This window comes from Kitasatospora sp. NPDC089797 (assembly GCF_040684795.1).
Taxonomy (GTDB): domain Bacteria; phylum Actinomycetota; class Actinomycetes; order Streptomycetales; family Streptomycetaceae; genus Kitasatospora.
In genome coordinates this window covers 1-57,671 of record NZ_JBFBGS010000033.1, presented here as the reverse complement: position 1 = coordinate 57,671, position 57,671 = coordinate 1, and the positions used below count along the sequence as shown (strand labels likewise).

Here is a 57,671-nt window from a genome sequence, read left to right as displayed (position 1 = left end):
CTTCTCCCTGGTTCCCGGCTCGATGACCGGCCACCTCACCGAGGAGGTCGCCACCGTCCGGCTGGAGGGGCGGGCCACCCTGCCGCTGGAGATGCAGTGGCGCACCGACGACCGGCGGCCCCCGCTGGCCACGCTGCGCAACCTGATCCGGCAGGAGGCCGCGGCGCTGGAGGAGTGGTAGCAGCGGCCCCCCACCGGGCCGGTCGGCGCGGCGCGCCACCGCCGCGGCCCACGGGGCCGGGCGGGCCCGCGGCAGCCCCCGACCCCCACTCTTGACGGTCACATGCCAGCGCCGGAAGGATGCCCGGATCACCCACTCGGCCCGTCGCGCGCCGACGGGCCGCCCGACCCCGGGGATCCACCTTGGCCCTGCTCCCCCTGCGCCCCAGCCGCCCTCGCACCCCCCACCGCTCCCGCAGCCCGCTGCTCCGCCGGGCCGCCGGACTGCTCGGCACCGCCGTCCTCACCCTGGCCGGCACCCTGACCGCCGCCGCCCCGGCCCACGCCGACTTCGGCAGCGGCTACCACGACCCGATCACCGCCACCAAGCCGCTCACCCGCCCCGACACCCGCTCCTGCAGCGTCGAGGTCATGCACGACCGCGAGTTCCGCAACGGCTACGGCAACCCGCCCGACACCCCGTACACCACCACCCTCACCCCGCCCGCCGACTGCGCCGGCCCCTGGTCCGCCGTGGTCCTGGACCTCCACGGACAGGTCGCCGGGCGGCAGTTCGACCGCATCTTCAGCGTCCGCATCGGCGGCGTCCAGGTGCTGCTGTCCTCCACCCCGGAGCCCTCCCCGGACGGCATCCGATGGAACGTCGAACGCGATCTCACCCGCTACGCCCCGCTGTTCGCCGCAGGCCCGCAACCGTTCTCGCTCGACCTCGCCAACGTCACCGACGCCACCTACACCGGCGTCTACAAGCTCTCGGCGAGCCTGACCTTCTACACCGCGAACGACCGCTGGCCCGCCGCCCGCGGCGCCGACCAGGTCCTCACCACCGGCCCGTTCGCCCTCACCCAGGCCGCCCCGGGCAGTACCGGGGACGTCACCTTCCCGCGGAACCTGGAGCGGCTGACCGCCGAGGTGTACGCCCGCGGCGGCGGCGCCTGCGAGGAGTTCGCGTACGCCTCCGCGCCGGACGCCTTCACGGCCGCCAACCCGTCGCTGGGCGCCTGCGGCAAGGGCCCGTTCCGCGAGCTGCGGCTCACCGTGGACGGCCGGGTGGCCGGGGCGGTCTGGCCGTACCCGGTGATCTACACCGGCGGCTGGGACCCGCTGCTGTGGCGGCCGGTACCGGGCGTCTTCGCCTTCGACCTGCCCGCCTACCGGCTCGACCTCACCCCGTACGTCGGCCTGCTGCTGGACGGGCGCCCGCACCGCCTCGGCGTCACCGTCAACGCCACCGAGGCGCAGAGCAACGACGTCTGGACCGGCCAGGTCAACCTGTTCGCCGAGGTCGACCACGGCTCCGCCCGCACCACCGGGCAGCTCACCGACTACCGGGTCGCCCCCGAGGCCGCCGGCGCGACGCGGCTCGCCGACCACGGCGGCGGCAGCGGCGACTGGACGGTCACCGCGGCCCGGCACGACCTCGCCCGCGGCTGGGTGCAGACCTCGCACGGCCGGATCACCACCGAGGTCCGCGACGACCTCGCCTTCCGCTCCGCCCAGCAACTGCGCGACAGCGGCAACGACGTGACCCTGCACAACGACGCCGACCTCACCCGCACCACGTCCACCTGGGGCGGCGGACCGCACCGCACCACCACCGTGCACGAGGGCGAACCGCTGGACGTCCGGTACAAGGTGGCCCGTGACGCGGCCGGCAACACCGACCAGAACACCACGATGGACCTCGGCTACCACCGGGTGGCCACCACCGCGACCGGCGGCCACCTCACCGAACGGTCCACGGTGGACCACACCCTGCGGCCGACCGCCACCCGGCACGACGGCGACCGCACCGTCCGCACCGGCAGCAGCACCGAGGACTACCGCAGCACCGGACCGGACGGGCCGTACCACCGGACGCTGAGCTTCGTGGACGGGTGGCCGAAGCCTTAGCCCTCCCCCACGGAGCTCCAACCTGCGAGATCTGCCCGATTTCGGACCATTTGCCCCTGGTGCACCCGCCCCAGGAGGCGCATGATGGGAGGTGGACCTGCGAGGCAGCTGAAGGAAGTTCGACCGCAGGAGGCAGTAGCGACAGATCGAGACGGATCAGGGTCTGCCGCCGGCACTACCTCGGTCGACGATCGAACGACCGGCCGGAGGACGTGACGTCCGGAGGCCGCCCCCGCCTCGTAGGTTCCGCGCGTCCACGGAGCATCCCCTCGACTCCGTGGACGCGCCCGTTCCGGCGGCCGTTCCTCCGGCGGCCGGGCTACCCGACGGCCGCTCCTACCGCGCCCGGTCCACCGACGACCGGCCCACCCGCCGGGCCGCCGCCCACCCGGCACAGCTACGGCACCGGGTACCCCGCCTCCCAGGCGTGCACCGCGATCCCGACCCGGTTCGCCACCCCCAACTTCCGCTGGATGCTGGCCACATGGGTCTTCACCGTGCCCGGGGAGATGAACAGTTCGGCGGCGATGTCCGCATTGGTCCGGCCCGCCGCGACGTGCCCCGCGATCTCCACCTCCCGCTCGGTCAGCGCCACCACCGGCACGGCGGCCGCCCGCGCGGACCGGCGCGGCGCCGTCACGTGCTTCAGCAGCCGGACGGTGACCGACGGGCTGATCAGACTCTCCCCGTCCGCTGCCGCCCGGACCGCCTCGGCCAGCAGGGACGGGCCGGACCGCTTCAGCAGGAAGCCCGACGCGCCGTGCCGCAGCGCCGGGTAGACGTACTCGTCCAGGTCGAAGGTGGTCAGCACCACCACCCGCACCGCACCGGACAGCCGCCTGGTCACCTCCAGCCCGTCCATGCGCGGCATCCGGATGTCCACCAGCGCGACGTCCGGCCGCAGTTCGGCCGCCAGCTCCAGCGCGGCGAGCCCGTCCGCGGCCTCGCCCACCACCTCGATGTCCGGCTGCGCCGCGAGGATCCGCCGCACGCCGCGCCGCACCGCCTCCTGGTCGTCCGCGATCAACACCCGGATCACCCGCGGACGGCCGCCGTTCGCACTCGTCACAGCGGGCAGTCTCCCGCACCACCCGTCCGGCCGGGAACCCCGGCCGACCGCCGGGAAAGTTCACGCCGGCGGTCCGGCGGGGTTCACCTCCGCCCGGTGAGGCTGGCAGCCATGACTGCTTCCCGCCGACGCGCCGCCGCCGGTCCCAGCACCGGACCCGCCGCCTCCCCCGCCGCCCCGTTCGCCGCCGAATCCCCCGTCGACCCCCGGGCCGCCGCCCGTTCCGCCGCCCGTTCCGCCTCCCCCGTCAGCCGGCGCGGACTGCTGGCCGGGGCCACCGGCCTGAGCCTCGGCGGCGCCGTCTCCCTCTCCGGCGTCGCGGCCACCCCCGCCGCCGCCTCCCCGCTGCTCTGGGAACGGCCGGACCGCTCCGGCGCCCCGCGGGTCGGCGGACTGCACCTGCAGTTCGGCTCGGACGCCTCGCGCGAGGTGACGGTCTCCTGGCACACCACCGCGTCCGTCTCCAACCCCCGGGTGATGTACGGGACTTCGCACGGAGGCTTCGGCCGGACGGCACAGGCCGAGACCCGCACCTACCGGGACGCCAACTCCGGCACCGAGGTCCAGGTGCACCACGCCCGGATCGGCAACCTGCGGCCCGACACCGACTACGTCTACGCCGCCGTGCACGACGGCGCCACCCCCGAACTCGGCACCGTCCGCACCGCCCCGCGCGGCCGGGCCGCCTTCACCTTCACCAGCTTCGGCGACCAGGGCACCCCCACGCTCGGCAAGCAGACCGCCAACGGCTACGTCAACGACAACCTCGGCAGCCCCGCCGCGGGCGACACCACCGCCGGGGTCGAGCGGGTCGCCCCGCTGTTCCACCTCGTCAACGGCGACCTCTGCTACGCCAACCTCTCCACCGACCGGGTCCGCACCTGGTCCGACTGGTTCGAGAACAACACCCGCTCGGCCCGCCACCGCCCCTGGATGCCCGCGGCCGGCAACCACGAGAACGAGAAGGGCAACGGCCCGATCGGCTACGGCGCCTACCAGACCTACTTCGACCTCCCGGACTCCGACGCGGACGACGAACTGCACGGCCTCTGGTACGCGTTCACGGCCGGCGCGGTACGCGTCATCAGCCTCAACAACGACGACGTCGCCTACCAGGACGCCGGCAACAGCTATGTGCACGGCTACTCCGGCGGAGCCCAGCAGCGCTGGCTGGAGCGGGAGTTGATCGCCGCCAACGCGGACCCGGGGATCGACTGGATCGTGGTCTGCATGCACCAGGTGGTCATCTCCACCGCCGACAAGTTCAACGGCGCCGACCTGGGCGTCCGCGAGACCTGGGTGCCGCTGTTCGACAAGTACGGCGTCGACCTGGTGGTCTGCGGCCACGAGCACCACTACGAGCGCTCCCACCCGATCCGCGGCCAGCAGCCCACCGACACCCGCACGCCCATCCCGGTCGCCACCGGCACCGAGACCGTCGACACCACCAAGGGCACCGTGCACATGGTCATCGGCGGCGGCGGCACCTCCGCCCCCTCCAACCACCTCTTCTTCACCCCGCCCAAGGCCCGGGTGATCACCGGCGTCGGCCCGGTCGACGCAGCCACCGGCAAGCGGCCCCCGGTCTACGTGATCGAGGACGCCCCCTGGTCCGCGTTCCGCGACGCCGACAACCCGTACGGCTTCGCCGCCTTCGAGGTCGACCCGGGCGAGCGCGGCGGCGACACCACCATCGCCGTCACGTACTACTCGGTCAGCGGTCCGTACGGGGACCTCGTGCCGGTCGACCGCTTCACCCTCACCCGCCCGCGCGGCACCCGCGGCGGCGGCCGGGGGCACTGAGGCCCACGCCGACCCCCGCCCCACCCCGCGCCGCTACCGCCCCGGCAGCGTGCAGACCACCTCCCAACCGGACCGGCCGGACGGGCCGGACGGGCCGGACGGGCCCGAAGCACCCGATGGGCCCGACGAGCCCGACGGGCCGAGCGGCCCCGCGCTGAGCGCCCCGCCGTGGGCGGCCACGCGGGCCGTGAGGCCCGCCAGCCCGGTGCCGCCCGCGCCGGGGCGACGGCGCAGCCGGGACGGACGGGTGGTCGGGCCGCCGTCGTCGCCGACACGCACCAGGACGCTGTTCCCGTCCGGGCCGACGACCACCCGGACGACCACCGAGGTGGCCTGCGGGGCGTGCCGGCGGATGTTGGTGAGGCTCTCCAGGACGACGGCGTACGCCGTGGCCTCGGCCTCGGCGGTGAGCAGCGCGGCGGCCCCGGGAGCGAGTTCGGCGGTGGCGCGGAGGCCGCCCGTGGCGCCGAAACGGGCGACCAGCTCCGGCAGTTCCGCCTGGCCGGGCCAGCGGGTGGTGCCGACCGCCGGCTCCGGTCCGCCGCGGTCCCCGGGATCCCCCGTCGAACCGGGCACTCCGGACGGCGTATCCCGTGGTCCGGGCGAACCCGGCGACTCCGGCGAACCCGCCCGCAGGGCCCCGACCATCTCGTCCATCGAGTCGAGCGCGCGCAGCCCCGCCTCCTCCAGCCGGCGCAGCAGGGCCGTGGTCTCCGCCGGTTCCTGGCCCGGGAGTTGACCGGCCTGGGCCTCCAGCACGATGCCGGTGATCTCGTGCGCGACGGAGTCGTGCAGCCCGCGGGCGACGTCGAGCCGCTGCTCGCGCCTGGCCCGTGCCACGGCGTGTTCCCGGCGGGCCTCCAGCACCCGCAGGTAGAGCCCCGCCCCGGCGGCGGCGAGCACCGGCAGCAGGGAGAGCAGCACGGCGGCCACCGGGCCGGCCCCACCGCCGTGCGGCATCCGGAGGGCGAACCGCAACGGCAGCACCACGGCCGCCAGCCCGACCGTTGCGCCGACCGGTCCGGCCCAGCGGTCGGGCAGCCCGCGGACGGACCGGAACAGCACGCCGAGCAGCGCGAGCCATTCGAACGGCAGCCAGAACGCGGGCAGCCGGTAGAACCCCGAGTAGCCCAGGTCGAGCAGCAACGAGAGCCCGGCCACCGCTCCGGCCGCGGCGGCGAGCGTGACCCGCCCGAGCGGCCAGGGCAGCAGCGCCACCGCCGCGACGGACCCGGCCGTCAGGGCGAGCAGCAGGGCCGCGCCGTGGTCGCCGGGGTGCGCGAGCCCGACGGGTGCGAGCAGCAACAGGGCTGCGCCGACGGCGAGCCGACGCCGGGGCGGCGTCCGGGTCCGGGTCCGGGTCAGTGTCCGAGTTCGGGTCCGGGTCCGGCCGGGACGGGGCAGGAGGTCGATGGGCACGCCGCGAGCCTACGGGCCGCCCCGCACGCCCGGGCCGCCCCGGCCGTACCGGCGGCAGCCCGCGCGAAGGGCCCGCGCCCGGCTTGTCCAAGGCCGGGCGCGGGCCGCCGATCCCCTCCCGCCGCCGATGCCCTGGCAACGGGTGGAGCCTTCCGGGTCCTGCGGTCGTTCGCCGTACGAGCGCTCACCGCACGGCCGTTCACGGTACGGCCGTTCACGGTACGGCCGTTCACCGCACGGCCGGTCCTCAGACCGCGACCGCCTCCTCCATCTCCTCCTCGGCCTCGGCGGACGCCCCGACCGGGGCCGCAGCCGACGCCGCGGCCCTGCGGCGCCCGCGCCCCTCGTACAGCGCCGCGGCGGCCAGGGCCGCTCCGCCCAGCAGCAGCCAGAGCGCCAGGGTGAGCACGTGCCCACCGAGGCCGGCGCCGCCGTCGAAGTACAGGATGCTGCGCGCGCCCTCCAGGTAGCCGGCGCCGTTCCAGAAGCCGTGCAGGGCGCCGAAGAAGCCGTTCTGCAGCTCGGGGCGGTAGATCCCGCCGGAGGAGGTGAAGTTCAGCATGACGAACAGCACCATGAGCGCGAGCGTGGTCCACTTCTTCAGGAAGCTGTGCAGGCCGATGCCGATCAGCACGATGCCCGCGGAGTAGAGCCAGCCGAGCGCCCAGATCGCGGCGTGATCGTGGTCGACGACGTGGAACAGCGGTCCGGCGGTGGCGATCCCGATCACGCTGACGACCAGCGAGACCGCCACGCCGACCAGGGCCCGGATCCGCAGGGAGAACCCGGCGCCGGCGGCGCCGATCGCCGCGACGCTGGCGTAGGAGCCGATGCTCAGCGCGACCAGCAGGAAGAACAGCCCCTGACCGGTCGGATCGCCGGCGGCGGGGGTGGTGAGGTCGGTGACGTGCAGCGGGACGCCCTGCCGGTCGGTCACGGTGGTGAACACCGCCGTGGCGGCCACCACCGAGGTGTCCGAGTTGCCCTTGGCGACGATCAGCTCGGGGTTCCTGGCGTCGGGGACGAAGGCGCCGACCAGGTCGCGGTCGCGCAACTGCTGTTCGGCGGTGGCGCGGTCGGGGACGGAGCGCACGTCCAGCGCGCTGCCCGCCTTGGCCTGGAGGGTCTCGGCGAGGCCGTGCGCCTGGGCGCCGGTGCCGACGACGGCGACCTCGAGGTGGTGGGGCTCGGGCTGGTGGAAGGCCCCCTGGTAGGCGAGGGCCATGCCGAGGCACATCAGCAGCGGGGTGATCAGGTGGACGGCGAGGTGCTTGAGCGAGTGCCCCGGGGTGGGCGCTGCGGCGGGGTGCTGGGGTGTGCTCATGGCGTGCGTACCGTCCTCCGGCAGACTCTTCGATCAAGGTGGCACATACAACCAATACAGGTGGTAAATGCAACCATCTATGGATGTAGCTTACAACTTTCCGACGGTCGACGAAAGCCGGGCCGCCCGAGGACGACCCGGCGACGGCCCGGCGACGACCGCAGAGCCCACAGAGCCCGCAGCTCAGCCCAGCTCGAACACCCCGTACGAGAAACCGTCCGCCCGCAGCTCACCGTCCGCCACCCGGACGCCCTGCGCCTCCAGCGCGCGCACCGCTCCCCCGCCGGGAACGTCCGCCAGCCGGACCACCCCCGGCTCCCGGCGCGGGTTCACCGCCACCAGGTACCGCCCGGAGCGGGTGTACACCAGCGGGTACCCGGCGTGCCGCATCTCCACCCCGCCCGAGGTGCCCAGCCCCGGGTGGGCCCGGCGCAGCGTGATCAGCCGCCGGACGGTGTGCAGCAGCGAGGTCGGGTCGGCGCGTTGGGAGAGCACGTCCGGGCGGCGCGGATCCGGGTCCACCGGCAGGTAGCACCGCTCGGGCGGGGCGCTGGAGAACCCGGCCGAGGGGCCCGGCGTCCACTGCATCGGGGTCCGCGAACCCGCCCGGTTGAAGCGCGGCCCGAGCACGCTGCCCTCGACGTCCGGCAGCCCGGGCAGGTAGCGCATCCCGATCTCGTCGCCGTAGTACACCGCGGGCAGGGTCGGCCAGGTGAGCAGGAACGCGAAGGCGGGGGCGAGTTGCTCACCGGTGCGCGGACCGGTGGCGAGCCGGGAGAAGTCGTGGTTGGCGGTGGGCAGGACGATCCGGCCGCTGCCCTCGGTGAGTTCGGCGGCCGAGCGCCAGGCGTCCAGGAAGGTCTGCGGGGTACCGCGCCCCTCGGCCTCGAAGTAGCACGGGCCCTGCTGCCAGAACTCCTCCACCGTCCCGCCGTTGTTGTTCCAGAGCGATCGCAGCGGTAGCCCGTGGTCCTCCCCGCCGAAGTGCAGGAAGAAGTCCGCGTGGAAGCCGGCGGCGACGGCGGCGGCCGGCTCGCCCCACTCGGCGAACAGCACGGCCTCGGGGTGGTCGTGGTCCAGCCAGTCGCGAAGTCCGGTCCAGAGCTTGGCGGTCTCGGCCCGGCCCGGGTCGTCCTTGACCAGCGAGTACGCCATGTCCACCCGGAAACCGGCCACGCCGAGGGCCAGCCAGTGCGCCATGATCTCGCGCAGCGCCGCCCGGTTGGCCCGCGGGCCCTCGGCGTCCACCGGCTGGCGCCAGGGCTCCGACGAACTGCTGCGCGCATAACCGAAGTTGAGCGCGGGCTGACAGTCGAAGAAGTTCGGCCGGTACCAGCCCGGGCGACTCCCGGGCGAGGCGACGAAGCCCTCCACCGGCCGGTCGGACCAGATGTAGCGGTGGTCGGCCGGGTCCTCGGCGGCGGCCAGGAACCAGGGGTGGCGGTCCGAGGTGTGCCCGGCGACCAGGTCCAGCAGGATCCGGATGCCCTTGCGGCGGGCGGCCTCGACCAGGGCGACCAGGTCCTCGGTGCGGCCGTAGCGCGGAGCCGGCGTGAGGTAGTCGGTGACGTCGTACCCGGCGTCGCGGAACGGCGAGGCGAAGCAGGGGTTCAGCCAGACGGTGTCCACGCCCAGCCAGGCGAGGTGGTCCAGGTGCTCGGTGATCCCGGCGAAGTCGCCGATGCCGTCGCCGTCGGAGTCCGCGAAGGTCTGCGGGTAGATCTGGTACAGCACGGCGTCGGCCAACCAGTCGGGGCCGGGGCGGGTCGAGGTCATGGGGTGGGTCCTCCTGCCGATTCCGGGGCCGCGCGGGCCGTACGGCCCGCGCGCCGAGGGGTGACCGGGGTTGAGCCGGGTGACGACGATTCTCGTCCGATCCCGGCCGTCCCGACAGTCCGCCCCGCACCTTCACGGAACCACCGCCCGGGCCGCACCGCCCCCGAGACCCCTCAGGCCCCTCGGACACCTCAGGCACCTCAGACACCTGAGGAACCCGGGACCCCTGGGACCCCTCAGGCTCCGGCAGTCCCGGCGGCCCCCTGGGCCCGTGAAGTCCTCGCCGCCCCCGGCGCCTCCGCCGGCCGCCCCGCCCCCGTCCCGCAGGCCAGGGTGAAGGCCCGGGCCCGCCGGGTGATCTCCGCCCAGTCCCCCGCCTCGACTACCGCCGGCGGCACCACGTCCGTCCCCGCGCACACCGCGAGCGCCCCCTGGGCCAGGAACTCCGCCGCGTTGCCCGCGTTGACCCCGCCGGAGGCCACCAGCGGCACGTCCGGGTACGGCCCGCGCAGGTCCTTGAAGTAGCCCGGCCCGAACGACCGGGCCGGGAAGATCTTGACGGCCGCGGCCCCCAGGTCGACGGCCCGGGCCACTTCGGTCGGGGTGAGCGCCCCCAGCACCACCGGCACCCCGCGCGCCCGCCCGACCTCCGCGACCTCGGGCCGGCAACCGGGGGTCACCAGGAAGGACGCCCCGACGTCGATCCCGCGCTCGGCCTGCTCGGCGGTGAGCACCGTACCGACCCCGACCCGCCAGCCGGCCGCGGCCGCCCCGGCCAGATGCTCCGTCACGTTCGGTGTGGTGTAGGTGAATTCGGTGAAACCGATGCCGCCGTCGGCGAGCGCGGCGCACAGCGCGGCGGCATCCGGGATCCGGGGCGCGCGGACCACCGCGATCACCGGGGCGTTCCACAGGTCGGAAAGGTCGGTCATCTGGCCAGAGTCCCTCGGTCGGTGCGGCGCAGGGCGCGCCCTGGACGGGCGCCGGTGGTGCGTCCCTGCCGGACGACGGCGGTGCCGTTGACGTACACGTACTCGATCCCCTCGGCGGGCAGCCGGGGTTGCTCGAAGGTGGCGGCGTCCCGGACCCGTGCGGGGTCGAGGAGCACCAGGTCGGCGTGGTGTCCGGGGGCGATCCGGCCCCGCCGGTGCAACCCCAGCCGGGCGGCCGGGCGGCCGGTCATCCGGGCGATCGTCTCCTCCAGCGTGAGCACGCCCAACTCCCGGCTGTAGTGGCCGAGGTAGCGCGGGAAGGTGCCCCAGGCGCGCGGGTGCGGACGGGCTCCGACCAGCAGCCCGTCACTGCCGACGGTGTGGGCACGGTGGCGCATCACCGCCCGGACGTTCTCCTCGTGCCCGACGTGCTGGAGGATGGTGGTGGCCAACTCGTCCCGGCGCAGCAGGTCGAGGAAGACCTCCGTCCCGCCGCGCCGCTGCTCCGCGGCGAGTTCGGCGACGGTCCGGCCGACCGCCCCCGCGAGCGCCGTCGCGCGGACGCCGGAGATCTGGATGGTGGCCCAGTCGGCGACCACCCCGTGGCAGCCGTCGCTGCCCCGCTCCTCCAGCGCGTACCGGATCCGCTCGCGGTCCGCCGGGTCGGCGAGCCGCGCCAGGGTCGCCGCCGGCCCGCCCTCGGTGGCCCAACTCGGCAGCAGGGCGGCCAGGGTGGTGGAGCCGGGCAGGTAGGGATAGCTGTCCAGGGTGAGGTCGACGCCGTCCTCGAGCGCCCGGTCGAGCAGTTCCAGCAGGTCCCCGGCCCGGCCCCGGTTGACCTCGAAGTTCATCGTGGCGTGGGTCAGGTGCAGCGCGCAGCCGGATCGCCGGGCGATCTCCACCATCTCCGCGTAGCCCTCCAACGCGCCCTGCCCGTAGGAGCGTTGGTGCGGCGCGTGGAAGCCTCCGTAGGCCGCGACCACGGTGCACAGCTCGACCAGCTCGGCGGTGTCGGCGTACATCCCGGGGGTGTAGCTGAGCCCGCTGGACATCCCGACCGCCCCGTCCAGCAGGCTCTGCGCCAGCACCTGGCGCATCCGGTCGAGTTCGGCCGGGCGGGGCGGGCGGTTGTCCCAGCCCATGGCGAGCATCCGCAGCGAGCCGTGCGGGACCAGGTAGCAGGCGTTGACGGCGACCCGGGTGCGGTCGATCCGGTCCAGGTAGCCGGCGACGTCCCGCCAGTCCCAGTCGAAGTCCGCCGGATCGCCGTTCCAGCCCGCCAGTTGGCGGCGCAGGGCGGGCAGGGTGGTGTCGTCCACGGGCGCGTAGGACAGGCCGTCCTGGCCGAGGACCTCACAGGTGACGCCCTGGGTGACCTTGGCGGGATGCTCGGGTTCGAGCAGCAGGGCGAGGTCCGAGTGGGCGTGCATGTCGATGAAGCCGGGGGCGAGCACCAGTCCGTCGGCGTCCACCCGGGTCGCGCCGCCCAGTCCGGTGCCGATCTCGGTGATCAGCCCGTCGTCGATCCGCACGTCCGCGCGGTAACGCTCGGCGCCGGTGCCGTCGACGACCGTCGCCCCCGTGAAGACCGTGGTCCGCCCGCCGAGGGCGCCCCGGTCCGCCGTTCTCGCCACCTCCGTCATCAGAAGAACGTCCTGACCAGTCCGGTGACCTTCGGCTCGGCCGCGTCCGCGGAGTCCAGTACCGGGATCGCCGTCCACTTGTCGAAGGCGGTGCACGGGTGCGAGACGCCGAGCCGCAGCACCGCACCGATCGGTGCCAGGTCGCCGGCGTCCCGCAGGAAGGCGTGCTGGTCGTTGAGGGCGGTGATCCGCGCCGCCGTCCCGGTCAACACGGCTCCGCCGCGCACCAGTTGCGGCTCCGGCAGGCCCTCATCGAAGGGCAGGTCGCGCTTGCCGGCGTCCAGCAGCGCCAGTTGCGGCTCCGGCCGGGAGACCACCCGGGCCCAACCGTGCAGCGCGGAGCGGAAGGGGGTCTCCCCGGCGCCCCGGGCGAGCGGCGAGATGCCCCGGTAGAACCCGTCGTCGTGGGCGATGTACGCCCCCGAACGCAGCACCACCAGGGCCTCCGGCAGCGCGGCCAACTCCTCGGCCACCAGGTCGAAGTAGGCGCTGCCGCCGGCCGAGACCACGGGCGGCACACCGTCCGGGTAGGCGCCGGCCAGTCGCCCGTGCAGCTCGCCGAGGGTCCTGAGGTAGCCGCGCACGGCGGCCAGGCCCTCGGTGCCGGCGTCGTGCGCGAGGGCGCCCTCGTAGCCGCCGACGCCGGCCAGGCGCAGGGTGGGAGCGCGCAGGACGGCGGCGGCGACCTCGACGGCCGCGTCCACGCCGCGCGCGCCGGTCCGCCCGCCGGGGCCGCCGAGTTCGACGAGCACCTCGACCGGCCGCTCGGCACCGGCGGCACGCAGCGCCCGGTCCATCAGCCGCACGCCCTCGACGGAGTCGATCCAGCCGAGGAAGGCGAAGCCCGGGTCGGCGGCGAGTTCGGCGGCGAGCCAGGCCAGTCCGGCCGGGTCGAGCAGGGAGTTGGCGAGCAGGATCCGCTGGACCCCGAAGGCCCGGGCGACCCGCACCTGCGGCAGGTTGGCGAGGGTGATCCCGTGGCTTCCGGCGGCGAGTTGAGCCCGCCAGAGGTCGGGCGCCATGGTGGTCTTGCCGTGCGGGGCGAGCGCGACGCCGGCCTCGGCGCACCACTCGGCCATGGTCCGGACGTTGTGGTCGAGCGCGGTGGCGTCGAGGGTGAGCAGCGGGGTGCCGAGGGAGGCGAGGGTCGGGCCGGCGGCGAGCCAGTCGCGGACGGTGCGCCCCCAGCTCTCGGGCGGGGCGGCCTTGAAGCGCCAGTCGAGGGTCTCCTCGGCCAGGGCGGCCACCGCTCCTTCGGCGATCCCCGGCCCGGCCGTCCGGCTCGCGAAGGCGGCGCCGTCCACCGGGCCACCGCCCGTCGGGCCGCCTCCCACCGAACGACCGTCCGCCGGGCCACCGCCCGTCGCACGATCGTCCATCGAGCCGCCACCCATCGAGCCGTCGCCGTCCGCGAAGGTCCGCTGCACCGTCTTCCTCCATCCGCCATGTTGCAACATGTGCAACGAGGGTTGCACATGCTGGCAACACGGTTCTAGCATCGGCGCCGGATCACGGTCAACGGAGTCGAACCACCGCAAGGGTCGACAGCCGGCCACCGCAGACGAGGAGCCCAGCAGATGCCGCGACAGGACACCCCGGGGCCGACCCGCCCCGGCCCTCCCCCCACGGCCGTGTGCGTGGGCGAGTCGATGGCCGTCCTGCTGCCGGACGCCCCGGGCCCGCTGGAGGCCGTGGAGAACTTCCGGCTCTCCGTCGGCGGCGCCGAGTCCAACGTGGCCGGGGCGCTGGCCGCGCTCGGCGTGCCGACCGCCTGGATCAGCCGGGTCGGCGACGACGGCTTCGGCCGCCGACTGCTGGCCGAGGTCGCCGCCCGCGGCGTGGACGTCTCCGGCGTCGCCGTGGACCCGCACCGCCCGACCGGGCTCTACCTGAAGGAGGTCGGCGGCACCACCGGCCACCCGCACGACCTCGGACCGGGCCGCAGCCGGCTGCACTACCACCGGCGCGGCTCCGCGGCCGCCGCGCTCTCCCCCGCCCTGCTCGCCGACCCGGCCGCCGCCGAACTGCTGGCGGGCGCCCGGCTGCTGCACCTGTCCGGCATCACCGCCGCTCTGTCCGACGACTGCCTGGAGCTGCTCCGCGCCCTGCTCGCCGACCACCGGCCCGGGCGGCTGGTCAGCTTCGACCTCAACTGGCGCCCCGCGCTCTGGCGGGACCGCGACCCGGCGGTGCTGGCGCCGCTGCTGGACGCCGCCGACCTGCTGCTGCTCGGCGCCGACGAGGCCCAGGCCGCTTTCGGCACCGGCGATCCGGCCGAGCTGCGCCGCCGCTTCCCGTCCCCGGCGACGGTGGTGGTCAAGGACGCCGCCCGGGTGGTCACCGCCCTGGAGCGGGACGGCACGGCGTTCTCCGAACCGGCCCTGGTGGTGGACGTGGTCGAGGCCACCGGCGCGGGCGACGCCTTCGCGGCCGGCTACCTGGCCGGCACCCTGCACGGCCTGGACCAGCGGCGCCGGCTGCGGCTCGGCCACCTGGGCGCGGCCTGCGCGCTGACCACGCACGGCGACCAGGCCGAGTTGCCGCCCTCCCCGGTGGTCACCGCCCTGCTCGACGCCTCCCCGGCCGACTGGGCGGCGACCCGGGTCACCGCGCGGGGCATCACCTCCCCGGCCCTGCCCGCCGGCCCGGCCTCCCCTCCACCCCCGCCCGCTCCCGCCGCCCCACCCGCTCCCCCTGCCCCGCCCACCGCCCCGACCCGGGCAGAATGAGCGGCAACCCCAGCCACCTGACCGGAGCCCGAGCCCGATGAGCCAGACCGTCACCCGCGCCCTGCGCATCCTCGCCCAGCTCGGCGAGGGCGAGCGCTCCCTCGACCAGCTGGCCGAAGTCCTCGGCGTGCACAAGACCACCGTGCTCCGGCTGCTCCAGAGCCTGGAGGAGGAACGGTTCGTCTACCGTGACGCGGCCTACCGCTACCACCTCGGCGCGGGCCTGTTCGCCCTCTCCGGCCTGGCCCTGGAGCAGCGCGGCATCCGCCGGATCGCCGCCCCGCACCTCGCCGAGCTGAACTCCGCCACCGGCCAGACCGTGCACCTGGCGGCCTACGAGGGCGGCGAGGTGGTCTACATCGACAAGTTCGACTCCCGCCACCCCGTCCGGATGTACTCCCGGATCGGCCTGCGCGCCGCCCTGCACAGCGCCGCCGTCTCCAAGGTGCTGCTGGCCGACCTCCCGCTGCCCGAGCGGCGCCGGGTGGTCGCCGGGATCGACTTCACCCCGCACACCGAACGCACCCTCACCACGCCCGAGGCGCTGCTCGCCGAGCTGGAGAAGGTCTCGGCCCAGGGCTGGGCACAGGACCACGCCGAGCACGAGGCCTTCATCAACTGCGTCGCGGCCCCGATCCGGGACGCCAGCGGCCGGGTGGTCGCCGCCGCCTCGATCTCGGTGCCCGACGTCCTCCTCCCGTACGAGCAGGTGTTGGACCTCCTCCCGCAGCTGCTCGCCACCACCCGCGCCGTCTCGGCCGACTGCGGTCGCCCCGGCCACAACTGACGATCCGTCAACCCGTAAGGAACACCGATGTCCGACAAGACCGAGATCCGCACCGACGGCGCCCCCGCCCCCGCGTGGATGTTCTCCCAGGGCGTCCGCAAGGGCCCGATCCTCCAGGTCTCCGGCCAGGGCCCGCAGGACCCGGCGACCGGCGAGTACCTCCACCACGGCGACGTGAAGGCCCAGACCCGCCGCACCCTGGAGAACGTCAAGGCCATCGTGGAGGCCGGCGGTGCGACCATCGAGGACGTGGTGATGTTCCGGGTCTACCTCACCAAGCGCGCGGACTTCCCGCTGATGAACGAGGTCTACGCCGAGTTCATCGACGAGAACGTCAAGCCCGGCGGGGTGAAGCCCTGCCGCACCACGATCTTCGTCGAACTCCCCCAGGAGCCGATGCTGGTGGAGATCGACGCCCAGGCCGTCGTCGCCTGACCCGCCGTCGACACACCCGGGGCCCGGACGCCGCCGCGCGTCCGGGCCCTCGTCGCACCCGCCGCCGCCACACCCACCGCCGCCGCACCCCGCGCCCGCCATGCGCCCGCCACGCGCCGCACTCGCCGCACCCCCGCTTGCCACACTCCCGAAGGGACATTAGGTTAGGCTCACCTAACCAACAGGAGGTCCGGCCATGAGCGCACCCAGCGGGCACACGAGCCACCCCACCACCGGCGACCCCGAGGTCCCCGAGCCCACTACGGCCGACCGGGTGCACAGTCTGCTCAGCGCGACCTCCTCGCTCACCGTCCGCGCCCTCGGCGAGCACCACGACCTGGAAACCCCGGTCTCGGTCCACGGCTCCCGACTGCGCCTGTGCGTCCCGCTGGACGCCCCGCTCACCTCGGCCGCCGCCGGCGCCACCGACGGCCTGGCCGTCGTCCTCGACGTCACCGACGTCTCCCCGGTCGCCGTCCGCGACCGCATCCGCGCCCGGCTCACCCTGGCCGGTCGGCTGCACCTGGCCCACCTCGCCGACGACGGACTCAGCGTCCACCTCCGGGTCGACATCGCCCACGCCGTCCTCGCCACCCCGTACGGCACCGGTGCGCTCACCGCCGACGACCTCCTCCTGGCCGTCCCCGACCCGCTGGCCCGGCACGAGGCGGCCCTGCTCACCCACCTCGCCGACGACCACGCCGACGCCCTCGAACTGCTCACCCGGCTGCTCGACCCGGCCCTGCTCGCCGGGCACCCGGACGTCCGCCCGCTCGCCCTGGACCGCCACGGCCTGGTGCTGCGCCTGGACCACCCGACCGGCCACCGCGACGTCCGCCTGGTCTTCCCCGAACCCGCCTGCGACACCGAGGACTTCGGGCACCGGATGCACGCCCTGCTGAGCGCCGCCGAACACGGCCTGCCGGTCCACCGGAGCTGACCGGACCGACCGGACCGACCGGCCTGACCGGGCCGACCGGACCGACCGGCCTGACCGGGCTCACCGCTCCACCGCGTCCTCCAGCACGATCCGCCCCATCCGCGCGTACAGCTCCGGCCGGAGGCGCCGCAGCACCAGCGCCGTCCCGATCCCGCCCAGGAACACCCCGACCACCAGGTACGGGATCAGCCGGAAGACCAGGGTGCCCGCCGCCGCCCCGGCCACCGCGCCCCGGTTCAGCACCAGCAGCACCACCACCGCGCCCATCGCCACCCCGCCGACCAGCGGAGCGAGCAGGGTCCGGCACCAGTGCGCGGTCTCCGGGTGCCGGCCCTGCACGTGGAAGTACCCCACCACCGCGAAGGAGCACAGCGTCTGCACGACCAGGATCGCCAGCGTCCCCAACAGCGCCAGCAGCGTGTACAGATGGACGTACGGATCCATCCCGGCCGCCAGGAACGCCAGCACCAGCCCGGTCGCGACCACCGACTGCACCACCGAGGCGACGTACGGCGAGCCGTGCCGCGGATGGGTCCGCCCGAGCGCCGGGTGCAGCAGCCCCTCCCGCCCGATCGCGTACAAGTACCGTGCCGCGCACTGGTGGAAGGCCATCGCGCAGGCGAACGACCCGGTGACGAGCAGCCAGCGGAACACCGTCACCGCCCAGCCGCCGAGGTGTTCGCCCAGCGGGTCGAGGAACAGGCTGCTGCCGTCCTTGCCCGGCACCTCGCCGCCCGCCACCGCGACGGCGTGCTCGGCGCCGTTGCCGGAGAGGATCATCCAGGACACGAACACGTAGAACAGCCCGATCCCGACCACCGACACCATGGTTGCTCGCGGCACCACCCGCTTCGGGTCGCGCGACTCCTCCCCGTACATCGCCGTCGACTCGAAGCCCACCCAGGAGCAGAAGGCGAAGACCAGCCCCACCCCGGCCGCCGCCGTGCCCGAACTCCCCACGCCCTTCAGCCCGTTCAGCGGATTCACGGCCTCGACTACGACCCCCTCCGGCCCGCCGCCGGAGGCCAGCACGGCCAGGGCGAGCGCGCCCAGCACCGCGATCTCCAGCAGCAGCGCGACCCCGAGCACCCGGGTCGTCAGATGCAGGTCGAACCAGGCCGTCACCCCGATCACGGTCAGCCCGGCCAGGGCGTACCAGCCCCAACCCAGCTCCACCCCGGCCTGGGCCCGGACGAGTCCGCGCAGCGAGTACGCGAAGAAGCCGATGACCGAGGCCTCGAAGACGATGTACGCCAGCAGCGCGAGCAGCCCCGACGCCATCCCGGCCACCCGGCCCAGCCCGTGCGAGACGTAGCCGTAGAACGCTCCGGCGGCCGTGATGTGGCGGGCCATCGCCACGTAGCCGACCGAGAACACCGTCAGCACCACGGTCGCCAGCACGTACGCGGCCGGTGCGCCGACCCCGTTGCCCTGCCCGATGATGATCGGCAGATTGCCGGTCATCGCGGTGATCGGGGCGGCGGTGGCGACCGCCATGAACACCACGCCCACCAGCCCGACCGAACCCGCCTTCAGCCGGTCCACCCCGCCCGACCCGACCCGCCGCTCGGCCGCCTCCCCGCTCCGGACGGTCATCCGGCCTCCTCGTCCACCCGGGCGCACCCGTCCGCCGGACCGGCCGGGCGCTGACTGCGGACAGGATCGCGCGGCGGCGGGCGGCCGACGGAACCGGAGATCATCCCACGAACCACGGGAGTTGACGCGGTGTTCGACCCCTCGCACGGGCCCGGACGGGGAAACGGCAGTGGCCGGCCCCGGCCGCACGGAAGTGTTCCGTGCGGCCGGGGCCGGCCGTGGGCGTGTCCCGCGCCCAGATCCACCGGTGCGGCGATCACCCGGTCGAGCGGTCACCCGACATGACCATCCCGGGCGGTCGATTCGCCCCGCACCGGCGGTGGTTCGGAAACCCCGGAGCGAACCGGAGGAACCCCGCAGCGGACCGGCGGCTCAGAGCGCGACGCCGTGCGCCCGCAGGTAGCCGACCGGGTCGATGTCCGAGCCGTACTCCGGACCGGTACGGATCTCGAAGTGCAGGTGCGGGCCGGTCACGTTGCCGGTCGCACCCGAGTAGCCCAGCTGCTGGCCGGCGGTGACGTTCTGGCCGACCTTCACGCCGATCGAGGAGAGGTGCGCGTACTGCGCGTACTTGCCGTCGGCGAGCTTGATCTCGACCTCGTTGCCGTAGGCGCCGTCGTTGCCGGCCTTCACCACGACACCGTTGGCGACGGCGCGCAGCGGGGTGCCGGTGGAGCAGACGAAGTCCTGGCCGGTGTGGTGGCCGGAGGCCCACATCGAGCCGGCCACGCCGTAGGCCTCGCCCAGCACCGGCTTGGCGAGCGGGGCGACGTAGCCGGAGGTGGCGGCGACCGGGACGGCGGTGACGGCCTGGGCCGGGGCGGCGGTCTGCACCTGGGTCTGCAGCTGGGCGCCCGGCACGGCGGCCTCGGTGCGGACCTGGAGCTGGGTGTCCGCGGCGGCCGCGGCGGCCTGGGTGGCCGGAGCGGCCGGCTTCGCGGGGGCGGCCGGCTTGGCCGGAGCCGCGGGCTTCGCACCGTCAGCGGCACCGGCACCGACACCGACACCAGCGGCGTGGCCGGCGACGGCGAGCTGCTGGCCCGGGAAGATCAGGTCCGGGTTGCCGCCGACCACCGAGCGGTTCTGCTCGTACAGCGCGTGCCAGCCGCCCTGGACGTGCTTGACCTCGGCGATCGTGGACAGGGTGTCGCCGCTGACGACGCGGTAGCTCTCCTGGCCGGCGGCCGGGGCCGAAGCGGCGGCGGGAGCGGCGGAGGTGGTGGCCGGAGCGGCCGGAGCGGTGTGCGCCTGGGCGCCCATCGCGGTCACGAGCGGCAGGACGAACGACACGCCGGTGACGGCGGTGGCGATGCCGATGCGGGCGGCACGGGGCAGGGCGATACGACGAGCCTGTGCAGGCATGGAATTTTCCTCTCCGACGCCTGCGAGGTGAGCTGTCGGGTTCGGGCTGGAGTTGCCCGGCCGCATGCGCGGCTTCACCCCTAGCCGGTCCTGGTGGTCCGCGCTGTGAACAGCGCGAACTCCGGTCCGGCGACTTACCTGTGGGTCCCCCGCTCCTGCCGTACAGAGTTCGTTGCGAGCCACCGGGCAGCGGCAGGACTCGGCGTTCCACCCGGCGGATCCGTCCGGGCTGGCCGGGCGGTCGCTGAACTAAAACTCATCCGTTCGGGTGAAGCAATGTCGATCTCTCCCGACGACGGTCGACCCCGTCCTCGCCGTCACCCTCCGAATGATCCGCTGCACCGTACGTGCACAACCCATTCACCCGGAGCCACTGATCCACGACGCTGCGCGGACCGCCGCAGCACCCGGCAACCACCCGACCACACTGCGTCACCGACCGACACACCGTCCGGTGACCCTTGTCACGCACACCCCGCCGGGCCCAGGATTCGGCCCGTGGCCACCTCTCAAGCCGGCACTCTGCGCCTGGGCACGGCGCAGGGTCGCTGGGTACTCCTCGCAACGGTGCTCGGCTCCAGCATGGCGATGCTCGACGGCACCGTCGTGAACGTCGCCCTCCCCCGGATCGGCGCCGACCTCGGCGCCACCCTCGCGTCCCTGCAGTGGACCCTGAACGCCTATCTGCTCACCCTCGCGGGCCTGATCCTGCTCGGCGGCGCCCTCGGCGACCGGTACGGGCGGCGCCGGATCTTCCTGATCGGCGTGATCTGGTTCGCCGTCGCCTCCGCGGCCTGCGCCGCCGCCCCCACCATCCACGTGCTGATCGCCGCCCGCGCCGTCCAGGGCATCGGCGGGGCCCTGCTCACCCCGGGCTCGCTGGCCATGCTCCAGGCCGTCTTCCACCCGGACGACCGCTCGGCGGCGGTCGGCCTGTGGTCCGGCCTCGGCGGGGTGTCGGCGGCCGTCGGCCCCTTCCTCGGCGGCTGGCTGGTGGACGGGCCCGGCTGGCGCTGGATCTTCCTGCTGAACCTGCCGCTGGCCGCCGCCGTGATCGCGGTGACCTCCCGTTACGTCCCGGAGAGCCGCGACGAGTCCGCGAGCGGCCGCTTCGACGCGCCCGGCGCCCTGCTCGCCGCGCTCGCCCTCGGCACCCTCACCTACGCGCTCACCGCGGCCGGCGAGGGCCTGTCCCCCGCGGTCTGGGTCACCGGCGCGCTCGGCCTGCTGCTGAGCGCCGCGTTCGTGGCCGTCGAGCGGCGCGCCCCCGACCCGATGCTGCCGCTCGGGCTGTTCTCCTCCCGGCTGTTCACCGCGGTGAACCTGGTCACCCTGTGCGTCTACGCGGCCTTCAGCGGGGTGTTCTTCCTGCTGGTGGTGCAGTTGCAGATCGTCTCCGGCTTCTCCCCGCTGGTCTCCGGCTTCGCCCTGGTGCCGATCACCATCCTGATGCTGACCCTGTCCGCGCGCGCCGGGCGCCTCGGCAAGCGGATCGGCCCGCGCATCCCGCTCACCGTCGGCCCGCTGCTGTGCGCCGCCGGGGTGCTGCTGATGCTGCGCACCGGCCCCGACTCCTCCTACTGGGCGGACGTGCTGCCCGCCGTGGCGGTGATGGGCTCCGGGATGACGCTGCTGGTCGCCCCGCTGACCGCGACCGTGCTGGCCGCCGTCGAGGTGCGGCACGCGGGCATCGCCAGCGGGGTCAACAACGCCGCCGCCCGCGCGGCCGGCCTGCTGGCGGTGGCCGCCCTCCCGGCGCTGGCCGGGCTGAGCGGCGACGCCTACCGGGTGCCGGCCTCGGTGGACTCCGCCTTCCACACCGCGATGCTGATCTGCGCGGGCCTGCTGGTCGCCGGCGGGCTGACCGCCTTCGCCACCATCCGGGGCAACGTGCTGGCGCCGGAGGAGGAGCACCCGACGGCCGAGCCGAACTGCGACTGGCCCTGCGCCACCACCACCCCGCCGCTCGACCCGGGCCGCCCCCGGACGCCCGAGGGCCCCGCCACCGGAACGGCGACGGGGCCCTCGTCGGACGGCTGACGCTGCGTCAGAGGATGTCGGCCGGCGCGTACTTCGCGGCCGCCGGGTAGGCCGCCGCGACGGCCTCCACCTGGCGGACCACCTCGGCGACCTGCGCGCCGGCCGCCCCGGTGAAGGACAGCCGGTCGGCCAGCAGCGCGTCCAGCGCGGCCCGGTCCAGCGGGATCCGCTCGTCGGCGGCGAGCCGGTCCAGCAGCTCGTTCTCCCGGGCACCGGCGCGCATCGCCAGCGCGGAGGCGACGGCGTGCTCCTTGATGACCTCGTGGCCGGTCTCCCGGCCGACGCCCGCCCGCACCGCGCCCATCAGCACCTTGGTGGTGGCCAGGAACGGCAGGTAGCGGTCCAGCTCGGCCTCGATCACGGCCGGGAAGGCGCCGAACTCGTCCAGGACGGTCAGGAAGGTCTCCAGCAGGCCGTCGAAGGCGAAGAAGGCGTCCGGCAGCGCGACCCGGCGCACCACCGAGCAGGAGACGTCGCCCTCGTTCCACTGGTCACCGGCCAGCTCGCCGGTCATCGAGGCGTAGCCGCGCAGGATGACGGCCAGGCCGTTGACGCGCTCGCAGGAGCGGGTGTTCATCTTGTGCGGCATCGCGGAGGAGCCGACCTGGCCCTCCTTGAAGCCCTCCGTCACCAGCTCGTGGCCGGCCATCAGACGGATGGTCTTGGCCAGGCTGGACGGCGCGGCGGCCAGTTGGACGAGGGCGGTGAGCACCTCGAAGTCCAGCGAGCGCGGGTAGACCTGGCCGACGCTGGTCAGCACGTGCTCGAAGCCGAGGTGGCCGGCGACCCGGCGCTCCAGCTCGGCCAGCTTCCCGGTGTCGCCGCCGAGCAGGTCCAGCATGTCCTGCGCGGTACCGACCGGGCCCTTGATCCCGCGCAGCGGGTAGCGGGCGATCAGCTCCTCCAGGCGGCGGAAGGCGACCAGCAGCTCGTCGGCGATCGACGCGAAGCGCTTGCCCAGGGTGGTGGCCTGCGCGGCCACGTTGTGCGAGCGACCGGCCATGACCAGCTCGGAGTGCTGGGCGGCCAAGTCGGCCAGACGCACCAGCACCGCGACCGTACGGTCCCGGACGTGCTCCAGCGACTGGCGGATCTGCAGCTGCTCGACGTTCTCGGTCAGGTCCCGGGAGGTCATGCCCTTGTGGATCTGCTCGTGGCCGGCGAGGTCGCTGAACTCCTCGATCCGGGCCTTCACGTCGTGGCGGGTGATCCGCTCACGGGCCGCGATCGAGCCGAGGTCGACCTGGTCGATCACCCGCTCGTAGTCGGCCACCGCGGTCGCCGGAACCTCGACACCGAGGTCCTGCTGGGCCTTCAGGACGGCGAGCCACAGGTGGCGCTCGAGGACCACCTTGTGCTCGGGGGACCACAGCTGGGCCAGGGTCGCCGAGGCGTACCGGGAGGCCAGGACATTGGGGATCTGGGGCTTCGCGCTCACGCTTCGCAAGGGTAACAGCCGAGGTCACACCGAACGTCGGCGGCCTGTGGCCCCGGGCGGCCGCCCGCTACTGCGCGCCGCCCGCCCGACCGGCCAGCACCGGCAGCACCTGCCCGCAGATCGAGTGCAGCGCGATCCGCTGCTCGTCGGTCATCGCCCCGAACGCCTGGTGGGTGCGGGCCATCTCGCCGCGGATGCGGTTCAGGATCTCCCGGCCCTCGTCCGTGATCACCACGATCTTCACCCGGCGGTCACCGGCCGCGGCCTCCCGGTTGGCCAGGCCGAGCGACTCCAGCCGGTCCACGATCCCGGTCACGTTCGACGCGTCGCAGCCCAGTCGCCCGGCCAGCGCCCGCATCGGTACCGGCTCCTGGACCGAGCCCAGCGCCTTGGCCTGCGAGGAGGACAGCCCGTGCCGGGCCGCGGCCGCCGCGAAGTCCTGGAAGTACGCGGCACCGACGGCGGCCAACGCCTCCATCAGCTCGGCGTTGGTCGGTACGGTCGTCGTCGAGGTCGAACCCATGGGGCCAGCGTACGGCCGAGTGCTTCAGTAACTCAAGATTTGACCACAGCAACCGTCCGCGAGCCGCCTCACACGTCCGCCGATCGGCCCAGGGTTCACAGCACCAACTGGTCGAACAGCCGGCGCAGCTCGGTCTCCGGGTCCGCGGTCAGCCCGGTGTGCACCGGCCCCGGCTGGACGATCGCACTGCGCGGCGCGGTCAGCCAGCGGAACCGCCGCCCGGGGCTGTCCGAAGCCGCCGGACCGGCCTGCGGGCCGCCCAGGCAGACCGCCTCGATGCCCTGCAGCGCCCGCCGCACCCCCTGCACGTCCGCCACCGGGTCCAGCGCCAGCAACCGGGCCTGGTCCAGGTGGGTCCGCGCCGCCAGGTGCGCGTTCTGCCGGCAGTACAGCAGCACCCCGACGTTCACGCACTCGCCCCGCTCGACCCGCGGCACCGCCCGGATCACGGCGTACTCGTAGTCGTGCAGTTCCACGACGGCCGGCAGCGCGGCCGACAGCGGCCCGGTCATCCCGACACCTCCGGCAGCCAGTCCCGCGGACCGGCCAGTCGCTCGGTCAGCTGGGCACGGTACGCGGCGCGCACGTCCTCGGGCGAGTCGAAGCCGAACTCGTCCGCCAGCCACACCTCGGGGATCTGCGCCACCGCCGCCTCGACCGCCGCCTCCGCGAGCGGTGCGAGCGCCTTGTCCGCCGCCGCGAGGTCCGGCTCGGCCCGCAGCAGCGCGTGGTCGGACGCGTCGTACGGGCGGCGCACCCAGGCCGCGGCACCGGCCCAGTTGTGGTGGAAGATCAGGCTCGCGCCGTGGTCGATCAGCCGCAGCCCGCCGGTCGCCACCAGCAGGTTGGGGTTGCGCCAGGAGCGGTCGACGTTGCCGATCAGCGCGTCGAACCAGAGCACCTGCCCGGCGAGTTCGGGATCCACCTCGAAGCAGAGCGGGTCGAAGTTCAGCGCGCCGCTGACGAAGGCCATCCCGAGGTTGGTCCCGCCGCTGGCCCGCATCTGCTCCTGGACCTGCTGGTCCGGCTCGCTGCGCGCGAGCACCGGGTCCAGGTCGACCGTCACCAGCTCCGGCACCGGCAGCCCGAGCCGCCGCCCCAGTTCCCCGGCCAGCACCTCCGCGACCAACGCCTTCCGGCCCTGCGCCGCGCCGACCCATTTCAGCGCGTACAGCCGCCGGTCGTCGGCCTCGACCAGGCCCGGCATCGAGCCGCCTTCTCGCAGTGGCGTCACGTACCGGATCGCCGTCACCTCGGGGAGCACGCCCGACAGCTTATCGGTGCACCACCCACCCCCGCAGGCACCGGGCCCCGCACGTCGACACCCGCTCCCGCGCCCCCGCCCCGCACCCCACCCGCACCCCTTCTCCCCTCCTCCCCCCACCGCCCCACCCCGGTGGCAGCCCCCGCTGCTCCGTGCGAGTGTGGCGGACAGTAATGGGGACCTTCCGGTACGACCGCACGACAAAGGGATGAGCGATGGAACGACCTCGGATCCTGATCGTGGGCGGCGGCTTCGCGGGCCTGGAGTGCGCCCGCCGCCTCGAACACAAGCTCTCGCCCTCGGAGGCCGAGATCACGCTGGTCACGCCGTTCAGCTACCAGCTCTACCTCCCGCTCCTCCCGCACGTCGCGGCCGGCGTCCTCACCCCCCAGTCCGTGGCGGTCTCCCTGCGCCGGAGCCTGCGCCGCACCCACATCGTCCCCGGCGGCGCCATCGGCGTGGACCCGGCCGCCAAGGTGTGCGTGGTCCGCAAGATCACCGACGAGGTGATCGCGCAGAAGTACGACGTCCTGGTGCTCGCCCCCGGCAGCGTCACCCGCACCTTCGACATCCCGGGCCTGACCGACTACGCCCGCGGCATGAAGACGCTCGCCGAGGCGGCCTACGTCCGCGACCACGTGATCGCCCAACTCGACCTCGCCTCGGCCACCCTGGACCAGCGGGAGCGCGAGTCCCGGCTGCAGTTCGTGGTGGTCGGCGGCGGCTACGCGGGCACCGAGACGGCCGCCTGCCTGCAACGCCTGACCACCGCCGCCGCCCGCCGCTACCCGCGGCTGGACGCCCGGCAGATCAAGTGGCACCTGATCGACATCGCCCCCAAGCTGATGCCCGAGCTCGGCGACGCCCTCGGCACCGCCGCCCTGGAGGTGCTGCGCGCCCGCGGCATCGAGGTGTCGCTGGGCGTCTCGGTGGCCGAAGTCGGCGCCGAGAACGTCAAGTTCACCGACGGCCGGGTGATCCCCTGCCGGACCCTGATCTGGACCGCCGGCGTGGCCGCGAGCCCGCTGATCGGCACCCTGGACGCCGAGACGGTCCGCGGCCGGGTCGCGGTGACGGCGGAGATGCGGGTGCCCCAGCTGGAGGGCGTGTTCGCGCTCGGTGACGCGGCCGCCGTCCCCGACCTGGCCAAGGGCGACGGCGCGGTCTGTCCGCCGACCGCCCAGCACTCGGCCCGCCAGGGCCGCGCGGTGGCGGACAACGTGATCGCCTCGCTCCGCAGCCAGCCCCTGGAGCCCTATTACCACAAGGACCTGGGCCTGGTGGTCGACCTCGGTGGCAAGGACGCGGTCTCCAAGCCGCTGGGCATCGAACTGCGCGGTGTGCCCGCCCAGTTGGTGGCCCGCGGCTACCACCTGATGGCGATGCGGACCAATGCGGCGAAGTTCCGGGTGGGTGCGAACTGGCTGCTCAACGCGACCGCCGGCGACGACTTCGTGCGCACCGGGTTCCTCGCCCGCCAGCCCGCCCGCCTCCAGGACTTCGAGTACACCGACGCCTATCTGACGAAGGATCAGGTCCGGGCGCACGCCCAGTCCCTGCTCGCCAAGGGCTGACCCCGCACGCCCCGACCCCTCGACGCCCCGCCCGCACGGGCCCGCCGGCACCCCTCGCCCGTACCGACACACCGCCGTCCCCGGCCCGCGCGGGCCGGGGACGGCGGCACGTCCGGGTCACTCCGCGGTCAGGTACATCCCGCTCGCGTCCTGTCCGGCCGTGTTGTCGCAGGCGTAGTTGCCGGTAGGCCGGGCCCACAGCTGGTTCAGGCAGCTGCCCAGCGCCGCCTGGCCGTAGTAGTTGGGGTGCATCGACTCCTGCAGCACGCCCTGGGTGCTGTTGAGCCCGCCGTCCAGGAACCGCGCCCACTCGCTGGTGGTCGCGGACGGCGCGGAGCCGGCGGACGGCTGCTGGGTGGCCGTGGAGCAGACCTCGCGCCCCTGGAGCATGTCGGACAGGTCCAGGAACTGCGCGCCCTTGGCGGCCGCGACCCCGGCCAGCGCCTTGGAGACCTGCGGCACCATGGAGTCCCGGGCCCAGTCGGCGTCCGCGTTCCAGAACGGGCAGCCGCCGGTGTCCGACCGGGTCCAGCCGCTCTCCGGGTAGCGCATCTCGGCGCTGCGCGGGATCGGGGACGGGTACGACTGCAGGACCAGCCGGTAGTCCGCCTGCGCGTAGCCGGCGTCGGCCATCACCGCGCGGATCTCGTCGACCGCCTTGCCGACCCCGGCCATCGCGGTCGGCAGCTGGGCGTCGATCCGGGACTGCGCCGAGTCGTGGCAGTACGAGTTCCAGATCAGGTAGTCCTGCACGCAGTCGGAGATGATCCCGGAGAAGCCGAGGTCGTTGCCGCCGATCGACAGCGTGATCAGCTTGACGTCGTTCTGCCGTGCCACGGTGGCGAGTTGGTCGGCCTGCGGGGCCTCGCCCTTGAGCGACTGGCCGCCGTCGGCGGCCCGGAAGACGTTCGCGGCGACGGCCCCGGAACAGGCCAGGTTGATCCGGTTCTGCGCGACGGTCGAGGCGCCCAGCACCTCGGCGACGTCGGAGCGGTCGCAGCCGCTCGCTGCGGTGGCGCCGTACACCAGCGAGGGGTCGGCCGAACTCCCGCTCCAGGCCCGGTCGGTGCCGTTGCGGTCGCCGCTGCCGCCGGCGGAGTTGCCCTGCCAGCGGCCGGCCTCGCCGGAGATGTAGCTGTCGCCGAGCGCGACACTGGCGGTCGGCCCGGCCGGAACCGCCGCCGGGGCCGCGGAGGCGGGCGCGGCGACCGCCAGCCCGGCCGCGGCCAGCGGCAGGGCGAGGGCCGCGGCGAGCAGCCGCCGACCGGGGCGCGCGGCACTGCGGGCATCGCGGGTCCTACGGGCACTGCGGGTACTACGGGCACTGCGGGCTCTGCTCGAACCGTTTTCGGGCACGCGGAAACTCCTGCGGCTCGGTCTCCCCGCGGTATGGGGGCGGGGAGACGCCTGGGTGAGGGTGGGCCGCCGGCCGGTGGCGCAAGGAAGATGGCATGGCCGCGCCCGTCACCGCTAGGGACCTGCACCAGGTTTCCCGCTTTGTTACCGGTGGGTTCAGACCAGCCGGCTGTCGACACCGTCCGTTCCCAGAACCGCGGCCAGATCGTTGGCCAGCGCCGTTGCGTCCGCCGGGTCGAGGCGTGCGACGGTGAACCTCAGCCCGGGCGGCGACTGGATCCGGTACCGCGCCCCGGGAGCCGCCACCCAGCCCCGCTGCACCAGCGCCGCCAGCGCCGAGGTCTCATCCGGCACCGGCACCCAGACGTTCAGTCCGCTCGCCCCGTGCGCCTCGATGCCGCGCGCCGCCAGCGCCGTCAACAACGCGTCCCGGCGCGTCCGGTAGACGGCGGCCAGGCTCGCGGCCGGCGCCGCGTCGGCGCGCCAGAGCTCGACGACGGTGCGCTGCAGCAGGTGGCTGACCCAGCCCGCGCCGAGCCGCTGGCGCCCGGCCACCCGCCCGACCGTCTCCTCGTCACCGACCATCACCGACACCCGCAGGTCCGGCCCGTACGCCTTGGCCGCCGAGCGCACCACCGCCCAGTGCCGCGACCCGGCGCCGACCAGCGGCCGGTACGGCTGGTCGACCATGCCGTGCCCGTGGTCGTCCTCGATCAGCAGGACCCCGGGGTGCCCGGCCAGGACGGCCCGCAGCGCCGCCGCCCGCTCCGCGGTGAGCGCCGCGCCGGTCGGGTTCTGCGCCCGGCTGGTGACCACCACCGCGCGGGCGCCCTCCGCCAGCGCCGTGGCCAGCGCGTCCGGCAGCGGTCCCGCGCCGTCCAGCCGGACCGGCACCGGCCGCAGCCCCATCGCGGGCAGCAGGTCGAGCAGGCTGCCCCAGCCCGGATCCTCGACCGCGACCGCGTCGCCGGGGCGCAGCCAGGCCCCGAGGGTGCGCTCGACGGCGTCCAGCGCGCCGGAGGCGACGGTGATCGGGCCGCCGGGCAGCCCGTCGGCCTCGAAGGTGGTGCGGGCGAGTTCGTGCAGCCCGGGCTCGATCCGCGGGTGTCCGTAGAGCACCGGCTCGGCCCGGGCGGCCCCGGCGGCGGCCGCGAGGGCCGGGCCGAGGTCGGGCAGCAGCGCCGGGTCGGGGTTCCCGCTGGCCAGGTCGCGGGCCTGCGCGGGGACGGGGATGCGGATCTGGTCGCGCGGGGTGAGCGCGGGCCGGGGCAGGATCCGGCTGCCCTTGCGGCCGGCCGTCTCGATCACGCCGCGGTCGCGCAGCAGCCGGTAGGCGGCGGCCACGGTGTTGGGGTTGACGCCGAGTTCGACGGCGAGGTCGCGCAGCGGGGGGAGCGCGGTTCCGGGTGCGAGCTGTCCGCCGCTCACGCCCTGCTCGATGTGGGCCGCGATTTCGCTGGCGCGTCGCCCTTTCAGCGGATAGTCTCCTAGCACAAACACCATTATGCACTAGTACATAGAGGTTGTCATGTCGGCGAGCCCAGAAGACACCACCGCCCCCAGCTACGCCCGGACGGCGCGCACCACCCCGACCCGCTACAAGGACCGCGCCACCTGGGAACAGGAAGCGATCCACGCCATCCTCGACGAGGCCTTCGTCTGCCACCTCGGCTTCGTCGCCGACGGCGCCCCGGTCGTCCTGCCCACGGTCTTCGCCCGGGTCGGCGACCGGCTCTACCTGCACGGCTCCACCGGCAGCCGCCCGCTGCGCGGCGCCGCCGACGAGCAGGGCCTCCAGGTCTGCGTCACCGTCACCCACGTCGACGCCCTGGTGCTGACCAAGTCCGCGTTCAACCACTCGGTGAACTTCCGCTCGGTGGTCGCCCACGGCACCGCCTACCAGGTCACCGACCCCGAGGAGCTGGACGTCGCGCTGGCCGCCCTGGTCGACCAGGTCGTCCCCGGCCGCTCCGGCGAGATACGCCCGGCCAACCCCAAGGAGCTCGCCGCCACCGCCGTGATCCGGCTGGAGCTGGACGAGGTCTCGGCCAAGTCCCGCGCGGACGGCGCCGCCGACGACCCGGCCGACGCCGATCTGCCGTACTGGTCCGGCACCGTCCCGGTCGCCACCGTGTACGGCGCCCCCGAGCCGCACGACCGGACCGTCCCGCTCCCCGCGCACCTGCACCGCTTCCCGAGCTGACCGGGCCGCCCGATGCTCATCCGATCCTGGGACCGCGGCGACGAGGCCGAGTGGCGCGCCTGGCTCGCCGAGGGCCGCGACTTCGGCCTGCTCGCCGCCAACGGCCGCCCCGACGAGGGCCCGGTGCTCGTCCCGACGCACTTCCTGCTGGACGAGGGGCGCGGCGAGATCCTGCTCCACCTCGCCGCACCCAATCCGCTGCTGGCCGCCGTCCGGGCCGACCCGAACGTCACCCTGGCGGTCACCGACGGCTACGCGTTCGCCCCCGGCCACTGGCGCGGCGAGCCGGGCACACCGACCAGCTACTACGCCTCGGTGCACTTCCACTGCACCGCGGAGGTGGTGGAGTCCGCCGCCGGCAAGGCCGAGATCCTCAACCGCCAGCTGGCGCACTTCCAGCCGGAGACCCCGGACTTCCGGGTGGTCCCCGGCCCGAACGAGCTCGCCCGGCTGCTGCCCGGCCTGCGCGGGCTCCGGCTGACGGTCCGCGAGGTGCGCGCCAAGTTCAAGTACGACGACAAGAAGCCGGCCGAGGAGCAGCGGGCGATCGCCGGGCGGCTCGCCGACCGCGCGAACGCCCCGGCGCTCCGCCGCGACCAGGACGCCGCCGCCCGTACCGAACTGCTGCGGCGCCATCAGCGGCGCACGTCCACCGCACGCGCCGTCGACTGACCCCGTTTCACCCGATCGGTCCCCACCCCGGGCAGGTCGGCCGCCGCGCTGCTCGAATGTGAGACGAGCCCTGCCCAGCCGTCAGGGCGGGTCCGTCCACCCCGGGGAGCGCGCGTGTCCACAGTCCACAGCCCACGGGCATCCGGTGAGGCCCACCTCGGGCACGTCATCTTCATCTCGGCGGCCGCCGCGATGGGCGGGTTCCTGTTCGGTTACGACAGCGCCGTGATCAACGGCGCGGTGACCGGCATCCAGAAGCACTTCGAGGTCGGCAACGGCACCACCGCCTTCGTGGTGGCCATCGCCCTGCTGGGTTCGGCGGTCGGCGCGGTGGCCGCCGGCCGCCTCGCCGACCACTTCGGCCGGGTCCGCACGATGCTGCTGGCCGCCGTGCTGTTCGCGGCGAGCGGCGTCGGCTCGATGTTCCCGCCGAACATCGAGGCGCTGGCCAGCTGGCGCGTGGTCGGCGGCATCGCGATCGGCATCGCCTCGGTGATCGCCCCGACCTACATCGCCGAGGTCGCCCCCACCGCCTACCGGGGCCGGCTGGCGTCCTTCCAGCAGATGGCGATCGTGCTCGGCATCACCGTCTCCCAGCTCGCCAACTGGGCGCTCAACCAGGCCGCCGGCGGCGAGTCCACCGGCCACCTCGGCGGCATCCAGGCCTGGCAGTGGATGCTCGGCGTCGAGACCATTCCGGCCCTGGTGTACGGCCTGATGGCGCTGGCCATCCCGGAGTCGCCGCGCTACCTGATCGCCGACCACCGCGAGGCGCAGGCCCGCAAGGTACTGGTCGAGGTGGAGGGCGAGGACGTCGACCTGGACGCCCGGGTCGCCGAGATCCGCGGCGTGCTGGAGTCCGCCCACAAGCCCCGGCTCAAGGACCTGCTCGGCGGCCGCTTCGGCCTGCTGCCGATCGTCTGGGTCGGCATCGGCGCCTCGGTGTTCCAGCAGTTCGTCGGCATCAACGTGATCTTCTACTACTCCTCCTTCCTCTGGCAGTCGGTCGGCATCAACGAGTCCAACTCGCTGCTCATCAGCCTCTCCACCTCGATCATCAACGTGATCGGCACCGTGATCGCGATGGTCCTGGTGGACCGCATCGGCCGCAAGCCGCTGGCCCTGGCCGGCTCCATCGGCATGGCCCTCGCCCTGGGCACGGCCGCCTGGGCGTTCTCCTACCGCAACGGCACCGGCGACACCGCCACCCTCGACAACACCCACGCCACCGTCGCCCTGATCGCCGCGCACGTCTTCGTGCTCTGCTTCGCCTTCTCCTGGGGCGTGGTGGTCTGGGTGCTGCTCGGCGAGATGTTCCCCAACCGGATCCGCGCGCTGGCGCTGTCGGTCGCCGCCTCGGCCCAGTGGATCGCCAACTGGGCGATCACCGTCAGCTTCCCGGACCTCGCCGACTGGAACCTCTCCGCGACGTACATCATCTACGCGGCCTTCGCGCTGCTCTCCATCCCGTTCGTGGCCTTCTGCATCAGGGAGACCAAGGGGCGTGCCCTGGAGGAGATGGGCTGAGCCCGCGCCAGCGCCCGCACCTCCGCCGCACACGGCCCGACCCACCGAGAGGAAGCCATGCCTGACCAGGGCGGCTCCCGGCAGAACGTCACCTTCCCGAGCAACGGCCGCACCGCGCACGGGTACCTGGCCCGTCCTCCGCAGGGGGTCGGGCCGGGCCTGGTGGTGGTGCAGGAGTGGTGGGGGCTCACCTCGCAGGTCGCGGACACGGCCGACCGCTTCGCCGCGGAGGGGTTCACCGTCCTCGCCCCCGACCTGTTCGGGGGCGCCACCACCCACGACCCCGCCGAGGCGGCCCGGCTCAAGCGCGAACTCCCGGTCGAGCAGGCCGTCGAGGACCTCTCCGGCGCCGTCGGCTTCCTGCTCTCGCTGGACGGCGTGGTCGGCGACGCGGTCGGCGCGGTCGGCTTCTGCATGGGCGGGGGCTTCGCCCTGATGCTGGCCGCCCGCGCCGGCGACGCGGTGGCCGCCGTGGTCCCGTTCTACGGCCTCCCGCCCGACCCGGACTTCGACTACCGCGGCCTGACCGCCCACGTCCTCGGCCACTTCGGCGAACTCGACGGCTCCATCCCGATGGCCGCCGTGGACGAGGCCGCGATCCGGATCGGCGAGGCCACCGACGTCCGCCCCGAGATCCACTTCTACCCGGCCGGCCACGCCTTCATGAACGACGAGAACCTGCTCGGCGGCTACGACGCCCTCCAGGCCCGGACGGCCTGGCGGCGCACCCTCACCTTCCTCTGGGGCCACCTCGGCTGAGCCTCCGGCACCGGCCGTCCGAGGCCTGCGGACACCCCGTCCGACGTCGTCGGCCGGGTGCGAAAACCCGTTGGACACCTGTCCAAACTCCGACCATAGTCACCCGGGTGCCCACCCCCCACCCTCCGCGTGCCCGCCGCCTCGCCTGGGCGAGCCGCAACTTCCGGATCCAGACCGCCGCCACCGTGATCAGCGGCCTCGGCAACGCCGGTGCCCCCATCGCCACCGCCTTCGCCGTCCTCGGCAACGGCGGCAGCACCGCCGAGGTCGGCTACGTCACCGCGGCCCGCCTGCTGCCCACCGTCCTGTTCCTGGTGCTCGGCGGCACCCTCGCCGACCGGCTGCCGCGCCACCACATCATGGTCGCCGCCAACCTGTTCAGCGCCGCCGCCCAGGCCGTCCTGGCCGCCCTGGTGCTGGCCGGGACGGTCCAGCTGTGGCAACTGCTGCTGCTCTCCGCCGCCGGCGGCGCCGGCTACGCCCTCTACTCCCCCGCGGCCGGCGGGATGATCATGCAGGCCGCCCCGCAGGAGCACGCGGCCCGCGCCTTCTCGGTCTTCCGGATGAGCCAGAACGCCGCCCAGATCGGCGGCGCCGCCCTCGGCGGCCTGCTCACCACCGCCGTCGGCCCCGGCTGGGTGCTCGCCCTGGACGCCCTCTGCTTCCTGGCGGCCGCCGCCCTGCGCTTCCTGCTGGAGGCCGAGACCGCACCGGCCCCCACCGGCGGCGGCATGCTGCGCGACCTGCGCGAGGGCTGGCAGGAGTTCGCCTCCCGCCGCTGGCTCTGGGTGATCGTGCTGCAGTTCGCCGTCCTGGTGGCCTGCGTCAACGCGGTCGAGGCGGTGTACGGGCCGGCGTACGCCAACGCGTACCTGGGCGGCGCCGCCGACTGGGGCCTGGCGATGTCCGCCTACGGGGTCGGACTGGTCGTCACCGGCCTGCTGATGGTCCGCTGGCGCCCCCGCCGGATCCTGCTGGTCGGCAACTGGGGCGTGTTCCTCTTCGGGGTGCCCGCCCTCGCCCTGGCCGTCCACGCACCGCTCCCGCTGCTGGTCGCCGCGATGTTCCTGTCCGGCGTCGGCGTCACCGTCTTCGGCGTCAACTGGATGGTCGCGCTCCAGCAGGAGGTCCCCGAGGAGATGTTCTCCCGGGTCTCCGCCTACGACGAGCTCGGCTCCTACTCGCTGGCCCCGATCGGCACCGCCCTGGCCGGCCCCGCCGCCGTCGCGCTCGGCCTGTCCGGAGCGCTCTGGGCCTGCGCCGGCCTCTGCCTGCTGCTCAGCGTCGCGGTCCTGATCGACCCCCAGGTCCGCCGGCTCTCCCGCCGGGAGCCGCGGCGAAGCACTGCGGACGCACCGGTGCCCGCCGACGAGCCCGCCCCCGCGCCGTGAGCGCCCTGTGCGCCCCGCGTGCGCCCGTCGGCGAGCAACCACCGGTCCCCGTGGATCGTCCGACCAGGTAGCAGAGACCATTCCACTTGGGGGGCCCACCGGTGCCGAAGCCACTGCTGTTCCTGGACGTCGACGGGGTGCTGAACCCGGTCTGTCCGCATCCCGACGCCGGTTTCGACTCCCACACCCTGCTCGGCTACGCCGTCCTGCTCGCCGCCAAGCACGGCAGCTGGCTGCGCGAACTCTCCGGAACGTACGAACTGGTCTGGGCCACCACCTGGGAGGAGCACGCCAACACCCACATCGCCCCGGCGATCGGCCTGGACCCGCTCCCCTTCGTCCGCTTCACCGGCTACGTCCCCCAGCCCGGCGACCCGTGCGTCCCGCTGATGGAGCTGTTCTCCGCCCGCAAGTGGGCCCCGCTGCTGCGCCACGCCGAGGGACGCCCGTTCGCCTGGGTGGACGACGTCATCCCGCCCCGGCTGCTCCGCCGTTCGCTCCTGCGCCGGGACCGGCTGCTGCTGTCGATCGACCCCGGCCAGGGCCTGGAGCGCCGGCACGTCGACCGGCTGCTCAGCCGGCCGCCGCGCGCCCTGTCGCTGTCGGCCGGCGGGGCGGCGGTCAGGGGGTCGGCAGCCAACTGACGTGCCCGGCGAGCAGCGCGTACCCGACGAAGGCCACCGTGTCGATCAGCGCGTGCGCCGCCACCAGCGGCATCACCCGCCCCCAGCGCCGGTACAGCAGGCAGAACACCGCCCCCATCACCATGTTGCCGACCAGCCCGCCGACCCCCTGGTACAGGTGGTACGAACCGCGCAGCACCGAACTGGCCACCACCACGGCCGGCCAGGACCACCCCTGCTGCCCCAGCCGGCGCAGCAGGTAGCCGAGGACGACGACCTCCTCCAGGATCGCGTTCTGCCAGGCCGACAGCACCAGCACCGGCACCCGCCACCAGACGTCCGGCAGTCCCGAGGGCGCCACCGTCAGATTGAACCCGGCCGCCTGGGAGACCAGGTACAGCACCAGGCCGGAGCCGCCGATCGCCGCCGCGACGCCCGCGCCCCGGCCGAGGTCGCGCAGCTTCTCCCGCAGGTCGAAGCCCAGCACCCGCAGCGTGACGCCCTCGCGCACCAGCAGGTAGCCGACCAGCACCACCGGCATCAGTCCGCGGGCGATGGAGTAGAGCTGCCAGACCAGGTCCAGCCAGGGCCGCCCGGGCGCGCGCGAGCCGTTCAGCGTGGCGACCTGCTGGCCGAGCCGGACCGGCTCGGTGAGCGAGCCGGCGAAGCTGATCAGCGCGCTGATCCCGCTGGCCCCGAGCGAGAGGCCGAGGACGATCAGCAGCTCCACCCCGAGCAGGCGGCGGTCGGGGCGCCCGGTCTCCGGCACGGTCGGGCGGGTCGTCACGGGCGCTCCAGCGGACGGACCTGCGTCGAACAGGCGATGGCTCCGGCGGTCGGCCGACGACCGGAGCGATCATCCTGACACAGCGGGCGGGCGGCTCAGCCGACCGGCCAGGTGTGCACCGGCTCGCCGGCCCGCATGTGCTCGGCGTAGCGCCTGGTCATCGCGGCGAGCGCGGCCGGGCGGTCCATCCCGTACCGCTCGCGCAGCCGGTGGAAGGTGGCGCTCTGCCAGGCGGCGCCGTTGGTGCGGCGCAGGCAGCGCTGCTCGATGATCCCCAGGTAGCGGTCCCGGTCGGCGGGCTCCACGCCCCACTCGTCCAGCCCCTGGTGGGCCATCGGCAGCAGCTCGTTGAGGACGAGGTCGACCGCCGACACCGTCTGCAACCCGCCGCCGCGGCCGGCCCGGCCGGGGCGCGGCCACTGGAACACCGCGTCGATGCCGTACCGGGCGCCCTGCCGGAAGTTCTCGTCCGCCCGGTCGAACGGCAGCCTGGTCCAGACCGGCCGGGGCTGCTCGGCGAGCACCCGCACCAGCCCGTAGTAGAAGGCCGCGTTGGCCAGGGTGTCGGCGACCGTCGGCCCGGCCGGCAGCGCCCGGTTCTCCACCCGCAGGTGCGCGACCCCGCCGGAGACGTCGTACACCGGCCGGTTCCAGCGGTAGATGGTGCCGTTGTGCAGCCGCATCTCGGCGAGCCGGGGCGCACCGCCGGAGGCCAGCACCTTCAGCGGGTCCTCGTCGTCGCAGATCGGCAGCAGTGCCGGGAAGTAGCGCAGGTTCTCCTCGAACAGGTCGTACGCCGAGTCCACCCAGCGCTCGCCGAACCAGGTGATCGGGCGCACTCCCTGCGCCTTGAGCTCCGCCGAACGGGTGTCACAGGCCTGCTGGAAGAGCACCGGACGGGTCTCCCGCCACAGCTCCCGGCCGAACAGGAACGGGGAGTTGGCGCCGAGCGCGAGCTGCGGCCCGCAGATCGCCTGGGCCGCGTTCCACACCGAGGAGAACCGCTCCGGGGTCACCTGGAGGTGCAGTTGCAACGAGGTCGCGGCGGCCTCGGCGACCATCGTGACCGACTCCAGCCGGAGGTGCTCGACGCCCTCGATGTCCAGCGCGATGTCCTCCCCCCGGGCGGCCAGGATCTGATCGCTGAGCAGGCTGTACCGCTGGTTGCGGCTCATCGCCTCCAGCCCGGTGTGGTCGTTCTCCAGGGTCGGCAGGATGCCCACCATCAGGATCCGGGCGCCCGCCTCGGCGGCCTGCCGGTCGGCGTAGCGCAGCCCGGTGTCGATCTCCTCGCGCAGTTCCTCGAAGACGTGCCCGCACAGCCGGTGCGGGACGATGTTGACCTCGATGTTGAACTGGCCCAGCTCGGTCTGGAAGTCGCTGGAGCCGATGGCGCTCAGCACCTGGGCGTTGCGCATCACCGGCAGGCCCTGCTCGTCGGCCAGGTTGAGCTCGATCTCCAGCCCCATGACCGCTCGCGGCCGGTCGAAGCGGTCCTCCCGGAGCATCCGCCCGAGCGCGTCCAGGCAGGCCTGGAGCTTGAGCCGGTACTGCTGCCGGTCCGCCAGATCCGCCCGAGTCGCCACGACCTTCTCGCCCACGGTCCCCTCCTCCTGAGACACCCGGCCGGTCGACCGTGCCAGCAATATGCCCACCTCGAAGATCGATACCCGAACACGCGTACTGGCTTGCAATGCAAGGCAACTGACGGATATTCAGACCATCTGTGGACTTGCCCGCCACCACCGCCTGTGATAAACAGATCACCCTGCGCATTTGTTCGATGAACTTCGCTGAGTTCGCACTGCGTTCCGGCCGGTCCGTTCCCGCCCCGAGTCCCTCGTCGACGGCGGCGACCGCGCCGGCACCGCGATCCTGCACAACCGGACAAGGCCGGGGCCCCCGTCACCGAAGACGCACCCCGCCGCGCCGGTATGCCGCACTCGCACGCCGATCTCGCTAGGAGAGGCGGACCCCGCCATGACCCTGCAGACCCCTCAGCCCCCGCCGAGCGCCCTGCGCGCGGTCCTGGGCGCGCTCGACTCGGAGACCGCGCTGCGCCAGCCCGCCGCCGCGGCGCTGCGCCATCCGAGCGGTCCACTGCTCCCGGCACACCCGCTCGCGGTGCACGTCCTGGACGGCCCGCGCCCCGAACTCCCCGCCGCCCGCCGGACCGGCTGGCGCTTCCTGATCAAGGACGGCCAGGAGGTGGCCGCCGCCGCCGAGGTCGTCCAGAGCGCCGAGGGACACACCTTCTCCCACTTCACCGCCGGCCCCTACCTCTCCTCCACGGTCCGGGCCCTGCGGGAGGCCTGGCAGCTCGCCCAGAGCTCCCGCTCCCGCCGCCAGCCCCGGCTGCTCACCTTCCCGGGCCAGTACGCCACCGCGCTCTGGCTGCACAGCCCGGACGCCGGCCCGTCCGCCGACCTGCTGATCCCGCTGGCCCCGGCCCCGCTCGGGGTCACCGCGTACCGCGCCTATCCGGCCGCCGAGTTGCTCCCCCTGCTCACCCGCACCCCGCTGGCCGGGCCCCTGCTGCTCGGCTCCGCCTGAGGCACCACCGGCACCCCGCCGCGCTCCACCGTTCCCCGCCGCACCGAGCCGCACCGAGCCGCATCACCACCACCGCCGCACCGGCCGCCGGGCAGTCCACCCGGCGGCCCTTCGTCGCGCCCGGGCCGGGTCGCCGCCGCGCCGTCCGCCCCGCCTGACGCCCTCGCCCGAACGGTTACCACCCGAGGGGGCCACCCGCCATGGCTCCACCGGGCCATGTCCGGGCTGACCCGTCCGTGCGTCTTTTCCCCCGGGCCCCACCTGAACGGGTGATCTCTGGCCGGGAGTTGTGGCGCATGTCACGAAATCCCTGCGCGCGCGCCCGCGGATGCCGACACTGGGAACCAGCGTGGAAGGACCACCTGTCCTACCCACTTGAGCGCCGGTCCACACCTGGTCGGCGCCCGGACAGGATCCGACCACCGCGGCGGCTCCGGACGGCTCGACCGACGGGGACCGCACCACGGGGAGGATCGCAGAGCGAAGCGAGGGTACGCGTATGTGCCAGCACCGTCCTGAGTGCCCGTCGGCCGAGTCCGAGGACCGCGAGGCCGCCGAACCGGTGGCCTGCCACCCGGAGCAGGGCTGGAGCCTGCTCTGCAACGGTGTCGTCCTGTTCGAGGACACCGGGGAACTGCTGCCCGACGGCCGGGTGATCGCCCCGCGCCGCCCGGTCGCCCACGCGGCCTGAGCCCCGCCCGGGCCCGCACACCGTACGGCCGGAACCGTACGGCCCCGGGCCGCCTCGAAGGCACGGCCGCCGACCCGACGACGCGCAGCGCGACACCACGGAGCATGGCCCCGGGGAAACGTTTCCCCGGGGCCCTGCCGTTTTTCGCGTGCTCAGCCGGTCAGACGCCGTACTCGTCCAGCGGCGGGCAGGAGCAGACCAGGTTGCGGTCGCCGTACGCGCCGTCGATCCGGCTCACCGGCGGCCAGTACTTGTCCGCCGGGTTCACGCCCGCCGGGAAGACCGCCTCCTGCCGCGAGTAGCCGTGCGCCCAGTCGCCCGCCAGGGTGGCGGCGGTGTGCGGGGCGTTGCGCAGCGGGTTGTCGTCGGCCGCCCACTCGCCCGAGCCGACCTTGTCGATCTCGGCCCGGATCTCGATCATCGCGTCGCAGAAGCGGTCGATCTCGTACAGGTCCTCGGACTCGGTCGGCTCGATCATCAGCGTGCCGGCCACCGGGAAGGACATCGTCGGCGCGTGGAAGCCGTAGTCGATCAGGCGCTTGGCGATGTCGTCCACCGTCACGCCCGTCTCCTTGGTCAGCGGGCGCAGGTCGATGATGCACTCGTGCGCGACCAGCCCGCCCGGGCCGGTGTAGAGCACCGGGAAGTGCGGCGCCAGGCGCTTGGCGATGTAGTTGGCGTTCAGCACCGCGACCTGGGTCGCGTGCTTGAGGCCCTCCCCGCCCATCAGCCGGACGTACGCCCAGGAGATCGGCAGGATCGCCGCCGAGCCCCACGGCGCGGCCGAGATCGGGCCGACACCGGTGGCCGGACCGGCCTCCTCCTGGAGCGGGTGGTTCGGCAGGTACGGCGCCAGGTGGGCGCGCACCGCGACCGGGCCGACGCCCGGACCGCCACCGCCGTGCGGGATGCAGAAGGTCTTGTGCAGGTTGAGGTGCGAGACGTCGGCACCGAACTTGCCCGGCTTGGCCAGGCCGACCAGGGCGTTCAGGTTGGCGCCGTCCACGTAGACCTGGCCGCCGGCCTCGTGCACCAGGGCGCAGATGTCGGTGATCTGGGTCTCGTACACGCCGTGGGTCGACGGGTAGGTGACCATCAGCACCGAGAGGCTGTCGCGGTGCTGCTCGATCTTGGCCTTCAGGTCCTCGACGTCCACGTCGCCGTCGACCAGGGTCTTCACCACGACCACGCGCATGCCGGCCATCACCGCGGAGGCGGCGTTGGTGCCGTGCGCCGAGGACGGGATCAGGCAGACGTCGCGCTGGGCGTCGCCGTTGGCGTGGTGGTAGGCGCGGACGGCCAGCAGGCCGGCCAGCTCGCCCTGCGAGCCCGCGTTCGGCTGGATCGACACGGCGTCGTAGCCGGTGACCTCGACCAGCTGCTGCTCCAGCTGGCGGATCAGGGTCAGGTAGCCCGCGGCCTGGTCGACCGGCGCGAAGGGGTGCAGCTGGCCGAACTCCGGCCAGGTCACCGCCTCCATCTCGGTGGTCGCGTTGAGCTTCATGGTGCAGGAGCCCAGCGGGATCATGCCGCGGTCCAGCGCGTAGTCCCGGTCCGACAGGCGGCGCAGGTAGCGCAGCATGGCGGTCTCCGAGCGGTGGCTGTGGAAGACCGGGTGGGTCAGGTACTCGTCCTCGCGCAGCAGCGCGGCCGGCAGCGCGTCGGCGGCCTCGGCGACCTCGACCGCGGGGACGCCGAACGCGGCCCAGACGCCGGCCAGGTGCTCGCGGGTGGTGGTCTCGTCGGTGGAGACCGAGATCCGGTCCGCGCCGTCCTGGTAGACGTTGACGCCGTTGGCGCGGGCGGCGGCGGCGATCTCGGCGGCGCGGCCCGGGACGACGGCGGTCACGGTGTCGAAGAACTCGCCGTGCAGCAGCTCCACGCCGCCGGCCCGCAGGCCCTCGGCGAGGGCGGCCGCGTAGCGGTGGGTGCGGCGGGCGATGTCGGCCAGGCCGTCCGGGCCGTGGTAGACGGCGTACATCGAGGCCATCACGGCGAGCAGCACCTGGGCGGTGCAGATGTTGCTGGTGGCCTTCTCGCGGCGGATGTGCTGCTCGCGGGTCTGCAGCGCCAACCGGTAGGCGCGGTTGCCGTCGGCGTCGACGGAGACGCCGACCAGGCGGCCGGGCAGCGAGCGGGCGTACTCGGCGCGCACCGAGAGGTAGCCGGCGTGCGGGCCGCCGAAGCCCATCGGCACGCCGAAGCGCTGCGAGGTGCCGCAGGCGATGTCGGCGCCCAGCGCGCCCGGCGACTTGAGCAGGGTCAGCGCCAGCAGGTCGGCGGCGACGGCGACGATCGCGCCCAGCCCGTGCGCCTGCTCGATCAGCGGGGCGAGGTCGCGGACCACACCGGTGGCGCCCGGGTACTGCAGCAGCACGCCGAAGACGCCGCGCTCGGCGATCTCGGCCGGGATGCCCTCGGACAGGTCGGCGACGACCACCTCGACACCGGTCGGCAGGGCACGGGTGTTGATCACCGCGACGGTCTGCGGCAGGGTCTCCGCATCGACCAGGAAGACACCGCCCTTGACCTTGGTGACGCGGCGGGCCAGCGCCATCGCCTCGGCGGCGGCGGTGCCCTCGTCCAGCAGCGAGGAGCCGGAGGTCGGCAGGCCGGTCAGGTCGGAGACCAGGGTCTGGAAGTTCAGCAGCGCCTCCAGGCGGCCCTGCGAGATCTCCGGCTGGTACGGGGTGTAGGCGGTGTACCAGGCCGGGTTCTCCATGACGTTGCGCAGGATCACCGGCGGGGTGAAGGTGCCGTAGTAGCCCAGACCGATCATCGGCTGGAGCACCTGGTTGCGGCCGGCCAGCTCGCGCAGCTCGGCGAGGACCTGCGCCTCGCTGCGGCCGGCGGGCAGGTCCAGGGCGGTGATGGAACGGATCGCCTCGGGAACGGCGGTGGCGGCGAGCTCGTCCAGCGAGCCGTAGCCGACGGAGGCCAGCATCTTCTCCTGCGCGGCGGCGTCGGGGCCGATGTGGCGGTTCTCGAAGGGGCTGGCCAGCTCAAGCTCGGTGAGGGTCGAGGCGCCGGTGGGGCGTCCCGCGTTCGGCTGGGCGTTCATGGTGGTCGAGGCCTCCTGGTCACGGACCGGCAGGGGTGCGCACGCCGGCCGGCCAACGCCGCTGCGGACAGCGGACCAGCCTGGGCGGGCGACCCGAAAGGCCTCCCCCTCTGTCATCGGTACCTGAGAGCTTCGCCCGCACCTCGCGCCGGGACGCTCGGTCGGCTTGCACCGTCGGTGAGGGTGGTGATCGCCGACTCCCGCGCCGGCGGTCCTGCCCTGCTTTCCAGAGTGACCTATCCCGCACGGTACGGATGCCTGAGAGATTCCGGGGAGGAGTTGCTCCTTCGGCGCCCCGACCAGCGGTTTTCACTGTCGGGGACTCTCCCGAGCGGGCTCGGCGGTCGCCGCCCAGGGTACCAGCGGGAAGCCTTCCGATCACGGGTGTGTCGGGTCACTCCGGGTCTACGCGCGTCCCCCGGACGGCCCAGCGCGGACCCGTCCGGCCGCACCCCGCTCGCGCCCGTCCGATTCATGCCTTTTGGTGTGAAGTGGCGGACGGAACGGGTGCTCCGGCCGCCTTACCTGCGGGAGTTCCGCAGGCGCAGCGCTTGGAGGAAAGAGTGCAGACCGACATCGACCCCCGGGACCTCATCGGCCACAAGGCGGTCGACCGCAACGGAGACAAGATCGGCACGGTCGACGAGGTGTACCTGGACGACGCCACCGGGCAACCGGAGTGGGCGGCCGTCCGGACCGGCATCTTCGGCCGGGACGCCTTCGTCCCGCTCACCACGAGCGAGTTCTCCGGCGACGAGCTCCGGGTGCCCTACGACAAGTCGCTGGTCAAGGACTCGCCGGACTTCGGCGTGGGCCAACACCTGTCGCCCGCCCAGGAGCTCCAGCTCTACCGCTACTACGGCCTGGACACCCCGGTGGACGGCCGCCCGTCCGCGGACGGGACGGGCCGGGCGGCCCAGCCCGACCTCGACTTCGGCACCACCTCGGCCGCCGCGGCCGCCCGGCCGCTCGCCTTCCACTCCCCCGACCCCGGCCCGACGATGACCACCACCACCCCGGACACCAGCACCGACACCGCCACGGAGGCCCACGTGCGGACCCTCAGCACCCCCGCACCGACCACCAACGGCACGGCGCCCGCCCCGGCCGCCGCCCCCGTCGTCGAGTCCAAGCCGCAGCCCGCGCCGAGCGCGGCCGCCCCCGCACCGAACGGCACGGCCGCCGCCTCGGCCCCCAACGGCCCGGTCGAGATCACCTGCCGCGAGGAGCGCCTGGACATCACCACCGAGTGGCACGTCCTGGGCACCGCGAAGCTGCGCAAGTACGTGACCAGCGAGCAGGTCGAGCGCCGCGTCCCGGTGGTCCGCGAGCGGGTCCGGGTGGAGCGGATGCCGGTCAGCGACGCCGAGCGCGCCTCGCTCAGCGAGAAGGAGATCGCCGAGGCGGTCGAGGAGGTCACCCTCCGTGAGGAGCGGCCGGTGGTCCGCAAGTACCTCGCCCCGATCGAGCGGGTCCGCCTGGTGGTCGAGCGCTACACGGAGGAGGAGGTGGTCCGGGACGAACTGCGCCGCGAGCACGTCGAGGTCCACGACAACACCGCCGCCACCACCGCGCCCGGCTCGCCGGCCGAGCCCACCGCCGCGACCCCGGCCGCCGACGGCTCCCGCCCCGCCGCACTGCGCCCGCTGGTCTGATCACCCCCGCGATCCCGAGGGCCCCGGACTCCGGTCCGGGGCCCTCGGCGTTCCCGACCCTCCGTCACCCCCGGTGTACCGCAGGCCAACCCTTCCACTTTGCCAAATCTTAACCACTCGATATTTGACACTCTGAAGTATCTCCCGGCAAAGTTACTTCAGTTCATTCACTATGTACGGGAGGAAGCAACCGTGAGTGAGGCACCACAGCCCACCACCGCGGCCGAGAAGCAGAGCAACGCCCGGGTCCTGCCGGCCCTCATCCTGGCGATGCTGTCGTTCAGCGTGGTGCAGACCGCGGTCGTCCCGATCCTGCCGTCGCTGGCCAAGGAACTGGACGTCTCCGGCTCCAACATCACCTGGCTGATGACCGCCAACCTGCTGTCCGCCGCCGTGCTGACTCCCCTGCTGGGCCGCTTCGGCGACCTCCGGGGCCGCAAGCCCATGCTGCTGATCTCGCTGGCCGGCCTGGTCGCCGGTTCGGCGCTGGCGGTCTGCACCCACTCCTTCACCTGGCTGATCGTCGCTCGCGTCCTCCAGGGCGCCGGCGGTGGCGTGATGCCGCTGGCGATCAGCATCGTCCGCGACGAGCTGCCCAAGCAGAAGGTGACCGGCGGCGTCGCCGCCATCAGCGCCTCGATGGGCGTCGGCTCCGGCCTGGGCCTGGTCGCCACCGGCCTGCTGCTGGAGCACTGGAACTACAAGTCGATCTTCTGGATGGGCCTGGCCTTCGGCCTGCTCGCGGTGGCCCTGGTCGCCTTCCGGGTCCCGTCCGACCCGGTCGTCGACAAGGAGGGCGGCGCCGACCCGCTGGGCGCCCTCGCCCTGGCCGCCTGGCTCTCCGCCCTGCTGGTCGCGGTCAGCCAGGGCAACCACTGGGGCTGGACCTCCACCAAGACCCTCGGCCTGTTCGCCGTCGCCGCCGTGGTCGCCCTGATCTGGGGCGTCATCGAGACCAAGGTCGCGCACCCGCTGGTCGACCTGAAGATGATGGGCCGCCCGGCCGTCGCCTTCACCAACCTGGCCGGTCTGCTCATCGGCTTCGGCATGTACGGCTCGTTCATGGTCATCAGCAACTTCGCCCAGACCCCGGAGCAGCTGGCCCACTACGGCTTCACCGCGACCGTCCTGCACGCCGGCGTGATGCTGCTGCCGTCCGCGATCGGCTCGATGGTCGCCGCCCCGGTCGGCGCGCTGCTGATCGCCCGCCGCGGCCCCCGCCTGCCGCTGGTCCTCGGCGGCGTCCTCGGTGCGATCGCGATGGCCTACCTGGCCCTGCGGCACAGCCACGAGGGCGACATCTACACCGCCTCCGCCATCTTCGGCCTCGGCATCGGCCTCGCCTTCGCCGCGATGCCCGCCTACATCAACGGCGCCGTCCCGGTCGAGCAGAGCGGCATCGCCAACGGCATGAACTCCGTGCTCCGCACCGTCGGCGGCGCGATCGGCACCGCCGTGATGACCGCCATCCTGACCGGTGACACCATCAAGCTGCCGATCAAGATCCCGGTCCAGCTGCCCACCCTGGACGCCTACAAGCACGCGTTCTGGACCACGGCCGTCGTCTGCATCATCGCCGGCGTCGTCCCCTTCCTGATCCGCAACGTCAAGCCCGCCGTCACCGCCGTCACCGGCGGCCCGGCCCAGCAGGACTCCAGCCCCGCGCTGGCCAAGACCGACGCCTGACGAGGCGTCCGGCCCGCGCGCTCAGGGACAGGACGCGCGGGCCCGGCCTCCGCTCGGTCGCGAGGGCATCACGACCGTCCGGGGTCCGGCACGGTATGCGGCCCCACCCGGTGCTTCCCACCGGGTGGGGCCGTTCCGCGTTCCCCGCCCCGTGCCCCTCCCCGGTCGGGCCCGCTCACGCCCCCTCCCCCGCCGGGTCCCCGGCCTCCCGCAGCGGCAGCGGCCGGGCCGGTTCCAGCTCCGGGTCGTCCACCGCGAAGGTGCGCACCCGCCCCGGCCCGCTCCACGGCGTCTCGAACCGCACGGTCACCCGCCCCACCCCGCTGCCCTGCACCCAGCCCGGCCCCCACTCGGCGTGCCGGACGTCCTGCCCGGGCATCCAGCGCCGCACCACCGGCTCCTCCGGCTCCTCCTCGGCCACCGCCGCCTCGACCGCCTCGACGTGCTCCGCCGCCTCCTCCCGCAGGGCCTGCGCGAACAGGTCCTCCTGGGTGTAGTCGGCCAGTTGGGCCACGCCCACCCCGAGCAGCCGGACCCCGCCGGTGATGTCCACCTGCTCCGCGAGCCGCCGCGCCGTCGCGGTGATCACCGCCTCGTCGTCGGTCGGCCCGCCCAGGGTCTCCGAACGGGTCAGCGTCGAGAAGTCGAACCGCCGCACCTTGAGCACCACCGTCCGCCCCGAGCGCCCCGCCGCGCGCAACCGCCGCACACAGCGGCCGGCCAGCGCCTCGACCTCGCGCAGCACCCGGTCCCGGTCGGCCAGGTCCACCTCGTAGGTGTCCTCCACCGAGACCGACTTGGCGTCCTGGTCGGCCACCACCGGCCGCTCGTCCAGGCCCGTCGACATCTGGAAGACCCCGGCGCCGTGCGCCCGGCCGAGCAGCTGGACCAGCTCGGCCTCCCCCGCCTCCGCCAGGTCGGCCACCGTGCTCAGCCCGGCCCGCCGCAGCACCTGCTCGGTGGCCGGCCCGATCCCGGGCAGCGCCCGGACCGGCATCGGGCCGAGCACGGCCCGCTCCTGCCCCGGCTCGATCAGCACCAGCCCGTCCGGCTTGGCCTGCTCGGAGGCGATCTTCGCCATCAGCTTGGAGCCCGCCGCCCCCACCGAGCCGGTCAGCCCGGTGAACCGGTGGATGTCCGCCCGCAGGTCCTCCGCCAGCGCGAGCACCAGCCGCTCCCCGGTCGCGTGGTCCGCCGCTGCCAGCGCCGGACCGTACGGACCGGCCTCCAGGTCGACGAAGGCCTCGTCCAGGCTCAGCGGCTGCACCAGCGGCGACAGCCCGCGCAGCAGCCCCATCACGATCTCGCTGTTCTGCCGGTACGCCTCGAACCGCCCCGACAGGAACGCCGCGTTGGGGCAGAGCCGCCGCGCCTGCGCCATCGGCATCGCCGAGTGCACCCCGAACCGGCGCGCCTCGTACGAGGCCGTCGAGACCACCCCGCGCCCGCCGAGCCCGCCGACGATCACCGGCTTGCCGCGCAGGCTCGGCTTGGCCGCCTGCTCCACCGCGGCGAAGAAGGCGTCCATGTCGAGGTGGATGATGCTCGGCAGAGATCGCACCCGCCGATCATCGCGCACGGGTCCGACAGTGCGTACGAACCCGGCCGACGCCCCGGGGCCGCCCGACCGCCGCTACTCCTCCGCGGCCTCCGCGAGCGCCTTCGGGATGCCGTCCTCCCGGGGCCCGAGGAACACCGGGTCCGGCCGCAGCCAGGCGTTGACCGCCGCCTTGCCCGCCCCGGCCACCTCCCGCAGCCCGCCGTACAGCCAGGTGGAGTCGTGCAGCTCCGGCACCCCGACCGCGTACGAGCGGATGCCCGCCGCCTCGCACAGCGCCAGCGCCCGCCGGACGTGGAAGTCCTGGCTGACCAGCACCGCGCGGTCCACCCCGAAGATCCGGTGCGCCCGGGTGCAGGAGTTCCAGGTGTCGAAGCCCGCGTAGTCCCGGACCACCCGGTCCCCCGGCACCCCGTGCCCGGTCAGGTACCGGTACATCGCGTCCGGCTCGTCGTACGCGACCCGCCCGTTGTCCCCGGTCACCAGGATCGCCTTCACCTTGCCCGCCCGGTACAGGTCCAGCGCCGCCACCAGCCGGTGCTCCAGGTACGGCGAGGGCCTGCCCTGGTCCAGCCCGGCACCGAAGACCACCGCCACCGGCGCCGACGGCGCGCTCTCCACCGTGCCCACCCGGTCCCCCGCCGCGCACCACAGCCAGGCACTGGGCGCCAGCGCGAGCGAGCACAGCAGCGTCGCCGCCTGGAAGACCCGGCGCTGCGTCCTGCGCTCCCGCAGCCGCGCCCGGATCCCCCCGGCCCGGCGCCGCAGCAGCCCCGGTATCCCGGTGCCCACGTCCACGTGCCCCTCCCCTGATCGCTTCACCAGGCACCACGACGAAGCCGTGGACCGGAACGGTTCCCCGTCCCGGCCCACGGCTCCCGGGGCCCCGAAACGACGAGCGGGTCAGACCGCCCGGTTGCGCCGCTGCGCCAGCTCGTCCGCCGGGTCGTTGCCGACCAGCGTCTCGCCGGTGTCGGTCCGCTCCGCGTGCAGCCGACCGAGGGTCAGCTCCAGCTCCTGCCAGACCGCTCCCACCGCGATGCCGAACACCCCCTGACCGCTCTTCAGCAGATCGACCACCTGCTGCGGCGTGGTGCACTCGTACACCGTCGCACCGTCGGACATCAGCGTCAGCCCGGTCAGGTCGGCCTGCTCGGCGGCCTGCAGATGGGCGACCGCCACCCGGATGTTCTGCAACGAGACGCCCGCGTCGAGCAGCCGCTTCACGATCTTGAGCAGCAGGACGTCACGGAAGCTGTAGAGCCGCTGACTGGTCGCCGGGTAGGCGGTCCGGACGCTGGGCTCCAGCAGTCCGGTGCGGGCCCAGTAGTCCAACTGGCGGTAGGTGATGCCGGCCGCCGCACAGGCCGTCGGACCGCGGAACCCGACCAGTTCGGACGTCGGGGCCACCCGCTCGATCGCGGGCTGGCCCGGCTGTACGGCCGGGAACCTGCCCATTCTGGGCAGCTCGGACACGCCGTGTGCGGTGCGCGGCATGTGCATGGCGCACAGGCCTCCCACGGCCGTGTCATCGCCGGTGCTGCTCATGCCTACCTCCGTCCACTCGTGCTGCGGGCGACCCGACTGCGGGCATCGGCCACCCGGACAGCCACTCCTGACGGTAGGCAGTCCCCTATGACCCGTCAACGATCGCCACGCCGGGCCGGACAAACCACATCACTCAGGAGAGTGGTTTTTCGTGCCCCTAGTGTGGGTAGATGGACGGTTTTTGGCAAAACGCCACGCGCGGGGGCAGACCAGCCCCTTCCGCGCTACTGCGGGCCGCCGCCCCCGAAGTCCTCGGGCGACACCTGGTCGAGGAACTCGCGGAACTTCTCGACCTCGTCCTCCTGCTCGTCCGGGATCGCGATGCCCGCCTCCGCGAGCACCTCCTCGCTCCCGTAGATCGGCGTACCGGTGCGCAGTGCGAGCGCTATCGCGTCGGACGGCCGGGCACTCACCTCGACCCCGCCGGCGAACACCAGCTCGGCGTAGAACACGCCCTCCCGCAGGTCGGTGATCCGGACCTCGGTGAGCTGTTGGCCGAGCGCTTCCAGGACGTCCTTGAACAGGTCGTGCGTCAGCGGGCGCACCGGAGTCATGCCCTGCTGGGCGAAGGCGATCGCGGTCGCCTCGCCGGGGCCGATCCAGATCGGCAGGTAACGATCTCCCCCGACCTCCCGCAGCAGCACGATCGGCTGGTTGGAAGGCATCTCCACTCGGACACCCACGACGTCGAGCTCATTCACACAGGCAACCCTATGGCTCCGACCCCGGATATGAAAGCGCAGGGCCGACGCCGCTGGTCAGCGCGGTGCACCGGTGCGCCGGAGGGCGCTTCGGGGACTATCCACGGGCCCGCAGTCCGGCCTGGACCATGGCCGCGTGCAGCCGCACCGACAGCGTCGCCAGCTCCCGTGCGGTGGCCTCCGCGTGCGCCCGGGTCTGCGGGTTCCGGTGCCGCCGCAACGGCGCCACCACCTGGTCCACCAACGCGATCTCGCGGTCCGCCGCCGCCTTCATCGCCCTCAGGTGCCGCGGCTCCAGGCCGTACCGGCCGAGCTCGGCGACCAGCCGGGCCACCTGCAGCGCCTCCCCGTCGTACCCGCCGTCCGGGCCCGGCGCGACCAGCCCGTACGACTCCCACTCCGCCAGCTCCGGCTCGCCGGCCTCGGCCGCGGCCAGCAGCTCGGCCCGCCCCAGCCGGACCCCGGACGGGACCTCGGCCGAGGCCACCAGTTCGCGGTCGGCCTCCTCCAGCGGCCCGGGCCGGGTGTCGGCCGCGGACGGCAGCGCGGGCGGGGCCTCGCCGCGCTCGATCGCGTCCAGGTGCTCCCGGATCACCCGCAGCGGCAGGTAGTGGTCGCGCTGCATCCGCAGCACGTACGCCAGCCGCTCCACGTCGGACGGGCTGAACTTGCGGTACCCCGAGGGGGTGCGCTGCGGCTCGACCAGTCCCTCCGCCTCCAGGAAGCGGATCTTCGAGATGGTCACCTCGGGGAAGTCGTCGCGCAGGAAGGCCAGCACCGCGCCGATGCTCAACAGCTCGTCACCGCCGCGCCGCCGCCCGGCGGGCCGGTCCGACCGGACCGGCTGCCTGGGGCCCGCGACCACCCCGCGTCCGCCCCGGTCCGCCTGCGGACCGGACGACGACGCAGGGTTGGCCGCCCCGAGAGAAGAGGAAGGGGTATTCGTATTCACTCGGGCTCCCGCCGACGTTGGTTTCAGTACCCCCGGTTGTGGCCGGCGAAGAACACCAGCCGGTACTTCCCGATCTGCACCTCGTCGCCGTTGTTCAGCGCCACCTCGTCGATCCGTTCCCGGTTGACGTAGGTGCCGTTCAGGCTGCCCACGTCCGCGACGCTGAAGCCGGCCGGGGTGCGGCGGAACTCCACGTGGCGCCGGGAGACCGTGACGTCGTCCAGGAAGATGTCACCCTGCGGGTGACGTCCGGCCGTGGTGACGTCCGAGTCCAGCAGGAACCGGCTGCCGGAGTTCGGGCCGCGCTGGACGATCAGCAGGGCCGAGCCCGGCGGCAGCGCGTCGATCGCCGACAGCACCTCGGCCGACAGCGCCGGCGTGGTACCGGTCCCGGTCGTCGCGGAGGGGTCGTAGGACTCCAGACCGGAGATCGAGATCGTCGAGGTGGTCTCCACCGCCCCTTCCGGCAGCAGGCCGCCGCGCAGCGCGGTGCCACAGTTGGAACAGAAGCGGGCCGCGGCCGGGTTCTGGTTGCCGCACCTGGGGCACGGAGTGGGGCCAGCCATGTTCACAGCCTCCTGGCGCGGCACACCCGACGGGTTGTGCCCGGCGTACGGGTCCGGAGCAAACCCTCCACCAGAGGTTGAGGGTCCCGACGGGAAACCTATGCGCGGGTCGCCGGAGGGGTCAACCGACGCGCCGTAGCCCGCCGGATTCCCCGCGTACTGGGCGGCACCGTCCCGGTACGCCTGCTGTCCGGCGTACGGCGCGGCCTCGGGGGCGGGTCGCATGCCCGGCACGGCGGGCTCGTCATCCGAGCGGCGGTGGCGCGCGGTGGGCGCCTCCACGGCGGCCGCGTCGCGGCCCTTGTTGCGACCGAACAACTTCGAGAAGAAACTCACGGGCGAATCCCCTTGCGTGTGACAGACCCGCCCGCGGGGCAGGGTGAGAACCTCGGACAGGCGGCGGGCCCGGTTGCGGCCCGGAGCTGCTGGAGTGGTACTCCGACTGTTGGTGCGGCGTTCACTGCTACGGAGCGTACTGGTGCGAACCAGTCTCCCCCACGCGACGACGACACCCCGCACCGGGTGCCGCCCGCCCGTGACGGACCGTTCGTCGAGCGCCCCGTCACTTCGCCGCCGGCTTGGCGTACTGCGGCGTCTTCAGGTCGACGAGGGCGTCGACGACCACCTTCTGCTGCTGGGCGATCGTCGCCCGCGCCTGGTGGCTCTCCAGGGTGCGGACGACGCCCCCCGGGATGTTCAGCGCAGGCGTCAGGTCCTGCGGGTTCCCCACGACGGTGAACCGATAGGGCTGCGAGACCTTCTTCCCGTCGATCTGCACCCCACCGCCCGAGAGGTCGGTGAAGTAGGTGTTGACCACCACGCGCACATCGTTGATCTGAATCGCCTCCGCCCCCGCCGCTCGAAGTTCCTGCAGGGTGTCCAGCAGCATATCTGCCTTCACCTGCCCTTGGGGATCGTCGACCGTGAGGACGATGCCCGGACCAGTGGCTTTGACCGTACCGGCCAGCACACCCAGTTCCGTCATCTTCTTCCTGGTCTGCTCCTGGGCCTCCTTGGCCTGGTTGGAGCTGTTCTCCAACTTGCCCAGGGACTGCTCCAGCTCCGCCTTCTCCTGCTGGAGACGCTGCTGACGGCTGTCCAGTTCGTCGAGGATCCGGACCAGGTCCTCCTGCCGCGCCCCGCGCAGCTGGTTGTGGTGGTCGTTCGTCGAACGCACCTGGATCGCCAGCCCCAGGCCGAGCGAGAACAGCAGCAGCGCCACCACCAGCTGACCGCGTGACAACCGCGGCGGCCACAGCGCCGCCTTCAGCCGCCGCCGACCGGCGGCGCGGTCCGCGTCCTGCGGCTCCTCGACGGCCTCCGGCCCGGCCGGCTCTTCCGGCCCGCCGTGCGCATCACCTTCGGCCACGGCAGGCTCGGGCTCGGCCGGCTTCGTCAGCCGCACCGGCGTCACCGACCGCGGCTCCGCCGCCCCGGTCTCACGCTCAGCCCGAGCGTGAGAGTCGTCAGGGTCGGTCGGCTCCTCGGCGCTCTGGACTCCCTCGGCCGCCTCCCCGGGCCGCCCGGACTCCTCCGCCGCGGGAGCCGGAGCCGGTGCCGGCTCCGCAGCGGTCTCCTCGACCGCCGGCGCCTCCGTCCGCTCCTCCGCCCGCTCTTCCTCGCGCTCCTCCGCCGCCGCCTCGCGGCCCGGCTCAGGCCCGGAAGACATGACGCCGGATCGCGGCCGCATTGGAGAAGATGCGGATGCCGAGGACGACGACCACGCCGGTGGACAGCTGGGAACCGACGCCCAGCTGGTCGCCCAGGAAGACGATCAGCGCCGCGACCACCACGTTCGACAGGAACGAGACGATGAAGACCTTGTCGTCGAAGATCCCGTCCAGCATCGCCCGGACGCCACCGAACACCGCGTCCAGCGCCGCCACCACCGCGATCGGCAGGTAGGGCACCACGGCGTCGGGCACCTCGGGTTGGACGAAGAGGCCGACGACCACCCCGATCACGAGACCCAGTACGGCAATCACGGTCTAGCTGCTCCTGTCGTGGTCTTGGCGGATCCGCCGGTCGGTCGCCGCTTGGCGGGCGGCTCGCTGGTCGCGGACGGTGAAACGGACGCGCTGGGGCTCTCCGGGGTTCCCGGACCGGCCGACTGGCTCCCGCTCGGGGCGGCCGACGGACTCGCCGGGGGCGAGGGCTCGGGCGTGACCGGCTGGGCGGTCCGCAACGTCACGCCCACCGCCGCCGGCAGGGTCAGGCTCTTCTGCGCGGAGAGCGTCGACTTGATGCCGTACTTCTCCTCCAGCAGCCGCAGGTACTGCCCGGCCATGTCGTTCTCGAACGCGGTGAGGAGCTTCGGCCCGTCCCCGATCGCCTGGATGTTGTACGGCGGGACCAGCGGCCGGTTGTCCACCAGCACCGCCTCACCGGCGGCCCGGATCGCGGAGAGCGCGGTCAGCCGCTGCCCGTTGATCGAGACGGCCTCCGCGCCGGATCCCCACAGACCGTTCACCACCAGTTGCAGGTCCCGGTCCCGCAGCCGGCCGCTGTTCGAGAAGCCCTGCCCGGCCCGCGGGTCGACGTTGCCCCCGGCACCGGTGCCGGCCGCGTCCTCCAGGACCAGCTTCACCCCGGGTCCGGTGACCTCTCCCAACCCCACCTCGCCGGTCAGCGCGCCCGCGCCGCCGTCCCCCGAGGCCAGCGCCTGCTGCTGGGTGTCGTCGACCTTGCGCCGCAGGTCCTGGACGTCCTTCTGGAGGCGGTCCGCCGCGCCGTTGCTGTCGTTGATCCGGTGGATCAGCGCGTCCCGCTCCTTGGCCAGCGTCGGCTCGGCCTTGTGCGCGTTCACCGCGCCCACCGTCACCACCGCCCCGACCAACGCCAGTCCGGCGCCCAGCGTCAGCAGGCCCTTCAGCGTCCGGGGCATCCGACTGTCCTGCGCGCCGCCCCGGGCCGCGGCCGCCTCGGCGTAGCCCTCGTCCAGGCTGTGGTCCATCACGTTGGTCAGCAGGGACATCGAGGCGTCCGGGCGGTTGTACCGTCCGTTCGGGGCACTCGGCGTCGGCGTCGCTGGCATGCGGACCATCGTCCCACGGCGCCGGAGGCCCCCCGCGCACGGCCCCTGAGCTGCACACACGCCGCACACATCGACGGAAGGCGACGGACCGCTCCGAATGAGGCGAAAACGGACGGCGGGGCGCACGGATCGAACCGCACGCCCCGCCGTCCGGGGACTTCTCCGATCAGCGGACCGGCCCGCTCAGAGCGTCACCGCCCCGCGCCCTCGACCACGGCAGCCCACTCGTCCAGCAGCGCGTCGGTGGCCTCGTCGTCCGGGCCCTCGGCCCACAGGTGGGTGACCGCCTCGGCCGGGTCCGGCAGCACGAGGGTCCAGCGACCGTCCGCCTCGACCACCCGGACACCGTCGGTGGTGTCCAGCCGCCGGCTGCCGGCCGCCTCCACCACCGAGCGCATGACCATGCCCTTCGCCGCCCACGGCGTCGCGATGTCCCGGCGCCGGATGTGCGCCTGCGGGATCCGCGCGTCGATCTGGCTCAGCGTGAGCTGGGTCCGGGCCACCAGGCCGACCAGCCGGACGAAGGCCGCGGCACCGTCCAGCACCCCGCTGAACTCGGGCACCACGAAGCCGCCGCGCCCGTCCCCGCCGAACACCGTGCCCTCGGCGGAGGCCGCCTTCGCGAGGTCGTCCGGCGTCGTCGTGGTCCAGATGACCTGGGTGCCGTGGTAGGCCGCGACCTGCTCGGCGATCCGGGTCGTGGTCACCGGCAGGGCCACCTGACCGCTCCGCCGCTCCGCCGCGACCAGGTCGAGCAGCACCAGCAGCGCCCGGTCGTCGTCGATCACCCGGCCCAGCTCGTCCACGAACGCGACCCGCTCCCCGACGGGGTCGAACCGCACTCCGAAGGCCGCCCGCGAAGAGGCCACCAGCTCGCCGAGCCGGGCCAGCCCGGCCCGCCGGGTCTCCGCGTCCTCGGTCGGCCGGGCCTCGTCCAGCCCGCTGGAGACGGTGAGCGCCTCCACCCCGAGCCGCCCGAGGATGCTGGGCAGGACGAGACCGGCACTGCCGTGCGCGGTGTCCACCACGACCTTCAGCCCGGCCTCCCGGACCCCGGTGGTGTCCACCGCCCGGAGCAGGTTGCCCGCGTAGGAGTCGAAGACGCTGGACGGGAAGGTCAGGTCCCCGATCTCACCCGGGAAGGCCCGCCGGTACTCCTGCCGCGCGTAGACCCGGTCCAGCTTGCGCTGCCCGGCCTGCGAGAGGTCCGCCCCGCGCTCGTCGAAGAAGAGGATGTCCAGCGAGTCCGGCACGCCCGGGGTGGTGCGCAGGAAGATCCCGCCCGCACTCCCGCGTGCCGTGTGCTGCCGCGCCACCGGCATCGGCACGTTCTCCAGGTCCCGGACGTCGATCGCGGAGGTCTGCAGGGCCGAGATCATCGCCCGTTTGAGCGCACGGGCACCACGCGAGTGGTCACGCGCGATGGTGACGGTGGCACCCTTCTTCAGCGTCGTCGCGTACGCGCCCGCCAGCCGCACGGCCAGCTCCGGGGTGATCTCGACGTTCAGGATGCCCGAGACCCCGCGGACGCCGAAGAGGTGCTCCTGGCCGCGCGACTCCCAGATCACCGAGGTGTTGACGACCGCGCCGGCCTCGATGGTCTTGAACGGGTACACCCGGACGTTCGCCCCGATGATCGACTCCTCGCCGACCAGGCACTCGTCCCCGATCACCGCGCCGTCCTCGATCCGCGCGGCCCGCATCACGTCGGTGTTCTTGCCCACCACACAACCGCGGAGGTTGCTCTGCGGCCCGACGTACACGTTGTCGTGCACGATCGCCTTGTGCAGGAACGCACCGCGCTTGACCACGACGTTGCTGCCGAGCACGGTGTGCTCGCGGATCTCGACGCCGGCCTCGACCTTGGCGTAGTCCCCGATGTACAGCGGCCCGCGCAGCACCGCCTCCGGGTCCACCTCCGCCCCCTCGGCGACCCAGACGCCCGGCGAGATCTCGAAACCGTCGAGCTCGACCTCGACCTTGCCCTCCAGGACGTCCGCCTGGGCCTTGCCGTAACTCTCGTGGGTGCCCACGTCCTCCCAGTAGCCCTCGGCGACGTATCCGTAGACCCGCTTGCCCTCCTTCAGGAGCTGGGGGAAGACATCGCTCGACCAGTCGACGGACTCCCCCGCAGCGACGTAGTCGAAGACCTCCGGCTCCATCACGTAGATACCGGTGTTCACCGTGTCGGAGAAGACCTGGCCCCAGGTCGGCTTCTCCAGGAAGCGCTCGACCCGCCCGTCGTCGTCCGTGATCGTGATCCCGAACTCCAGCGGATTCGGCACCCTGGTGAGACAGACAGTGACCAGTGCGTTCTTACTGCGGTGAAAGTCGATCAATTCGGAGAGATTGAAGTCGGTCAGGGCGTCACCGGAGATCACCAGAAAGGAATCGTCCTTGAGTGCGTCCTCGGCGTTCTTGACACTCCCCGCAGTGCCGAGCGGCGTCTCCTCATGGGCATACGTGAGGTGCATGCCCAGTTCCTCGCCGTCACCGAAGTAGTTCTTGACGAGTGACGCCAGGAACTGCACGGTGACGACGGTGTCGGAGAGGCCGTGCCGCTTCAGCAGCCGAAGCACGTGCTCCATGATCGGCATATTGGCGACCGGAAGCAGCGGCTTCGGCATGCTGGAGGTCATCGGGCGGAGTCGGGTGCCCTCGCCCCCTGCCATTACAACGGCTTTCATTACGGGTGCGTCCTCCTTCGCGGTGGTGGACCTTCGGGTCCATCAAACCGTTCCAGAGGGTTCTCTACCCGGAAGGTATCGTCCGACGCACCGGGGCGACGTGGGACTTCTCTCAGATCGCGTCTCAGGCTGTGGACGCCGGGCCCGCGGAGCCCGCCTTGATGATCTGCCGCGCCTGGACCGCGTAAAGAATCGCGGACCACCAGTACAACGTGGTCCCCCACCAGATGAAGGCCCAGCTCACGACCTCGGCCGGCCGCGCGATCCAGCTGTCGATGCCGCCGAGCAGCAGAAGCGGGAACGCGTACATCAGATTGAAGGTCGCGGCTTTCCCGAGGAAACTCGTCTGCAGCGGCCCGTAACCGTGCCGGTTCAGCATCGGCAGCAGCGAAGCGATAAAGAGTTCCCGAGCGATCAGAATCGCCGTCACCCACCACGGCAGGAACTCACGCCACGTCAATCCGACGAGCGTGGACAGCACATAGAGCCGGTCGGCCAGCGGGTCCAGCAGCTGTCCCACCCGACTGATCTGCCCCCACCGCCTGGCGAGCTTTCCGTCCAGGTAGTCGCTGATCCCGCTGAGCATCAGGATCAGCAGCGCCCAGCCGTCGTTCTTCGGCCCACCGAAGGCCGGCCACAGGATGAGCCAGAGAAAGAGCGGAACGCCGACCAACCGACCCATGCTCAGCAGGTTGGGGATGGTGAGGACCCGATCGGTCTGGACCCGCGTCTCCTGGACCTCCACCCGGGGCCTCCTGTCCTGTGTTACGACAATGCACGTTGACCTTACAACAGAAAAGCCCCCGCCCGGTTCACCCGGCGGGGGCTTCTCTCGAAAAATTGTTCGGCGGCGTCCTACTCTCCCACAGGGTCCCCCCTGCAGTACCATCGGCGCTGTGAGGCTTAGCTTCCGGGTTCGGAATGTAACCGGGCG

The 57,671-nt window shown here is 73.5% G+C and carries 48 protein-coding genes, 1 rRNA gene and 2 riboswitches (1 of these 51 running past the window's edge); of the genes, 19 read left to right on the top strand and 30 right to left on the bottom strand.

Annotation, left to right across the window (positions count from 1 at the left end):
- Both AB0O91_RS25745 and AB0O91_RS25740 read left to right on the top strand, forming a co-directional pair.
- Nucleotides 1-181 carry the 3' end of a LysR family transcriptional regulator gene (locus tag AB0O91_RS25745; protein ID WP_363437312.1) on the top strand. Its footprint begins 722 nt before the window's first position, so 181 of the gene's 903 nt are visible here — the last part of the coding sequence; the start codon falls outside the window, past its left edge; the stop codon is at nucleotides 179-181.
- 182 nt (nucleotides 182-363) lie between these two features.
- Nucleotides 364-2,073 (top strand): peptide-N4-asparagine amidase, encoded by a 1,710-nt coding sequence (locus tag AB0O91_RS25740; RefSeq protein WP_363437310.1) that lies wholly within the window; start codon nucleotides 364-366, stop codon nucleotides 2,071-2,073.
- A gap of 397 nt (nucleotides 2,074-2,470) precedes the next feature.
- Here AB0O91_RS25740 and AB0O91_RS25735 read toward each other — a convergent pair whose 3' ends face one another.
- Complete coding sequence (locus AB0O91_RS25735) at nucleotides 2,471-3,142, bottom strand: response regulator transcription factor (RefSeq protein WP_363437307.1); 672 nt, start codon at nucleotides 3,140-3,142, stop codon at nucleotides 2,471-2,473.
- Nucleotides 3,143-3,253: 111 nt separating this feature from the next.
- Here AB0O91_RS25735 and AB0O91_RS25730 point away from each other — a divergent pair, with 111 nt between their 5' ends.
- On the top strand, nucleotides 3,254-4,945 hold the full coding sequence (locus AB0O91_RS25730) for a metallophosphoesterase family protein (RefSeq protein WP_363437304.1): 1,692 nt from the start codon (nucleotides 3,254-3,256) through the stop codon (nucleotides 4,943-4,945).
- Nucleotides 4,946-4,978: 33 nt separating this feature from the next.
- Here AB0O91_RS25730 and AB0O91_RS25725 read toward each other — a convergent pair whose 3' ends face one another.
- The 6 genes from AB0O91_RS25725 to AB0O91_RS25700 form a co-directional block, all read right to left on the bottom strand.
- Nucleotides 4,979-6,250, bottom strand: coding sequence for a histidine kinase (locus tag AB0O91_RS25725; RefSeq protein WP_363437302.1), 1,272 nt, complete (start codon nucleotides 6,248-6,250; stop codon nucleotides 4,979-4,981).
- 361 nt (nucleotides 6,251-6,611) lie between these two features.
- Complete coding sequence (locus AB0O91_RS25720; protein ID WP_363437299.1) at nucleotides 6,612-7,688, bottom strand: hypothetical protein; 1,077 nt, start codon at nucleotides 7,686-7,688, stop codon at nucleotides 6,612-6,614.
- 183 nt (nucleotides 7,689-7,871) lie between these two features.
- Entirely contained in the window at nucleotides 7,872-9,464 is a 1,593-nt protein-coding gene (locus tag AB0O91_RS25715; RefSeq protein WP_363437296.1) for an alpha-amylase family glycosyl hydrolase, read from the bottom strand.
- Nucleotides 9,465-9,700: 236 nt separating this feature from the next.
- Complete coding sequence (gene eda / locus AB0O91_RS25710) at nucleotides 9,701-10,396, bottom strand: bifunctional 4-hydroxy-2-oxoglutarate aldolase/2-dehydro-3-deoxy-phosphogluconate aldolase (protein ID WP_363437293.1); 696 nt, start codon at nucleotides 10,394-10,396, stop codon at nucleotides 9,701-9,703.
- The gene (locus AB0O91_RS25705) at nucleotides 10,393-12,039 is read right to left on the bottom strand and encodes a D-aminoacylase (protein WP_363437291.1); all 1,647 of its coding nucleotides are present in this window, start codon (nucleotides 12,037-12,039) and stop codon (nucleotides 10,393-10,395) included. Before AB0O91_RS25705 ends, eda begins: the two co-directional genes overlap by 4 nt.
- On the bottom strand, nucleotides 12,039-13,466 hold the full coding sequence (locus tag AB0O91_RS25700) for an alanine racemase (protein WP_363437289.1): 1,428 nt from the start codon (nucleotides 13,464-13,466) through the stop codon (nucleotides 12,039-12,041). The genes AB0O91_RS25705 and AB0O91_RS25700 overlap by 1 nt, the downstream gene beginning before the upstream one ends.
- Before the next feature lie 150 nt (nucleotides 13,467-13,616).
- Here AB0O91_RS25700 and AB0O91_RS25695 point away from each other — a divergent pair, with 150 nt between their 5' ends.
- From AB0O91_RS25695 to AB0O91_RS25680, 4 genes are all read left to right on the top strand, one after another.
- Nucleotides 13,617-14,768 (top strand): sugar kinase, encoded by a 1,152-nt coding sequence (locus AB0O91_RS25695; RefSeq protein WP_363437286.1) that lies wholly within the window; start codon nucleotides 13,617-13,619, stop codon nucleotides 14,766-14,768.
- A gap of 37 nt (nucleotides 14,769-14,805) precedes the next feature.
- Complete coding sequence (locus tag AB0O91_RS25690; protein ID WP_363437283.1) at nucleotides 14,806-15,555, top strand: IclR family transcriptional regulator; 750 nt, start codon at nucleotides 14,806-14,808, stop codon at nucleotides 15,553-15,555.
- Between the two features lie 27 nt (nucleotides 15,556-15,582).
- Complete coding sequence (locus tag AB0O91_RS25685) at nucleotides 15,583-15,990, top strand: RidA family protein (RefSeq protein ID WP_363437280.1); 408 nt, start codon at nucleotides 15,583-15,585, stop codon at nucleotides 15,988-15,990.
- Nucleotides 15,991-16,186: 196 nt separating this feature from the next.
- Complete coding sequence (locus tag AB0O91_RS25680; protein ID WP_363437278.1) at nucleotides 16,187-16,930, top strand: DUF2470 domain-containing protein; 744 nt, start codon at nucleotides 16,187-16,189, stop codon at nucleotides 16,928-16,930.
- 60 nt (nucleotides 16,931-16,990) lie between these two features.
- Here AB0O91_RS25680 and AB0O91_RS25675 read toward each other — a convergent pair whose 3' ends face one another.
- Nucleotides 16,991-18,526 (bottom strand): APC family permease, encoded by a 1,536-nt coding sequence (locus tag AB0O91_RS25675; protein WP_363437275.1) that lies wholly within the window; start codon nucleotides 18,524-18,526, stop codon nucleotides 16,991-16,993.
- Between the two features lie 372 nt (nucleotides 18,527-18,898).
- Entirely contained in the window at nucleotides 18,899-19,888 is a 990-nt protein-coding gene (locus AB0O91_RS25670) for a LysM peptidoglycan-binding domain-containing M23 family metallopeptidase (protein ID WP_363437272.1), read from the bottom strand.
- Between the two features lie 2 nt (nucleotides 19,889-19,890).
- Nucleotides 19,891-20,073: riboswitch (cyclic di-AMP (ydaO/yuaA leader) on the bottom strand.
- A gap of 313 nt (nucleotides 20,074-20,386) precedes the next feature.
- Here AB0O91_RS25670 and AB0O91_RS25665 point away from each other — a divergent pair.
- Complete coding sequence (locus tag AB0O91_RS25665; RefSeq protein ID WP_363437269.1) at nucleotides 20,387-21,928, top strand: MFS transporter; 1,542 nt, start codon at nucleotides 20,387-20,389, stop codon at nucleotides 21,926-21,928.
- A 7-nt stretch (nucleotides 21,929-21,935) separates the two neighbouring features.
- Here AB0O91_RS25665 and purB read toward each other — a convergent pair whose 3' ends face one another.
- The 4 genes from purB to AB0O91_RS25645 all read right to left on the bottom strand — a co-directional run bounded on the left by purB (nucleotide 21,936) and on the right by AB0O91_RS25645 (nucleotide 25,153).
- Nucleotides 21,936-23,375: an adenylosuccinate lyase gene (gene purB / locus AB0O91_RS25660; RefSeq protein WP_363437266.1), complete on the bottom strand. Its 1,440-nt coding sequence runs from the start codon at nucleotides 23,373-23,375 to the stop codon at nucleotides 21,936-21,938.
- A gap of 58 nt (nucleotides 23,376-23,433) precedes the next feature.
- Complete coding sequence (locus AB0O91_RS25655; RefSeq protein ID WP_363437264.1) at nucleotides 23,434-23,889, bottom strand: MarR family transcriptional regulator; 456 nt, start codon at nucleotides 23,887-23,889, stop codon at nucleotides 23,434-23,436.
- Between the two features lie 95 nt (nucleotides 23,890-23,984).
- Nucleotides 23,985-24,401: a DUF3037 domain-containing protein gene (locus AB0O91_RS25650; RefSeq protein WP_363437262.1), complete on the bottom strand. Its 417-nt coding sequence runs from the start codon at nucleotides 24,399-24,401 to the stop codon at nucleotides 23,985-23,987.
- Nucleotides 24,398-25,153, bottom strand: a complete 756-nt coding sequence (locus AB0O91_RS25645) for a HipA family kinase (RefSeq protein ID WP_363437259.1) — start codon at nucleotides 25,151-25,153, stop codon at nucleotides 24,398-24,400. The genes AB0O91_RS25650 and AB0O91_RS25645 overlap by 4 nt, the downstream gene beginning before the upstream one ends.
- Before the next feature lie 215 nt (nucleotides 25,154-25,368).
- On the opposite strand from AB0O91_RS25645, the gene AB0O91_RS25640 reads away from it, so the two are divergent.
- The gene (locus AB0O91_RS25640; RefSeq protein WP_363437257.1) at nucleotides 25,369-26,727 is read left to right on the top strand and encodes an NAD(P)/FAD-dependent oxidoreductase; all 1,359 of its coding nucleotides are present in this window, start codon (nucleotides 25,369-25,371) and stop codon (nucleotides 26,725-26,727) included.
- Nucleotides 26,728-26,844: 117 nt separating this feature from the next.
- On the opposite strand, the gene AB0O91_RS25635 is transcribed toward AB0O91_RS25640, so the two are convergent.
- The gene (locus AB0O91_RS25635; RefSeq protein ID WP_363437254.1) at nucleotides 26,845-28,083 is read right to left on the bottom strand and encodes a GDSL-type esterase/lipase family protein; all 1,239 of its coding nucleotides are present in this window, start codon (nucleotides 28,081-28,083) and stop codon (nucleotides 26,845-26,847) included.
- A gap of 156 nt (nucleotides 28,084-28,239) precedes the next feature.
- Nucleotides 28,240-29,577 (bottom strand): aminotransferase class I/II-fold pyridoxal phosphate-dependent enzyme, encoded by a 1,338-nt coding sequence (locus AB0O91_RS25630; protein WP_363437252.1) that lies wholly within the window; start codon nucleotides 29,575-29,577, stop codon nucleotides 28,240-28,242.
- Nucleotides 29,578-29,611: 34 nt separating this feature from the next.
- Between AB0O91_RS25630 and AB0O91_RS25625 the strand changes: the two genes are divergently transcribed.
- From AB0O91_RS25625 to AB0O91_RS25600, 6 genes are all read left to right on the top strand, one after another.
- The gene (locus AB0O91_RS25625) at nucleotides 29,612-30,286 is read left to right on the top strand and encodes a pyridoxamine 5'-phosphate oxidase family protein (protein ID WP_363437250.1); all 675 of its coding nucleotides are present in this window, start codon (nucleotides 29,612-29,614) and stop codon (nucleotides 30,284-30,286) included.
- Nucleotides 30,287-30,298: 12 nt separating this feature from the next.
- A complete protein-coding gene (locus tag AB0O91_RS25620; RefSeq protein ID WP_363437248.1) occupies nucleotides 30,299-30,958 on the top strand; it encodes an FMN-binding negative transcriptional regulator in 660 nt (219 codons plus the stop codon).
- 114 nt (nucleotides 30,959-31,072) lie between these two features.
- A complete protein-coding gene (locus tag AB0O91_RS25615; protein WP_363437246.1) occupies nucleotides 31,073-32,485 on the top strand; it encodes a sugar porter family MFS transporter in 1,413 nt (470 codons plus the stop codon).
- A gap of 57 nt (nucleotides 32,486-32,542) precedes the next feature.
- On the top strand, nucleotides 32,543-33,244 hold the full coding sequence (locus AB0O91_RS25610; RefSeq protein WP_363437243.1) for an alpha/beta fold hydrolase: 702 nt from the start codon (nucleotides 32,543-32,545) through the stop codon (nucleotides 33,242-33,244).
- A gap of 107 nt (nucleotides 33,245-33,351) precedes the next feature.
- Nucleotides 33,352-34,635, top strand: a complete 1,284-nt coding sequence (locus AB0O91_RS25605; protein WP_363437240.1) for an MFS transporter — start codon at nucleotides 33,352-33,354, stop codon at nucleotides 34,633-34,635.
- Between the two features lie 101 nt (nucleotides 34,636-34,736).
- Nucleotides 34,737-35,279: an HAD domain-containing protein gene (locus tag AB0O91_RS25600; RefSeq protein ID WP_363437238.1), complete on the top strand. Its 543-nt coding sequence runs from the start codon at nucleotides 34,737-34,739 to the stop codon at nucleotides 35,277-35,279.
- Here AB0O91_RS25600 and AB0O91_RS25595 read toward each other — a convergent pair.
- Both AB0O91_RS25595 and AB0O91_RS25590 read right to left on the bottom strand, forming a co-directional pair.
- Nucleotides 35,257-36,045 carry a CPBP family intramembrane glutamic endopeptidase gene (locus AB0O91_RS25595; RefSeq protein ID WP_363437236.1) on the bottom strand — a complete coding sequence of 263 codons (789 nt, stop codon included), beginning with the start codon at nucleotides 36,043-36,045 and terminating at the stop codon, nucleotides 35,257-35,259. The genes AB0O91_RS25600 and AB0O91_RS25595 overlap by 23 nt on opposite strands.
- A gap of 95 nt (nucleotides 36,046-36,140) precedes the next feature.
- Complete coding sequence (locus tag AB0O91_RS25590) at nucleotides 36,141-37,646, bottom strand: glutamate--cysteine ligase (protein WP_363437233.1); 1,506 nt, start codon at nucleotides 37,644-37,646, stop codon at nucleotides 36,141-36,143.
- A 379-nt stretch (nucleotides 37,647-38,025) separates the two neighbouring features.
- Between AB0O91_RS25590 and AB0O91_RS25585 the strand changes: the two genes are divergently transcribed.
- Together AB0O91_RS25585 and AB0O91_RS25580 are read left to right on the top strand one after the other, a co-directional pair.
- Nucleotides 38,026-38,598, top strand: coding sequence for a hypothetical protein (locus AB0O91_RS25585; RefSeq protein WP_363437231.1), 573 nt, complete (start codon nucleotides 38,026-38,028; stop codon nucleotides 38,596-38,598).
- Nucleotides 38,599-39,097: 499 nt separating this feature from the next.
- Nucleotides 39,098-39,289, top strand: a complete 192-nt coding sequence (locus tag AB0O91_RS25580) for a DUF5999 family protein (protein ID WP_363437229.1) — start codon at nucleotides 39,098-39,100, stop codon at nucleotides 39,287-39,289.
- Between the two features lie 160 nt (nucleotides 39,290-39,449).
- On the opposite strand, the gene gcvP is transcribed toward AB0O91_RS25580, so the two are convergent.
- Nucleotides 39,450-42,350, bottom strand: coding sequence for an aminomethyl-transferring glycine dehydrogenase (gene gcvP, locus AB0O91_RS25575; protein WP_363437226.1), 2,901 nt, complete (start codon nucleotides 42,348-42,350; stop codon nucleotides 39,450-39,452).
- 236 nt (nucleotides 42,351-42,586) lie between these two features.
- Nucleotides 42,587-42,690: riboswitch (glycine riboswitch) on the bottom strand.
- A 223-nt stretch (nucleotides 42,691-42,913) separates the two neighbouring features.
- Here gcvP and AB0O91_RS25570 point away from each other — a divergent pair.
- Entirely contained in the window at nucleotides 42,914-44,005 is a 1,092-nt protein-coding gene (locus AB0O91_RS25570; protein WP_363437223.1) for a PRC and DUF2382 domain-containing protein, read from the top strand.
- 192 nt (nucleotides 44,006-44,197) lie between these two features.
- Nucleotides 44,198-45,691: an MFS transporter gene (locus AB0O91_RS25565; RefSeq protein ID WP_363437220.1), complete on the top strand. Its 1,494-nt coding sequence runs from the start codon at nucleotides 44,198-44,200 to the stop codon at nucleotides 45,689-45,691.
- A 175-nt stretch (nucleotides 45,692-45,866) separates the two neighbouring features.
- Here AB0O91_RS25565 and AB0O91_RS25560 read toward each other — a convergent pair whose 3' ends face one another.
- The 12 genes from AB0O91_RS25560 to rrf all read right to left on the bottom strand — a co-directional run.
- The gene (locus AB0O91_RS25560; RefSeq protein WP_363437217.1) at nucleotides 45,867-47,252 is read right to left on the bottom strand and encodes a DNA polymerase IV; all 1,386 of its coding nucleotides are present in this window, start codon (nucleotides 47,250-47,252) and stop codon (nucleotides 45,867-45,869) included.
- Nucleotides 47,253-47,324: 72 nt separating this feature from the next.
- Nucleotides 47,325-48,041 (bottom strand): ElyC/SanA/YdcF family protein, encoded by a 717-nt coding sequence (locus AB0O91_RS25555; RefSeq protein WP_363437419.1) that lies wholly within the window; start codon nucleotides 48,039-48,041, stop codon nucleotides 47,325-47,327.
- Nucleotides 48,042-48,152: 111 nt separating this feature from the next.
- Entirely contained in the window at nucleotides 48,153-48,797 is a 645-nt protein-coding gene (locus tag AB0O91_RS25550) for a MerR family transcriptional regulator (RefSeq protein ID WP_363437215.1), read from the bottom strand.
- A 224-nt stretch (nucleotides 48,798-49,021) separates the two neighbouring features.
- Entirely contained in the window at nucleotides 49,022-49,498 is a 477-nt protein-coding gene (locus AB0O91_RS25545; RefSeq protein ID WP_030062493.1) for a bifunctional nuclease family protein, read from the bottom strand.
- 97 nt (nucleotides 49,499-49,595) lie between these two features.
- Nucleotides 49,596-50,291 (bottom strand): MerR family transcriptional regulator, encoded by a 696-nt coding sequence (locus AB0O91_RS25540; protein WP_363437211.1) that lies wholly within the window; start codon nucleotides 50,289-50,291, stop codon nucleotides 49,596-49,598.
- A 182-nt stretch (nucleotides 50,292-50,473) separates the two neighbouring features.
- On the bottom strand, nucleotides 50,474-51,016 hold the full coding sequence (locus AB0O91_RS25535; RefSeq protein ID WP_350512645.1) for an FHA domain-containing protein: 543 nt from the start codon (nucleotides 51,014-51,016) through the stop codon (nucleotides 50,474-50,476).
- A 562-nt stretch (nucleotides 51,017-51,578) separates the two neighbouring features.
- Nucleotides 51,579-52,430, bottom strand: a complete 852-nt coding sequence (locus AB0O91_RS25530) for a DUF881 domain-containing protein (RefSeq protein WP_363437207.1) — start codon at nucleotides 52,428-52,430, stop codon at nucleotides 51,579-51,581.
- Between the two features lie 238 nt (nucleotides 52,431-52,668).
- Nucleotides 52,669-53,001 (bottom strand): small basic family protein, encoded by a 333-nt coding sequence (locus AB0O91_RS25525; RefSeq protein WP_266273207.1) that lies wholly within the window; start codon nucleotides 52,999-53,001, stop codon nucleotides 52,669-52,671.
- The gene (locus AB0O91_RS25520; protein WP_363437205.1) at nucleotides 52,998-54,050 is read right to left on the bottom strand and encodes a DUF881 domain-containing protein; all 1,053 of its coding nucleotides are present in this window, start codon (nucleotides 54,048-54,050) and stop codon (nucleotides 52,998-53,000) included. The genes AB0O91_RS25525 and AB0O91_RS25520 overlap by 4 nt, the downstream gene beginning before the upstream one ends.
- Before the next feature lie 191 nt (nucleotides 54,051-54,241).
- Entirely contained in the window at nucleotides 54,242-56,737 is a 2,496-nt protein-coding gene (locus AB0O91_RS25515) for a mannose-1-phosphate guanyltransferase (RefSeq protein ID WP_363437203.1), read from the bottom strand.
- 124 nt (nucleotides 56,738-56,861) lie between these two features.
- On the bottom strand, nucleotides 56,862-57,482 hold the full coding sequence (locus AB0O91_RS25510) for a CDP-alcohol phosphatidyltransferase family protein (protein WP_363437200.1): 621 nt from the start codon (nucleotides 57,480-57,482) through the stop codon (nucleotides 56,862-56,864).
- Between the two features lie 97 nt (nucleotides 57,483-57,579).
- Nucleotides 57,580-57,671 (bottom strand): 5S ribosomal RNA (gene rrf / locus AB0O91_RS25505); the annotation flags it as partial.

Excerpts from the sequence above, each read along its gene's own strand:
- AB0O91_RS25730 (WP_363437304.1), top strand. The coding sequence starts at position 3,254 with ATGACTGCTTCCCGCCGACGCGCCGCCGCCGGTCCCAGCACCGGACCC.
- AB0O91_RS25720 (WP_363437299.1), bottom strand. The coding sequence starts at position 7,688 with ATGAGCACACCCCAGCACCCCGCCGCAGCGCCCACCCCGGGGCACTCG.
- AB0O91_RS25715 (WP_363437296.1), bottom strand. The coding sequence starts at position 9,464 with ATGACCTCGACCCGCCCCGGCCCCGACTGGTTGGCCGACGCCGTGCTG.
- eda (WP_363437293.1), bottom strand. The coding sequence starts at position 10,396 with ATGACCGACCTTTCCGACCTGTGGAACGCCCCGGTGATCGCGGTGGTC.
- AB0O91_RS25705 (WP_363437291.1), bottom strand. The coding sequence starts at position 12,039 with ATGACGGAGGTGGCGAGAACGGCGGACCGGGGCGCCCTCGGCGGGCGG.
- AB0O91_RS25695 (WP_363437286.1), top strand. The coding sequence starts at position 13,617 with ATGCCGCGACAGGACACCCCGGGGCCGACCCGCCCCGGCCCTCCCCCC.
- AB0O91_RS25690 (WP_363437283.1), top strand. The coding sequence starts at position 14,806 with ATGAGCCAGACCGTCACCCGCGCCCTGCGCATCCTCGCCCAGCTCGGC.
- AB0O91_RS25685 (WP_363437280.1), top strand. The coding sequence starts at position 15,583 with ATGTCCGACAAGACCGAGATCCGCACCGACGGCGCCCCCGCCCCCGCG.
- AB0O91_RS25680 (WP_363437278.1), top strand. The coding sequence starts at position 16,187 with ATGAGCGCACCCAGCGGGCACACGAGCCACCCCACCACCGGCGACCCC.
- AB0O91_RS25675 (WP_363437275.1), bottom strand. The coding sequence starts at position 18,526 with ATGACCGTCCGGAGCGGGGAGGCGGCCGAGCGGCGGGTCGGGTCGGGC.
- AB0O91_RS25670 (WP_363437272.1), bottom strand. The coding sequence starts at position 19,888 with ATGCCTGCACAGGCTCGTCGTATCGCCCTGCCCCGTGCCGCCCGCATC.
- AB0O91_RS25655 (WP_363437264.1), bottom strand. The coding sequence starts at position 23,889 with ATGGGTTCGACCTCGACGACGACCGTACCGACCAACGCCGAGCTGATG.
- AB0O91_RS25650 (WP_363437262.1), bottom strand. The coding sequence starts at position 24,401 with ATGACCGGGCCGCTGTCGGCCGCGCTGCCGGCCGTCGTGGAACTGCAC.
- AB0O91_RS25640 (WP_363437257.1), top strand. The coding sequence starts at position 25,369 with ATGGAACGACCTCGGATCCTGATCGTGGGCGGCGGCTTCGCGGGCCTG.
- AB0O91_RS25625 (WP_363437250.1), top strand. The coding sequence starts at position 29,612 with ATGTCGGCGAGCCCAGAAGACACCACCGCCCCCAGCTACGCCCGGACG.
- AB0O91_RS25620 (WP_363437248.1), top strand. The coding sequence starts at position 30,299 with ATGCTCATCCGATCCTGGGACCGCGGCGACGAGGCCGAGTGGCGCGCC.
- AB0O91_RS25610 (WP_363437243.1), top strand. The coding sequence starts at position 32,543 with ATGCCTGACCAGGGCGGCTCCCGGCAGAACGTCACCTTCCCGAGCAAC.
- AB0O91_RS25585 (WP_363437231.1), top strand. The coding sequence starts at position 38,026 with ATGACCCTGCAGACCCCTCAGCCCCCGCCGAGCGCCCTGCGCGCGGTC.
- AB0O91_RS25580 (WP_363437229.1), top strand. The coding sequence starts at position 39,098 with ATGTGCCAGCACCGTCCTGAGTGCCCGTCGGCCGAGTCCGAGGACCGC.
- gcvP (WP_363437226.1), bottom strand. The coding sequence starts at position 42,350 with ATGAACGCCCAGCCGAACGCGGGACGCCCCACCGGCGCCTCGACCCTC.
- AB0O91_RS25550 (WP_363437215.1), bottom strand. The coding sequence starts at position 48,797 with ATGAGCAGCACCGGCGATGACACGGCCGTGGGAGGCCTGTGCGCCATG.
- AB0O91_RS25535 (WP_350512645.1), bottom strand. The coding sequence starts at position 51,016 with ATGGCTGGCCCCACTCCGTGCCCCAGGTGCGGCAACCAGAACCCGGCC.
- AB0O91_RS25520 (WP_363437205.1), bottom strand. The coding sequence starts at position 54,050 with ATGCCAGCGACGCCGACGCCGAGTGCCCCGAACGGACGGTACAACCGC.
- AB0O91_RS25515 (WP_363437203.1), bottom strand. The coding sequence starts at position 56,737 with ATGAAAGCCGTTGTAATGGCAGGGGGCGAGGGCACCCGACTCCGCCCG.